General features: G+C 59.9%; 54 protein-coding genes and 1 tRNA gene. 42 read left to right on the top strand and 13 right to left on the bottom strand.

All coding sequences use genetic code 11. The annotated features are described in order from the left end of the window. On the bottom strand, positions 1-225 hold a 225-nt coding region (locus tag J5M66_RS23695; protein WP_207817506.1), incomplete at its 3' end, for a hypothetical protein. Between the two features lie 220 nt (positions 226-445). Here J5M66_RS23695 and J5M66_RS23700 point away from each other — a divergent pair. From J5M66_RS23700 to J5M66_RS23715, 4 genes are all read left to right on the top strand, one after another. Beyond that, the gene (locus tag J5M66_RS23700; RefSeq protein WP_223630792.1) at positions 446-664 is read left to right on the top strand and encodes a DUF6429 family protein; all 219 of its coding nucleotides are present in this window, start codon (positions 446-448) and stop codon (positions 662-664) included. A 200-nt stretch (positions 665-864) separates the two neighbouring features. After that, entirely contained in the window at positions 865-1,410 is a 546-nt protein-coding gene (locus J5M66_RS23705; protein WP_206421602.1) for a PAAR domain-containing protein, read from the top strand. Between the two features lie 10 nt (positions 1,411-1,420). Next, positions 1,421-2,203 carry a hypothetical protein gene (locus J5M66_RS23710; RefSeq protein WP_206421603.1) on the top strand — a complete coding sequence of 261 codons (783 nt, stop codon included), beginning with the start codon at positions 1,421-1,423 and terminating at the stop codon, positions 2,201-2,203. After that, positions 2,188-2,544 carry a hypothetical protein gene (locus tag J5M66_RS23715; RefSeq protein ID WP_122507813.1) on the top strand — a complete coding sequence of 119 codons (357 nt, stop codon included), beginning with the start codon at positions 2,188-2,190 and terminating at the stop codon, positions 2,542-2,544. The genes J5M66_RS23710 and J5M66_RS23715 overlap by 16 nt, the downstream gene beginning before the upstream one ends. A gap of 313 nt (positions 2,545-2,857) precedes the next feature. Here the strand turns inward: J5M66_RS23715 and J5M66_RS23720 are convergent. Then, positions 2,858-2,942 (bottom strand) — tRNA-Leu (locus J5M66_RS23720). 108 nt (positions 2,943-3,050) lie between these two features. Here J5M66_RS23720 and queA point away from each other — a divergent pair. From queA to J5M66_RS23750, 6 genes are all read left to right on the top strand, one after another. Beyond that, positions 3,051-4,115 (top strand): tRNA preQ1(34) S-adenosylmethionine ribosyltransferase-isomerase QueA, encoded by a 1,065-nt coding sequence (gene queA, locus J5M66_RS23725; RefSeq protein ID WP_123444221.1) that lies wholly within the window; start codon positions 3,051-3,053, stop codon positions 4,113-4,115. Between the two features lie 14 nt (positions 4,116-4,129). Beyond that, positions 4,130-5,245, top strand: coding sequence for a tRNA guanosine(34) transglycosylase Tgt (gene tgt / locus J5M66_RS23730; RefSeq protein ID WP_160768392.1), 1,116 nt, complete (start codon positions 4,130-4,132; stop codon positions 5,243-5,245). Positions 5,246-5,288: 43 nt separating this feature from the next. Continuing rightward, positions 5,289-5,627 (top strand): preprotein translocase subunit YajC, encoded by a 339-nt coding sequence (gene yajC, locus J5M66_RS23735; protein WP_016773317.1) that lies wholly within the window; start codon positions 5,289-5,291, stop codon positions 5,625-5,627. A 65-nt stretch (positions 5,628-5,692) separates the two neighbouring features. Then, positions 5,693-7,561: a protein translocase subunit SecD gene (gene secD / locus J5M66_RS23740; protein WP_016773318.1), complete on the top strand. Its 1,869-nt coding sequence runs from the start codon at positions 5,693-5,695 to the stop codon at positions 7,559-7,561. 9 nt (positions 7,562-7,570) lie between these two features. Next, on the top strand, positions 7,571-8,485 hold the full coding sequence (secF, locus tag J5M66_RS23745; RefSeq protein ID WP_016773319.1) for a protein translocase subunit SecF: 915 nt from the start codon (positions 7,571-7,573) through the stop codon (positions 8,483-8,485). A 121-nt stretch (positions 8,486-8,606) separates the two neighbouring features. Then, entirely contained in the window at positions 8,607-9,155 is a 549-nt protein-coding gene (locus J5M66_RS23750; protein ID WP_007916907.1) for a glycine zipper 2TM domain-containing protein, read from the top strand. 243 nt (positions 9,156-9,398) lie between these two features. On the opposite strand, the gene suhB is transcribed toward J5M66_RS23750, so the two are convergent. Next, positions 9,399-10,217, bottom strand: coding sequence for an inositol-phosphate phosphatase (gene suhB, locus J5M66_RS23755; protein WP_016773320.1), 819 nt, complete (start codon positions 10,215-10,217; stop codon positions 9,399-9,401). Between the two features lie 145 nt (positions 10,218-10,362). On the opposite strand from suhB, the gene trmJ reads away from it, so the two are divergent. From trmJ to J5M66_RS23860, 21 genes are all read left to right on the top strand, one after another. After that, entirely contained in the window at positions 10,363-11,133 is a 771-nt protein-coding gene (trmJ, locus tag J5M66_RS23760; protein WP_073473313.1) for a tRNA (cytosine(32)/uridine(32)-2'-O)-methyltransferase TrmJ, read from the top strand. A gap of 3 nt (positions 11,134-11,136) precedes the next feature. After that, positions 11,137-11,913: a serine O-acetyltransferase gene (gene cysE, locus J5M66_RS23765; RefSeq protein WP_207809305.1), complete on the top strand. Its 777-nt coding sequence runs from the start codon at positions 11,137-11,139 to the stop codon at positions 11,911-11,913. A 240-nt stretch (positions 11,914-12,153) separates the two neighbouring features. After that, positions 12,154-12,645, top strand: a complete 492-nt coding sequence (gene iscR, locus J5M66_RS23770) for a Fe-S cluster assembly transcriptional regulator IscR (protein WP_016773323.1) — start codon at positions 12,154-12,156, stop codon at positions 12,643-12,645. A gap of 50 nt (positions 12,646-12,695) precedes the next feature. After that, positions 12,696-13,910: an IscS subfamily cysteine desulfurase gene (locus J5M66_RS23775; RefSeq protein WP_207809303.1), complete on the top strand. Its 1,215-nt coding sequence runs from the start codon at positions 12,696-12,698 to the stop codon at positions 13,908-13,910. 100 nt (positions 13,911-14,010) lie between these two features. Then, positions 14,011-14,397 carry a Fe-S cluster assembly scaffold IscU gene (gene iscU / locus J5M66_RS23780; RefSeq protein WP_003227907.1) on the top strand — a complete coding sequence of 129 codons (387 nt, stop codon included), beginning with the start codon at positions 14,011-14,013 and terminating at the stop codon, positions 14,395-14,397. 34 nt (positions 14,398-14,431) lie between these two features. Then, a complete protein-coding gene (gene iscA, locus J5M66_RS23785; protein ID WP_003227904.1) occupies positions 14,432-14,755 on the top strand; it encodes an iron-sulfur cluster assembly protein IscA in 324 nt (107 codons plus the stop codon). Between the two features lie 8 nt (positions 14,756-14,763). Continuing rightward, a complete protein-coding gene (gene hscB, locus J5M66_RS23790; protein WP_024014219.1) occupies positions 14,764-15,285 on the top strand; it encodes a co-chaperone HscB in 522 nt (173 codons plus the stop codon). A 50-nt stretch (positions 15,286-15,335) separates the two neighbouring features. Continuing rightward, positions 15,336-17,201, top strand: a complete 1,866-nt coding sequence (gene hscA / locus J5M66_RS23795) for a Fe-S protein assembly chaperone HscA (protein WP_073473310.1) — start codon at positions 15,336-15,338, stop codon at positions 17,199-17,201. After that, positions 17,201-17,542: an ISC system 2Fe-2S type ferredoxin gene (fdx, locus tag J5M66_RS23800; RefSeq protein ID WP_016773327.1), complete on the top strand. Its 342-nt coding sequence runs from the start codon at positions 17,201-17,203 to the stop codon at positions 17,540-17,542. The genes hscA and fdx overlap by 1 nt, the downstream gene beginning before the upstream one ends. Positions 17,543-17,556: 14 nt before the next feature. Next, positions 17,557-17,757, top strand: coding sequence for a Fe-S cluster assembly protein IscX (iscX, locus tag J5M66_RS23805; protein WP_016773328.1), 201 nt, complete (start codon positions 17,557-17,559; stop codon positions 17,755-17,757). Between the two features lie 87 nt (positions 17,758-17,844). Continuing rightward, positions 17,845-18,270 (top strand): nucleoside-diphosphate kinase, encoded by a 426-nt coding sequence (ndk, locus tag J5M66_RS23810; protein WP_016773329.1) that lies wholly within the window; start codon positions 17,845-17,847, stop codon positions 18,268-18,270. Positions 18,271-18,298: 28 nt separating this feature from the next. Then, positions 18,299-19,447: a 23S rRNA (adenine(2503)-C(2))-methyltransferase RlmN gene (gene rlmN / locus J5M66_RS23815; protein ID WP_024014215.1), complete on the top strand. Its 1,149-nt coding sequence runs from the start codon at positions 18,299-18,301 to the stop codon at positions 19,445-19,447. Positions 19,448-19,459: 12 nt separating this feature from the next. Next, complete coding sequence (gene pilW, locus J5M66_RS23820; RefSeq protein WP_123444222.1) at positions 19,460-20,218, top strand: type IV pilus biogenesis/stability protein PilW; 759 nt, start codon at positions 19,460-19,462, stop codon at positions 20,216-20,218. Next, a complete protein-coding gene (locus J5M66_RS23825; RefSeq protein ID WP_130888233.1) occupies positions 20,218-21,237 on the top strand; it encodes a RodZ family helix-turn-helix domain-containing protein in 1,020 nt (339 codons plus the stop codon). Before pilW ends, J5M66_RS23825 begins: the two co-directional genes overlap by 1 nt. A gap of 3 nt (positions 21,238-21,240) precedes the next feature. Then, the gene (ispG, locus tag J5M66_RS23830) at positions 21,241-22,350 is read left to right on the top strand and encodes a flavodoxin-dependent (E)-4-hydroxy-3-methylbut-2-enyl-diphosphate synthase (RefSeq protein WP_016773332.1); all 1,110 of its coding nucleotides are present in this window, start codon (positions 21,241-21,243) and stop codon (positions 22,348-22,350) included. A 22-nt stretch (positions 22,351-22,372) separates the two neighbouring features. Then, the gene (gene hisS / locus J5M66_RS23835) at positions 22,373-23,662 is read left to right on the top strand and encodes a histidine--tRNA ligase (RefSeq protein WP_024014212.1); all 1,290 of its coding nucleotides are present in this window, start codon (positions 22,373-22,375) and stop codon (positions 23,660-23,662) included. A gap of 41 nt (positions 23,663-23,703) precedes the next feature. Continuing rightward, the gene (locus tag J5M66_RS23840) at positions 23,704-24,345 is read left to right on the top strand and encodes a tetratricopeptide repeat protein (protein WP_207809301.1); all 642 of its coding nucleotides are present in this window, start codon (positions 23,704-23,706) and stop codon (positions 24,343-24,345) included. Further along, a complete protein-coding gene (bamB, locus tag J5M66_RS23845) occupies positions 24,338-25,489 on the top strand; it encodes an outer membrane protein assembly factor BamB (RefSeq protein ID WP_016773335.1) in 1,152 nt (383 codons plus the stop codon). The genes J5M66_RS23840 and bamB overlap by 8 nt, the downstream gene beginning before the upstream one ends. Before the next feature lie 135 nt (positions 25,490-25,624). Then, positions 25,625-27,097 carry a ribosome biogenesis GTPase Der gene (gene der / locus J5M66_RS23850; RefSeq protein ID WP_024014210.1) on the top strand — a complete coding sequence of 491 codons (1,473 nt, stop codon included), beginning with the start codon at positions 25,625-25,627 and terminating at the stop codon, positions 27,095-27,097. 151 nt (positions 27,098-27,248) lie between these two features. Then, the gene (locus J5M66_RS23855) at positions 27,249-28,397 is read left to right on the top strand and encodes a pyridoxal phosphate-dependent aminotransferase (protein ID WP_024014209.1); all 1,149 of its coding nucleotides are present in this window, start codon (positions 27,249-27,251) and stop codon (positions 28,395-28,397) included. Next, the gene (locus J5M66_RS23860) at positions 28,385-29,176 is read left to right on the top strand and encodes an amidohydrolase (RefSeq protein WP_110603672.1); all 792 of its coding nucleotides are present in this window, start codon (positions 28,385-28,387) and stop codon (positions 29,174-29,176) included. Before J5M66_RS23855 ends, J5M66_RS23860 begins: the two co-directional genes overlap by 13 nt. A 178-nt stretch (positions 29,177-29,354) precedes the next feature. Here J5M66_RS23860 and leuA read toward each other — a convergent pair whose 3' ends face one another. The 3 genes from leuA to xseA form a co-directional block, all read right to left on the bottom strand. Next, entirely contained in the window at positions 29,355-31,034 is a 1,680-nt protein-coding gene (gene leuA / locus J5M66_RS23865) for a 2-isopropylmalate synthase (protein ID WP_016773339.1), read from the bottom strand. A 463-nt stretch (positions 31,035-31,497) separates the two neighbouring features. Next, the gene (locus J5M66_RS23870) at positions 31,498-32,319 is read right to left on the bottom strand and encodes a peptidoglycan DD-metalloendopeptidase family protein (RefSeq protein ID WP_130903257.1); all 822 of its coding nucleotides are present in this window, start codon (positions 32,317-32,319) and stop codon (positions 31,498-31,500) included. Between the two features lie 3 nt (positions 32,320-32,322). Continuing rightward, positions 32,323-33,702, bottom strand: coding sequence for an exodeoxyribonuclease VII large subunit (gene xseA / locus J5M66_RS23875; protein ID WP_130903256.1), 1,380 nt, complete (start codon positions 33,700-33,702; stop codon positions 32,323-32,325). Positions 33,703-33,922: 220 nt separating this feature from the next. Between xseA and J5M66_RS23880 the strand changes: the two genes are divergently transcribed. The 4 genes from J5M66_RS23880 to guaA all read left to right on the top strand — a co-directional run bounded on the left by J5M66_RS23880 (position 33,923) and on the right by guaA (position 38,653). Further along, positions 33,923-34,690: a sulfite exporter TauE/SafE family protein gene (locus J5M66_RS23880; protein WP_123444229.1), complete on the top strand. Its 768-nt coding sequence runs from the start codon at positions 33,923-33,925 to the stop codon at positions 34,688-34,690. A gap of 136 nt (positions 34,691-34,826) precedes the next feature. Next, on the top strand, positions 34,827-35,375 hold the full coding sequence (locus tag J5M66_RS23885) for a sugar ABC transporter ATPase (protein ID WP_073473288.1): 549 nt from the start codon (positions 34,827-34,829) through the stop codon (positions 35,373-35,375). Between the two features lie 105 nt (positions 35,376-35,480). Continuing rightward, positions 35,481-36,950 (top strand): IMP dehydrogenase, encoded by a 1,470-nt coding sequence (gene guaB / locus J5M66_RS23890; RefSeq protein WP_016773343.1) that lies wholly within the window; start codon positions 35,481-35,483, stop codon positions 36,948-36,950. 125 nt (positions 36,951-37,075) lie between these two features. Then, positions 37,076-38,653: a glutamine-hydrolyzing GMP synthase gene (gene guaA / locus J5M66_RS23895; RefSeq protein ID WP_123444230.1), complete on the top strand. Its 1,578-nt coding sequence runs from the start codon at positions 37,076-37,078 to the stop codon at positions 38,651-38,653. Between the two features lie 77 nt (positions 38,654-38,730). Here the strand turns inward: guaA and J5M66_RS23900 are convergent, their stop codons facing one another. From J5M66_RS23900 to treR, 3 genes are all read right to left on the bottom strand, one after another. Further along, on the bottom strand, positions 38,731-41,859 hold the full coding sequence (locus tag J5M66_RS23900) for a membrane-targeted effector domain-containing toxin (protein ID WP_207809299.1): 3,129 nt from the start codon (positions 41,857-41,859) through the stop codon (positions 38,731-38,733). 116 nt (positions 41,860-41,975) lie between these two features. Next, complete coding sequence (locus J5M66_RS23905; protein ID WP_243432986.1) at positions 41,976-44,186, bottom strand: TerD family protein; 2,211 nt, start codon at positions 44,184-44,186, stop codon at positions 41,976-41,978. An 83-nt stretch (positions 44,187-44,269) separates the two neighbouring features. Continuing rightward, positions 44,270-44,974, bottom strand: coding sequence for a trehalose operon repressor (treR, locus tag J5M66_RS23910; RefSeq protein ID WP_130888242.1), 705 nt, complete (start codon positions 44,972-44,974; stop codon positions 44,270-44,272). Positions 44,975-45,209: 235 nt separating this feature from the next. Here treR and treP point away from each other — a divergent pair, with 235 nt between their 5' ends. The 7 genes from treP (at position 45,210) to tadA (ending at position 54,518) form a co-directional block, all read left to right on the top strand. After that, positions 45,210-46,652 carry a PTS system trehalose-specific EIIBC component gene (treP, locus tag J5M66_RS23915; protein WP_207809297.1) on the top strand — a complete coding sequence of 481 codons (1,443 nt, stop codon included), beginning with the start codon at positions 45,210-45,212 and terminating at the stop codon, positions 46,650-46,652. A 21-nt stretch (positions 46,653-46,673) separates the two neighbouring features. After that, complete coding sequence (treC, locus tag J5M66_RS23920; protein ID WP_207809294.1) at positions 46,674-48,320, top strand: alpha,alpha-phosphotrehalase; 1,647 nt, start codon at positions 46,674-46,676, stop codon at positions 48,318-48,320. Between the two features lie 107 nt (positions 48,321-48,427). Further along, entirely contained in the window at positions 48,428-49,651 is a 1,224-nt protein-coding gene (locus tag J5M66_RS23925) for a carbohydrate porin (RefSeq protein ID WP_207809293.1), read from the top strand. A 50-nt stretch (positions 49,652-49,701) separates the two neighbouring features. Further along, a complete protein-coding gene (ptsP, locus tag J5M66_RS23930) occupies positions 49,702-52,230 on the top strand; it encodes a phosphoenolpyruvate--protein phosphotransferase (protein WP_207809291.1) in 2,529 nt (842 codons plus the stop codon). Between the two features lie 2 nt (positions 52,231-52,232). Next, the gene (locus J5M66_RS23935) at positions 52,233-52,523 is read left to right on the top strand and encodes a PTS transporter subunit EIIB (protein ID WP_125917653.1); all 291 of its coding nucleotides are present in this window, start codon (positions 52,233-52,235) and stop codon (positions 52,521-52,523) included. Positions 52,524-52,641: 118 nt separating this feature from the next. After that, a complete protein-coding gene (locus J5M66_RS23940; RefSeq protein ID WP_207809286.1) occupies positions 52,642-54,018 on the top strand; it encodes a multicopper oxidase family protein in 1,377 nt (458 codons plus the stop codon). Beyond that, positions 54,018-54,518, top strand: coding sequence for a tRNA adenosine(34) deaminase TadA (gene tadA, locus J5M66_RS23945; protein WP_125925672.1), 501 nt, complete (start codon positions 54,018-54,020; stop codon positions 54,516-54,518). Before J5M66_RS23940 ends, tadA begins: the two co-directional genes overlap by 1 nt. A 166-nt stretch (positions 54,519-54,684) precedes the next feature. Here the strand turns inward: tadA and cmoB are convergent, their stop codons facing one another. The 4 genes from cmoB to J5M66_RS23965 form a co-directional block, all read right to left on the bottom strand. Beyond that, the gene (gene cmoB, locus J5M66_RS23950; RefSeq protein WP_207809283.1) at positions 54,685-55,641 is read right to left on the bottom strand and encodes a tRNA 5-methoxyuridine(34)/uridine 5-oxyacetic acid(34) synthase CmoB; all 957 of its coding nucleotides are present in this window, start codon (positions 55,639-55,641) and stop codon (positions 54,685-54,687) included. Beyond that, positions 55,638-56,381 (bottom strand): carboxy-S-adenosyl-L-methionine synthase CmoA, encoded by a 744-nt coding sequence (gene cmoA, locus J5M66_RS23955; protein WP_016773355.1) that lies wholly within the window; start codon positions 56,379-56,381, stop codon positions 55,638-55,640. Before cmoA ends, cmoB begins: the two co-directional genes overlap by 4 nt. Positions 56,382-56,569: 188 nt before the next feature. Continuing rightward, the gene (locus tag J5M66_RS23960) at positions 56,570-56,989 is read right to left on the bottom strand and encodes a hypothetical protein (protein WP_207809281.1); all 420 of its coding nucleotides are present in this window, start codon (positions 56,987-56,989) and stop codon (positions 56,570-56,572) included. 164 nt (positions 56,990-57,153) lie between these two features. Beyond that, the gene (locus J5M66_RS23965) at positions 57,154-57,546 is read right to left on the bottom strand and encodes a protease inhibitor I42 family protein (RefSeq protein WP_110603681.1); all 393 of its coding nucleotides are present in this window, start codon (positions 57,544-57,546) and stop codon (positions 57,154-57,156) included. Positions 57,547-57,671 lie beyond the last annotated feature (125 nt).

Genomic DNA, 57,671 nt, shown 5'->3' on the forward strand with positions numbered 1-57,671 from the left:
CCCCAACGGCTTCTCGACCCCGCCCAAAGCATCCAGCGCCAGATTCAGGCATTCGTTCATCTTGAACTGGATGGCCTCGACATCGCCGCGTTTCACCAGTAACTCGAAAACGTCTTTCTGATAATCGCCCATGACCATGTCATCGCGCAGGATCGGGCTCAGGCCTTCTTCTTCGTAGGCAAGTTTGAGGGAGAAGAGGGCGACGGTTTCCAGTGAGGTTTCCATGGGGATGTCTGTCAGTGAAGTGGATGGCTTGAAACCAATGCGCGAAGTACCGGCGGAGTCTGTCGTGCGGGCGTGATTATACGGGCGGTCATCGCATTCGAGGCAACCAGCAATCGGGCATCTAAAACCTACAAGCTCGCGCAGCATTGACATCCACTTTGATACGACGCTTTGATTACAAACACTGAACATCAGCGGAGTGACCATCATGGAATACGACATGAAACTGATCGACGACGCCGTCCTTGCTCTCCTGGCAGCCTATAGCTCCGACGACGGCAATGCGTGGAAGGGCTATGACTTCGAGATCATGAACCGCTTGCACGAACAGGGTTTGATCAGTAATCCGGTTAACAGGAACAAGTCGATATGGTTGACGAAGGAAGGGGTGGAGCGGGGGTGGGAGATTGCTGATCGGATGTTTGCAGTCAAGGAGTAGGGAGGAGCCGCGTCCCATTCTGAAACTTGAGTTGATGGCAAGGTAGAAAACGCCAGCGAAGTACCAACCGCGTTAACCCAAGCAACAGGTAGCGCGGTCTGGTGATCGAGCACTTTTTTGAATGATCGGATGCGGCCGTCCAGGCTGAATTTCGTGATAGGTTTACCTCTCGAAAAGGATTTTTTTGACAGGAGTCATTCATGGCTAACCCAGCCGCTCGTAAAAGCGATCCCTCCAGCTGTCCTGTTCCAGGGCACGGAACCAACCCCATCGCGACAGGTTCGCCTGACGTTTTCTTCGATGGTTTGCCCGCAGCTCGCCAAGGTGATTCATGTACCTGCGGCAGTGCGCTCTCTTCGGGGCTTTCCTCGACAGTTTTCATAAATGGTAAAAATGCTGCCACGATCAATACCGGCGGTACGCACGGCAGCATCGTAATAGGTGGGTCGAGCACAATCATCATTGGCGATACGCACACCCCGTGCGACTTTGTTCCACCCGAACCTCTAATCGGACAAGCCGGATGGATTGGCTTCAGAATTCCTGCCGAGGAAAGTTATGAGGGACTTTCCTGTATCGCCCACTTTGATGATGGTTCATCACTCCTGGGCGTATTCAACAACGACAATGCGGTCAAATTCGCAAATCCATCGGGCAAGAAGTGCTTGATGCTCAAATTCGAGGAAGAACAGCCTGCAGAAGGCTCGTCTCTTACTGAAAGCCTTTTGAGCAAAATATTGGGATAAGGACCGTCCTATGACCGAACCGTACATTGTGACAGGCAGCTACGTAGTCCAGCGCGAGCACGCCCTTCAGGACTCGCCACTCGACAGGGCGCTAGAGCTGATGGAGGGCAGTGCGCTGAGATTTTCACTGGATGCCATCTCTGATGAAAAGATCAGGGCGAGCTATACCAAGAATATCAAGCGTATGTCTCAACAAGTTAGAGACGACGTGAAAGCGGGAAGAATTACGGCGCAAGAAGGTGTGAAGTTTAGTCATGAGATGCGTAACAAAATCATGATGGAGCATCGTAAATTCACGTCAGCGCAAGGATTGGCGATCGCTCAGAGGAAAAAGAAAGACGGGAAAGGACTGAAAACACTATTGGATATCTACTCTGAAAACTTTTTTCAGAAGGGGTATGACAGTCTTTCGGATGTAGAGAAGAACAAAGTTCACTACGCCATCTTGGAATCCTCCGGTCGTGATAATGCGAGATTCACGGCCGGCACCAAAAAAATGCTGGTCATGGGCAAGCTTGGTGTTCTCGTGACGGCGGCTCTGGCAACCTATCAAATTCTGAATGCTGACAACAAACCCAAAGAAGCTGCTCGCCAAGGCATCATTGTTGGTTCGGGGGCGGTCGGCGGTGTTCTCGCGGGGATGGGCGTTAGCGCACTCTGCGGCCCAGGCGCTCCTATTTGTGCGATAGCAGTTGTCTTGGCAGGAACAATCGCCGGCGGTGTTGCAGGCGAAGCAGTGGCAAGTTCATTGGACGAAGAGTTAGAGGAGCTCACACATTGGGACATCTTCTGACCGAGCCACAACTGACAAAAGTTAGAGCCGCTCTTTCCGAGCCATTCAATGATTTTCCCGTGGAATATGATTATTTGGCGAATAAGGTGAGAGGTGTAGACCCTGAAATCCTTTACTCAATTCTTTATTCCGAGGTCGCGCCGGTGTGCTTTACCAATCTCGTTGCACCTGTGCCTCCGATATGGACGGGTTTCGACCCCGACATACTCAGAGAATCGATTGAGGAAAGGCTGGAAGCTAGGGAGCGAAACTGGTTTCGTCGCCAGTTCGATAAAGTGCTGGTTCGTTGGTTGAAGTACAACTACGCGTACATCTGGGAGGAAATCGAAAGTAGGCTTTGAGCTCGAACTAGCCGGGATCAGGCGATTATGACAGGGCGTTTGGCAAAACCTGCGGCACGTAACCGATCCGGCCAGTTCCCCAGCGTCAGGACATGGAGTCAGAGCAATTACTGCAGGTTCGATTGAGGTTTTTTGATGGGCTTGTTGCCCTAGACGGTTGGGCATTAGGCTAGCCGGTGGCGCGTTGGCCCCGGCGCCGCAAGAGTGAAAAGCTGGTTGCCCTGATTGTTTTGGAAAAAAGACAAAAACAACCCTCCACTTTCCACCAGACGAAAAAAAAGGCCCTGCTTTCGCAAGACCTTTTTCTCTGTGTTGGTGCCCCGAGGGAGACTCGAACTCCCACTCCTTTCGAAAACGGATTTTGAATCCGCCGCGTCTACCAATTCCGCCATCAGGGCTCAATGGCGGCGAAGTATAGAGAGGTGATTACCGTTGGTCAATCACGTTTCATGGTCAATTTTTGATATTTCCGCTAGACTTTCCGGCCCTGCTAGACGAACCCCATCATGCGCGTTGCTGACTTTACTTTCGAGCTTCCTGATTCGCTGATCGCCCGCCATCCGTTGGCCGAGCGTCGCGGTAGTCGCCTGCTGACCCTTGATGGGCCGAGCGGCGCCCTGGCACACCGTCAATTCACTGATTTGCTTGAGCATTTGCGCCCGGGCGATTTGATGGTGTTCAACAATACCCGGGTGATTCCGGCGCGGCTGTTCGGGCAGAAAGCGTCCGGCGGCAAGCTGGAAATTCTCATCGAGCGCGTGCTCGATGCGCACCGCGTGCTGGCCCATGTGCGCTCCAGCAAGTCGCCGAAACCGGGTTCGAAGATCCTTATCGACGGCGGTGGCGAAGCCGAGATGCTCGCGCGTCATGATGCGTTGTTCGAGCTGGGTTTTGCCGAGGAAGTCTTGCCGCTGCTCGATCGCGTCGGGCACATGCCGTTGCCTCCTTATATAGACCGCCCGGATGAAGGCTCGGATCGCGAGCGTTATCAGACCGTGTACGCCCAGCGTCTGGGTGCGGTCGCAGCGCCGACGGCGGGGCTGCATTTCGATGAGCCGCTGATGCAGGCGATTGCTGCCAAGGGCGTCGAGACTGCATTCGTGACATTGCACGTGGGCGCGGGGACGTTCCAGCCGGTGCGTGTCGAGAAGATCGAAGATCACCACATGCACAGCGAGTGGCTGGAAGTCGGCCAGGACGTGGTCGATGCGGTCGCTGCGTGCCGTGCGCGGGGCGGTCGGGTGGTTGCGGTCGGCACCACCAGCGTGCGTTCGCTGGAAAGTGCGGCGCGCGATGGTGTGCTCAAGCCGTTCAGTGGCGACACCGACATCTTTATCTATCCGGGCCGGCCGTTTCATGTGGTCGATGCCCTGGTGACCAATTTCCATTTACCGGAATCCACGCTGTTGATGCTGGTTTCCGCGTTTGCCGGTTATCCCGAAACCATGGCCGCCTACAAGGCCGCCGTGGAAAACGGCTACCGCTTTTTCAGTTACGGGGATGCGATGTTCATCACCCGCAATCCCGCTCCAACTGCCCCTGAACAGACAGGCCCAGAGGAAACAGAATGAGTCGCGAATGTCGAATGTCCTTTGAGCTGCTGGCCACCGATGGCAAGGCTCGTCGTGGTCGCCTGACCTTCCCCCGTGGCACCGTCGAGACCCCGGCGTTCATGCCGGTCGGCACCTACGGCACGGTCAAGGGCATGCTGCCGCGCGACATCGTCGCCACTGGCGCGGAAATCATTCTGGGCAACACCTTTCACCTGTGGTTGCGTCCCGGCACTCAAGTGATCAAGGAACATGGCGACCTGCACGATTTCATGCAGTGGAAAGGCCCGATCCTCACCGACTCCGGCGGCTTCCAGGTGTTCAGCCTCGGCGCGATGCGCAAGATCAAGGAGGAGGGCGTGACCTTCGCTTCTCCGGTCGACGGCGCCAAAGTGTTCATGGGCCCGGAAGAGTCGATGCAGGTGCAGCGCGATCTGGGTTCCGACATCGTGATGATCTTCGACGAATGCACGCCGTATCCGGCTGACGAAGACGTCGCGCGGGTATCGATGGAGCTGTCGCTGCGCTGGGCGCAGCGTTCGAAGAATGCTCACGGCGACAACACCGCGGCGCTGTTCGGCATCGTCCAGGGTGGCATGCATGAAAACCTGCGCATGCGCTCGCTCGAAGGCCTCGACAAGATCGGCTTCGACGGCCTCGCCATCGGCGGTCTGTCGGTGGGCGAACCGAAGCACGAAATGATCAAGGTGCTGGATTATCTGCCGGGCCAGATGCCCGCTGACAAACCTCGTTACCTTATGGGCGTTGGCAAACCGGAAGATCTGGTTGAGGGTGTGCGCCGCGGGGTGGACATGTTCGATTGCGTGATGCCAACCCGTAATGCCCGCAATGGGCATCTGTTCATCGATACCGGTGTGCTGAAGATCCGTAACGCGTTCCATCGCCATGATGAATCGCCGCTGGATCCGACCTGCGATTGCTACACCTGCCAGAACTTCTCGCGCGCTTATCTGCATCACCTGGACAAGTGCGGCGAAATGCTCGGCAGCATGCTCAATACCATCCATAACTTGCGCCATTATCAGGTGCTGATGGCTGGTTTGCGCGAGGCTATTCAACAGGGTACATTGGCCGCCTTTGTCGATGCCTTCTACGCCAAACGCGGACTTCCCGTTCCGCCTTTGGACTGAGTTTTCTGACCCCAAGATTCAACATTTGCAACTGGAGTGCTAAATGAGCTTTTTTATCTCTAACGCCATGGCTGACGCAGCTGCACCGGCTGCTGCAAGCCCAATGGGCGGCGGCTTCGAGTGGATTTTCCTGGTCGGCTTCCTGGTCATCTTCTACCTGATGATCTGGCGTCCACAGGCCAAGCGCGCCAAAGAGCAGAAGAACCTGCTGAGCAGCCTGCAGAAGGGCGACGAAGTCGTGACCACTGGCGGCATCGCCGGCAAGATCACCAAGGTTGCCGATGACTTCGTGGTTCTGGAAGTGTCCGACACCGTGGAAATGAAGTTCCAGAAAGGCGCCATCGCCGCCACGCTGCCAAAAGGCACGCTGAAAGCGATCTAAGAGCAACAACTTCTACTCAATCGACGGGGCGCGCAAGGCGCCCCGCGTTCATAACGGGCGGCGTGATGCTGAACAAATACCCTCTGTGGAAATACATTCTGATCCTGGCGGTGCTGGCGATCGGTCTGATTTATTCCGCTCCCAATCTTTACCCCGATGACCCGGCGATTCAGATCAGCGGCGCCAGCACGGCTCTGCAGGTCAATGACGCCGATCTGGCTCGCGTCAGCACAGCGCTGAAAGAGTCCGGCATCAACGTCAAGGCGGCTACGCTGACGGCGGGCGGCAAGGGCGGTCTGATCCGTCTGAGCAAGGCTGAAGATCAGCTGCCGGCCAAGGACGTTGTACGCAAGGCATTGGGTGATGACTACGTCGTCGCGCTGAACCTGGCACAGACCACCCCGCAATGGCTGCGCAACCTCGGTGCGCACCCGATGAAGCTGGGTCTGGACTTGTCCGGTGGTGTGCACTTCCTGCTCGAAGTGGACATGGACAAAGCCCTCGATGCACGCCTGAAAGTCTACGAAGGCGACGTCAAGAGCCTGCTGCGCAAAGAGAAGCTGCGCTATCGCAGCCTGCCGCAACTGGGCGGTGCCATTCAGTTGGGCTTCAGCGATGAAGATTCCCGCGAACAGGCCCGTGCGCTGATCCGCAAGAACTTCAACGATTTCGACATTGTTCCGGCCGACCTCAACGGTCAACCGGTGCTGCGTCTGGCGATGACCCCGGCCAAGCTGGCGGAAATCCGTGAATACTCCATCAAGCAGAACCTGACCACGGTACGTAACCGCGTCAACGAGCTGGGTGTTGCCGAACCGATCGTGCAGCGTCAGGGCGCCAACCGCATCGTGGTTGAGCTGCCGGGCGTGCAGGACACTGCCGAAGCCAAGCGTATTCTCGGCAAGACGGCCAACCTTGAGTTCCGTCTGGCCGCCGAGCCGGGCGCTTCGAAAGCCACTTCCGAATCGTTCGAATTCCGCGAAGGCAACCGTCCTCCTGCGCAGATCGAGCGTGGCCTGATCATCACCGGTGACCAGGTCACCGACGCCAAGGCCGGTTTCGGCGAACACGGCACGCCTGAAGTGAACATCCGTCTGGATGGTCATGGTGGCGAGCTGATGAGCCGCGCGACCCGTTCCAACGTCGGTCGCAGCATGGCGGTGATCTTCATCGAACAGCGTCCGGTCACCACTTACACCAAGCAAGTGGTTGATGGCGTCGAGAAAGACGTCGCGGTGCAGACGTTCAAGGAAGAGAAGAAGATCATCAGCCTGGCGACCATTCAGTCGCCGCTGGGTGCGCAATTCCGCATCACTGGCCTGAACGGTCAGGGCGAGTCGTCCGAGCTGGCGCTGCTGCTGCGTGCCGGTGGTCTGGCTGCACCGATGTACTTCGCTGAAGAGCGCACAATCGGTCCGAGCCTGGGTGCTGACAACATCACCAAAGGTATCGACGCTTCCCTGTGGGGCATGCTGTTCGTGTCGCTGTTCATCATCGCCATCTACCGCTTCTTCGGCGTCATCGCCACCGTTGCGCTGGCGGTGAACATGGTGCTGCTGCTGGCATTGATGTCGTTGCTGGGTGCCACGCTGACCCTGCCGGGTATCGCCGGTATCGTCTTGACCATGGGTATGGCGGTCGACGCTAACGTACTGATCTTCTCGCGGATTCGTGAAGAGATCGCCGCCGGCATGACTGTGCAGCGGGCAATCAACGAAGGCTTCGGCCGGGCATTCACCGCGATTCTCGACGCCAACCTGACCACCTTGCTGGTCGGCGGCATTCTCTTCGCCATGGGCACCGGCCCGGTGAAGGGATTCGCAGTGACGATGTCCCTCGGGATCTTTACCTCGATGTTCACGGCCATCATGGTGACCCGCGCAATGGTCAACCTGATCTTTGGCGGACGTGACTTCAAGAAGTTGTGGATTTAAGGGGCTGCCATGTTACGTACAATCAACTTCATGGGCGTTCGCAACTTCGCGTTCGGCGTCACATTGCTGCTTACCGTCATTGCCTTGTTCAGTGTTGCCACCAAGGGCATGAACTGGGGCCTGGACTTCACCGGCGGTACGCTCATCGAGCTGACCTACGAGCGTCCGGCCGACGTCACCAAGGTGCGCGAGCAACTGGCGACTTCCGGTTATCACGAAGCCGTGGTGCAGAACTTCGGTGCGACCACCGACCTGCTGGTGCGCATGCCGGGTGAAGACCCGCAGTTGGGCCATCAAGTAGCGGAAGCGCTTCAAAAGGTCGGCGGTGACAACCCGGCGACGGTCAAGCGTGTCGAGTTCGTCGGCCCGCAGGTCGGTGAAGAACTGCGCGACCAGGGCGGCCTCGGCATGCTGCTGGCGCTCGGCGGCATCCTGATCTACCTGGCGTTCCGCTTTCAGTGGAAGTTTGCGGTCGGCGCCATTGTGTCGCTGATCCACGACGTGATCGTGACCGTGGGTATCCTCTCGTACTTCCAGATCACCTTCGATCTGACAGTGCTGGCGGCAGTGCTGGCGATCATCGGTTACTCGCTGAACGACACCATCGTGGTCTTCGACCGGGTGCGTGAGAACTTCCGCGTGCTGCGCAAGGCGACGCTGATCGAGAACATCAACATCTCGACCACTCAGACCCTGCTGCGCACCATGGCGACCTCGATCTCCACTCTGCTGGCGATCGCGGCGCTGCTGTTCTTCGGTGGCGACAACCTGTTCGGTTTCTCCATCGCACTGTTCATTGGTGTACTGGCGGGTACCTACTCGTCGATCTACATCGCCAACGTGGTGCTGATCTGGCTGAACCTGACCACCGAGGATCTGATTCCTCCGGCCAACACCGATAAGGAAGTCGACGATCGTCCATAACGGCCAGCGATTTCCCGGCTGTCAGCCAACAAAAGGCGCGAGTTGAACTCGCGCCTTTTTTTGTGCTCCAAGGCTGGGAGAAGCGCGGGCGCGTCCCGCATGTGATGGTCAGGAGGTTCATGTGAACAAGTCGTTGCTGGTTGGTGCGGTATTGGGTGCTGTCGGTGTCACAGCCGGGGGTGCTGTTGCCACCTACAGCCTGGTTAAAAGCGGCCCTGAGTATGCGCAAGTATTAGCCGTTGAGCCGGTCAAGACACAGATCAAGACTCCACGTGAAGTATGCAAGGATGTAACGGTGACCCGTCAGGCACCGGTAAAAGATCAACACCAGATCGCCGGTACCGTGGTCGGCGCGCTGGCCGGTGGTTTGCTGGGTAACCAGATTGGCGGCGGCACCGGCAAGAAGATTGCCACGGTGGCCGGTGCGGTCGGTGGCGGTTATGCGGGCAACAAGGTGCAGGAGGGCATGCAGGAGCGTGACACCTACACCACCACGCAAACCCGCTGCAACACGGTCAATGACATCAGCGACAAGGTCGTCGGCTACGACGTGCGTTACTCGCTTGATGGCAAGGAAGGCAAAGTGCGGATGGATCGCGATCCGGGCAACCAGATTCCGGTCGACAAGGAAGGCAAGCTGATCCTGTCGCAGAATGAGCCGGCTCAGTAAAGCGCTACTGTTGTGAAAAGAAGCACCCTGCGGGGTGCTTTTTTTATACCCGCGATTCAGGGCAGCGCGCGATTCTCATCTGTGGGAGCGAGCCTGCTCGCGAATACGGTCTACCAGTTGATATTTCCTTTGCTGGCACGCCCTATTCGCGAGCAGGCTCGCTCCCACAGGGAAATTGTGGTGTTTGGAATTGTAGGCATAAAAAAAGCACCCCGAAGGGTGCTTTCTGGTTTCGCGGAAAGCTTAGCGCTTCAGCGAGGCCGGCAGGTGCGGCTGGATCGCCGTCAGCACTGCCTTGAAGCATTTGGTGTTGCCGGCAACGATGTGGCCTTTCTCAAGGAAGTCGTGACCGCCGGTGAAGTCGCTCACCAGGCCGCCGGCTTCTTGAATCAGCAGGGCGCCTGCAGCCATGTCCCACTCGGACAGGCCCGATTCCCAGAACGCATCGAAACGACCGGCAGCTACGTAAGCCAGGTCCAGGCTCGCCGAACCGGCGCGGCGGATGCCGGCAGTCTGGCCAACCAGGGCGCGGAACATGCCGAGGTAGTTGTCGAGGTTGTCCATCTGGTCGTCACGGAACGGGAAGCCAGTGCCGAGCAGAGCGCCGTCGAGGCTGGTGCGACCACTGACGCGCAGGCGACGACCGTTCAGTTGAGCGCCGCGACCACGGCTGGCGGTGAATTCTTCCTGGCGGACCGGGTCCAGAACTACTGCGTGTTCCAGGCGACCACGATATTTGCAGGCAATGCTCACTGCAAAGTGCGGAATGCCACGGAGGAAGTTGGTGGTGCCGTCCAGCGGATCGATGATCCACAGGTACTCTTCGCCTTCGATGCCGGTGCCAGCGTGCAGGCCGGTTTCTTCACCCTGAATCGAGTGATTCGGGTAAGCCTTGCGCAGGGCATCGATGATTTTCTGTTCAGCGGCGCGATCGACCTCGGATACGTAATCCTTGGCGTCTTTTTCGTCGACCTTGATGGTATCCAGGCGCTCGATGGAGCGGAAGATCAGTTCACTGGCGCTGCGGGCGGCGCGCAGCGCGATATTCAGCATGGGCTGCATGGATGTGTCACCTAAGGTTGTTAAAGAAAGCCGCGCATTCTATCAGAACTTTTCTTCAGGTGAAGGACGCTGTTCGCTTTCATAGCTTAACGGTAGGCTGTTCTGTAAGATTTGCCCCCCTTTCCTGTGTCCGAGAGCGCCTCCCTTGCTGCAGAACATTCGTGTCGTCCTGGTCAACACCAGCCACCCCGGCAACATCGGCGGGGCCGCGCGCGCCATGAAAAACATGGGTCTGTCGCGACTGGTGCTGGTCGAACCGCGGGTCTTCCCGCACCACGAGGCCGACGCCCGCGCCTCCGGTGCCGGTGACATCCTTGAAAACGCGCAAGTCGTCGCCACCTTGGAAGATGCTCTGGTCGGCTGCAATCTGGTGCTCGGCACCAGCGCCCGCGACCGGCGCATTCCCTGGCCCCTGCTCGATCCGCGCGAATGCGGCAACAAAGTGGTTGAGGAAGCCGGGCAGGGCGCCGAGATTGCTTTGGTGTTCGGCCGTGAAGATTCCGGCCTGACCAACGAAGAGCTGCAGCGATGTCATTTTCACGTGCACATCCCTTCCGACCCGACCTTCAGTTCGCTGAATCTCGGGGCGGCGGTGCAGGTATTGAGTTATGAAGTGCGCATGGCCTGGCTGGCCGCACAGGGTCAGCCGAGCAAGGTCGAGAAAGAAGAAGTGGCCTCGGTGAAAAGCGCCGAGCTGGCGACCATGGATGAGCTGGAGCGATTCTATGAGCACCTGGAGCAGACACTGGTTGCCATCGAATTCCTCGACCCGGAAAAGCCACGCCACTTGATGGCGCGCCTGCGCCGGTTGTACGGACGCAGCTCGGTCAGCCGGGCGGAAATGAATATTTTGCGTGGCATCCTCACGGAAACCCAGAAAGCGGCCCGTGGCGAGCTTCTAAAGCGGAAGGATTGAATGATGTTTGAGCGTTTGCGTGAAGATATCCAAAGCGTATTCCATCGAGACCCGGCGGCGCGTAACGCTTTTGAAGTCCTGACCTGCTACCCCGGCATGCATGCGATCTGGATTCATCGTTTGGCCGGCATGCTCTGGCGCAACGAGTTGAAGTGGCTGGCGCGACTGGTGTCGAACTTCGGTCGCTGGCTGACCGGGATCGAGATTCATCCGGGCGCCAAGGTCGGTCGGCGGTTCTTCATTGACCACGGCATGGGCATCGTTATTGGTGAAACCGCCGAGATCGGCGACGACGTCACCATCTATCAAGGCGTGACCCTCGGCGGCACCAGCTTGAACAAAGGCAAGCGCCACCCGACTCTCGGAGACGGCGTTGTAGTCGGTGCCGGGGCCAAGGTTCTCGGTCCGTTCATGGTGGGTGCCGGCGCCAAAGTCGGCTCCAACGCTGTGGTCACCAAGGAAGTGCCGCCGGGCGCCACGGTGGTGGGGATTCCGGGGCGGATCATCATCAAGACCGACGAAGAGCAGGACGCCAAGCGCAAAGCCATGGCGGAAAAGATCGGTTTCGACGCCTACGGTGTCAGCGAAGACATGCCTGACCCGGTGGCCCGGGCCATCGGCCAATTGCTCGATCATCTGCAAGCAGTGGACGGGCGCCTGGAAGGCATGTGCGGCGCGCTGAAGGATCTGGGCAGCAATTACTGTGCGAAAGATCTGCCTGAGCTGCGCGAAGAAGACTTCGCTTGCGTCAAGGGCAAGGACGAATCGAAAGCCGGCTGAACTGCGGCGCTGCTTTTCGCGCGCAGGCTCGCTCCCACAAGAGCAATGCATTCCAATGTGGGAGCGAGCCTGCTCGCGAAGAACGATCACGCGGTTGCGCTGGCTGTCCGCGCCCCGTCTTTGCTATAGTGCGCGCGCTCTTTTGCGGGTAAACCCGACTAAAGCACTAGGTCTTATAGTTGACTTAAATGCTCGGGAATTGCATACTCCCGCCCATTCCGAACTCCGTGGTAACTGTCCATGCGACTGACTACAAAAGGCCGATACGCCGTGACCGCCATGCTTGACCTGGCGTTGCACGCGCAGCACGGGCCGGTGTCTCTGGCCGATATCTCCGAGCGCCAAGGCATCTCCCTGTCCTACCTCGAACAGCTGTTCGCCAAGCTGCGCCGCAGCAACCTGGTTTCCAGCGTTCGCGGTCCGGGTGGTGGCTACCAGTTGTCCCGCGACATGCAGGGCATCCAGGTCGCCCAGGTGATCGATGCGGTGAACGAATCGGTCGATGCCACCAAGTGCCAGGGGCAGGGCGATTGCCATTCCGGTGATACCTGCCTGACCCATCATCTGTGGTGCGACTTGAGCCTGCAGATTCACGAATTTCTGAGCGGTATCAGCTTGGCCGACCTTGTGACTCGCCGTGAGGTGCAAGAAGTAGCCCAGCGTCAGGACCAGCGCCGTTGCAGCAGCAAGGCGCCACGCCTGGACAAGATTGAAGCGTCCGCCGTCGAATGACAGCCGAAGAGCTACCCGCGGCACGCCAGCCCTGATTTAGGAGATAGTCCATGAAATTGCCGATTTACCTTGATTACTCTGCAACCACCCCGGTTGATCCGCGCGTTGCGCAGAAAATGAGTGAATGCCTGCTGGTCGACGGAAACTTCGGTAACCCGGCGTCCCGTTCCCACGTGTTCGGCTGGAAGGCTGAAGAGTCCGTCGAAAACGCCCGTCGTCAGGTGGCCGATCTGGTCAATGCCGACCCGCGCGAAATCGTCTGGACCTCCGGCGCGACCGAATCCGACAACCTGGCGATCAAGGGCGCGGCACATTTCTACGCCTCCAAGGGCAAGCACCTGATCACCAGCAAGATCGAGCACAAGGCTGTCCTCGATACCATGCGCCAGCTGGAGCGTGAAGGTTTCGAAGTGACTTACCTCGAGCCGACCGAAGACGGTCTGATCACCCCGGCAATGATCGATGCTGCACTGCGCGAAGACACCATTCTGGTGTCGGTGATGCACGTCAACAACGAAATCGGCACCGTCAACGACATCGCTGCGATCGGCGAACTGCTGCGCTCCAAGGGCGTGCTGTTCCACGTCGACGCCGCTCAGTCCACTGGCAAGGTCGAGATCGACCTGCAGAAGCTGAAAGTCGACATGATGTCGTTCTCCGCCCACAAGACTTATGGCCCTAAAGGCATCGGCGCGCTGTATGTCAGCCGCAAGCCGCGTGTGCGCATCGAAGCGACCATGCACGGCGGCGGTCACGAGCGCGGCATGCGTTCCGGCACCTTGGCGACCCACCAGATCGTCGGCATGGGCGAAGCGTTCCGCGTAGCCAAGGAAGACATGGCCGCTGAAAACGTGCGCATCAAAGCCTTGAGCGATCGCTTCTACAAGCAGGTCGAGCATCTGGAAGAGCTGTACGTCAACGGCAGCCTGACCGCCCGCGTTCCGCACAACCTGAACCTGAGCTTCAACTACGTTGAAGGCGAGTCGCTGATCATGGCGCTCAAGGATCTGGCGGTATCGTCCGGTTCGGCCTGCACCTCGGCTTCGCTGGAGCCTTCGTACGTACTGCGCGCCCTGGGCCGCAACGACGAACTGGCACACAGCTCGATCCGCTTTACCTTCGGCCGTTTCACCACCGAAGAAGAAATCGATTACGCTGCGCAGAAAGTCTGCGAGGCCGTTACCAAGCTGCGCGCCCTGTCGCCGCTGTGGGACATGTACAAAGACGGCGTCGATATCTCGAAAATCGAGTGGGCGGCACACTAACTATAGAAGCCGCCGGATACAGATCCTGTAGCGACGCGGCGTTAACGCAGCGCAGTTGCAGGGTCTCAAGAGCGGCCCTGATGAGTGAGGATTGAGAATCATGGCTTACAGCGAAAAGGTCATCGACCACTACGAAAACCCGCGCAACGTCGGCAAGATGAACGCGGAAGATCCTGATGTCGGCACCGGCATGGTCGGCGCTCCGGCGTGCGGCGACGTGATGCGTCTGCAGATCAAGGTCAACGATCAGGGCGTTATCGAAGACGCCAAGTTCAAGACCTACGGTTGCGGTTCGGCAATCGCCTCCAGCTCCCTCGCTACCGAGTGGATGAAGGGCAAGACCCTGGACGAAGCCGAAACCATCAAGAACACTCAGCTGGCCGAAGAACTGGCCCTGCCGCCAGTGAAAATCCACTGCTCCGTGCTCGCTGAAGACGCTATCAAAGCGGCTGTTCGCGACTACAAGCAGAAGAAAGGCTTGATCTGAATTTCAAGATTCGGCGACGAGTAAGGAGTCAACGATGGCTATCAGCATGACAGAAGCGGCTGCTCGACACGTGCGGCGCTCCCTCGACGGGCGCGGCAAAGGTGAAGGGATTCGTCTGGGTGTTCGCACCACAGGCTGTTCCGGCCTTGCCTATGTGCTGGAGTTTGTCGACGAGGTAGTGGCGGAGGATCAGGTGTTCGAGAGTCACGGCGAAAAAGTGATCATCGACCCGAAAAGCCTGGCCTACCTGGACGGCACCGAGCTCGACTTCGTCAAGGAAGGGTTGAACGAAGGCTTCAAGTTCAACAACCCCAACGTGCGCGGTGAATGTGGCTGCGGCGAAAGCTTCAACATCTGAGGCTGGTCGTGGGTATTCCTTGTCATTTCGCTTTATTCGAGCTGCAACCGAGCTTCCGCCTGGATCTCGAGCAGTTGGCCACGCGCTACCGTGAGTTGGCGCGCGGCGTCCATCCTGACCGCTTTGCCGATGCATCCGAACGCGAGCAGCGCTCGGCGCTCGAGCAATCGGCGCGGCTCAACGACGCCTACCAGACGCTCAAGAGCCCGGCCCAGCGCGCACGCTACCTGCTGAAAATCAGCGGGCATGAAGTGCCGATGGAAATCACCGTCCACGATCCCGAGTTTCTTTTGCAGCAGATGCAATGGCGCGAAGAGCTTGAAGATCTGCAGGACAGTGCCGACCTCGACGGTGTCGCGGTATTCAAGCGTCGCTTGAAGGCGGCTCAGGAACAGCTCAACGAAAGCTTCGCAGCCTGTTGGGATGATGCAGCGCAACGCGAGCAGGCCGAACGCCTGATGCGGCGCATGCAGTTCCTCGACAAGCTCACCTACGAAGTGCGCCAGCTGGAAGAGCGCCTCGACGATTAACCCAGTGCTGCCCTGATTGCACGCTGACAGACAGACAAGACCTGATCACCATGGCTCTACTGCAGATCGCCGAACCCGGCCAAAGTCCTCAACCGCACCAGCGTCGCCTGGCTGTGGGCATCGACTTGGGTACTACCAATTCGCTGGTCGCTGCGCTGCGCAGTGGTCTTTCCGAACCGCTGGCCGACGCCAACGGGCAGGTCATCCTGCCGTCCGCCGTGCGTTATCACGCCGACCGCGTCGAAGTCGGTGAGTCCGCCAAGCTGGCAGCAGCCTCCGATCCCCTGAACACCGTGCTCTCGGTCAAGCGCTTGATGGGTCGTGGTCTGTCCGACGTCAAGCAATTGGGCGAGCAGTTGCCGTATCGCTTTGTCGGCGGCGAATCGCACATGCCGTTCATCGATACCGTGCAAGGCCCGAAAAGCCCGGTTGAAGTCTCCGCCGATATCCTCAAGGTCCTGCGTCAGCGCGCTGAGGCGACCTTGGGTGGCGAGCTGGTTGGCGCGGTGATCACCGTTCCTGCCTACTTCGACGATGCGCAGCGTCAGGCCACCAAAGATGCGGCCAAGCTCGCTGGTCTTAACGTGTTGCGTCTGCTCAACGAGCCGACTGCGGCTGCGGTGGCTTACGGTCTGGATCAGCACGCTGAAGGTCTGGTGGCGATATATGACCTGGGCGGCGGTACTTTCGATATTTCCATTCTGCGTCTGACTGGCGGCGTCTTTGAAGTTCTGGCCACTGGCGGCGACAGCGCGCTGGGCGGCGATGACTTCGATCACGCGATTGCCGGCTGGATCATTGAGAGCGCTGGCCTGTCCGCCGATCTCGATCCGGGCGCACAGCGCAATCTGCTGCAAACTGCCTGTGCGGCCAAAGAAGCTTTGACCGACGCCGCCAGCGTTGAGGTGGCTTACGGCGACTGGAAAGCCCAGTTGACCCGTGAAGCCTTCGATGCGCTGATCGAACCGATGGTCGCGCGCAGCCTGAAAGCCTGCCGCCGCGCCGTTCGCGATTCCGGTATTGAACTGGAAGACGTCCACGCTGTGGTCATGGTCGGCGGTTCGACCCGTGTGCCGCGCGTTCGCGAAGCCGTTGCCGAAGCCTTCGGTCGTCAGCCTTTGACGGAAATCGACCCGGATCAAGTGGTGGCCATCGGGGCCGCGATCCAGGCCGACACCCTGGCTGGCAACAAGCGCGATGGCGGCGAACTGCTGCTGCTCGACGTGATTCCGCTTTCCCTTGGTTTGGAAACCATGGGCGGTCTGATGGAGAAGGTGATTCCGCGCAACACCACCATCCCCGTCGCCCGCGCTCAGGACTTCACCACCTATAAAGACGGCCAGTCGGCCATGGCGATCCACGTGTTGCAGGGTGAGCGCGAGCTGATCAGCGATTGCCGCTCTCTGGCTCGCTTCGAATTGCGCGGCATTCCGGCGATGGTGGCCGGTGCGGCGAAAATTCGCGTGACCTTCCAGGTCGATGCCGACGGTCTGCTCAGCGTGTCTGCCCGTGAGTTGGGTTCGGGCGTTGAGGCGAGCATACAGGTCAAGCCTTCCTATGGTCTGACCGATGGCGAAATCGCCAAGATGCTCAAGGATTCGTTCCAGCACGCCAATGACGACAAGGTCGCCCGTGTTCTGCGTGAGCAGCAAGTCGATGCCCAGCGCCTGCTCGAAGCGGTGCAGGGCGCGCTGGAGGCGGATGGCGAGCGTTTGCTCGACGCCGAAGAGCGCATGGTTATCGAACTGCAAATGCAGGAACTGGCCGAACTGATGAAAGGTACCGATGGTTACGCCATCGAGCAGCAGACCAAACGTCTGTCGCAAGTGACCGATGCTTTTGCTGCCCGCCGCATGGATCTGACGGTGAAAGCCGCTCTGTCGGGGCGCAACCTGAATGAAATCGAGGATATCTGATGCCGCAGGTCATTTTTCTGCCCCACGAGAAGTTCTGCCCTGAGGGCATGGTGGTCGAGGCTGCGCCCGGCACATCGATTCTCGAGCTGGCCCACGAACACCATATCGAGATGGAAAGCGCATGCGGCGGCGTCTGCGCCTGCACCACGTGCCATTGCATCATCCGCGAGGGTTTCGACTCGCTGGAAGAGGCCGACGAGCTGGAAGAAGACTTCCTCGACCGTGCCTGGGGCCTTGAGGCGCAATCGCGTCTGGCTTGCCAGGCCATCGTCGGTGAGGAAGACCTCACCGTCGAGATTCCGAAATATTCGCTTAACCATGCGGCCGAAGCGCCGCACTGACTGGTAAGACTGTCATGAGCTACGGTTGGAATGATGTTCAACGCATTGCAGAAGAGCTGGCCGAGGCCCACGAGGGACTCGACCCGTACTCTGTAGGTTTTGTCCGTTTGCAGCAGATGATTCTTGAACTGCCTGACTTCGATGCTACTTCCGGCCGGGTCGGCGAGAAGGTGCTCGAAGCGGTTCAGGAGCTCTGGGCCGCAGAATTGGACTGATCGTCTCGCAGGTTAGGCAATACCCAAGAACCCGCGTATAATTCGCGGGTTTAATTTTTCGCAAATTACCGTTTCTGGAGTTACACCATGGCTGTTCAACGTACTTTCTCCATCATCAAGCCTGACGCCGTTGCTAAAAACGTGATCGGCAAGATCACCACTCGCTTCGAAGACGCTGGCCTGCGCGTTGTAGCTTCGAAACTGAAGCAACTGTCCAAAGCCGAAGCCGAAGGCTTCTACGCTGAGCACAGCGAGCGCGGTTTCTTCGGTGACCTGGTTGCTTTCATGACTTCCGGTCCGGTTGTCGTTCAGGTTCTGGAAGGCGAAAACGCTATCGCTCGCAACCGTGAGCTGATGGGCGCTACCAACCCTAAAGAAGCTGCTCCAGGCACCATCCGTGCTGACTTCGCTGAATCGATCGACGCCAACGCCGTTCACGGTTCGGACTCCGAAGCTGCTGCCGCTCGCGAAATCGCTTACTTCTTCGCAGCTACTGAAGTAACCACTCGCTAAGCATTGCTTGCAGAGTGAAGGTGAATCCATGACTACATCGACTGTTAAAACAAACCTGCTGGGTCTGACCCAGCCGGAAATGGAAAAATTCTTCGACTCAATCGGGGAGAAGCGTTTCCGTGCCGGTCAGGTAATGAAATGGATTCACCACTTTGGCGTCGATGATTTCGACGCCATGACGAACGTCAGCAAAGCCTTGCGCGACAAGCTCAAGGCCATTGCTGAAGTGCGTGGTCCGGAAGTGGTCAGCGAGGACATCTCCAGCGACGGCACCCGTAAATGGGTGGTTCGCGTGGCGTCCGGCAGCTGCGTCGAGACCGTGTACATTCCCCAGGGCAAGCGCGGCACCTTGTGCGTTTCGTCCCAGGCAGGCTGTGCCCTGGATTGCAGTTTCTGCTCCACCGGCAAGCAAGGCTTCAACAGCAACCTCACCGCCGCCGAAGTCATCGGTCAGGTGTGGATTGCCAACAAATCTTTCGGCAGCGTCCCGGCCACCGTCGACCGCGCCATCACCAACGTGGTGATGATGGGCATGGGCGAGCCGTTGCTGAACTTCGACAACGTCGTCGCCGCCATGCATCTGATGATGGATGACCTCGGCTACGGGATCTCCAAGCGCCGCGTGACCCTGTCCACCTCGGGTGTGGTGCCGATGATTGATGAGCTGGCCAAGCACATCGACGTATCCCTGGCGTTGTCCCTGCACGCACCGAATGACGCATTGCGTAACCAATTGGTGCCGATCAACAAGAAATATCCGCTTAAGATGCTGCTCGAGTCGTGCCAGCGCTACATGTCCGCCCTTGGCGAGAAACGTGTGCTGACCATCGAGTACACCTTGCTCAAGGACGTCAACGACAAGCTTGAGCACGCGGTGGAAATGATCGAGTTGCTTAAAGATATCCCGTGCAAGATCAACCTGATCCCGTTCAACCCGTTCCCGCACTCCGGGTACGAGCGGCCGAGCAACAATGCCATCCGCCGCTTCCAGGATCAGTTGCATCAGGCCGGTTTCAACGTCACCGTGCGCACCACCCGTGGTGAAGACATCGATGCCGCATGTGGTCAATTGGTAGGGCAGGTGCTGGATCGCACCCGTCGCAGCGAACGTTACATCGCCGTGCGCGAGTTGAGCGCCGACAGCGATCTGGCACAGAACGCCGCGAACACTAACTAAGAGAGGATCTCTATGTCCCTGCGCTTTGCGCTGCTGTTGCTGTTGGCCAGCCTGTGTGCTGGTTGTGTCCTGTCGGGTGACTACAACCCGATGAAGACCAGCAAGGGCCGCGATGAAGCGCGGGCTGCCTACGTGCAGCTGGGGCTGGGCTATCTGCAGCAAGGCATGACCGAGCGCGCCAAGGTGCCATTGAAGAAAGCGCTTGAGCTGGACGGTTCCGACCCCGACGCCAATGCGGCCCTCGGTCTGGTGTTTCAGGCCGAGATGGAGCCGGCACTGGCCGACGAGCACTTTCGCAAGGCCCTGTCCTCACGTCCCGCCGATGCGCGCATCCTCAACAACTACGGCAGTTTTCTCTACGAAGAACAGCGCTACAAGGAAGCCTACGAGCGTTTTGAACAAGCGGCCGCCGATACCCTGTATCCTGAGCGCTCGCGGGTCTTCGAAAACCTCGGCATGACCGCCGCCAAGCTTGGCCAGCGTGATCTGGCCCAGCAACAGCTGGAAAAAGCCCTGCGCCTGAATCGCCAACAACCACGCGCATTGCTGGAAATGGCTGAGTTGTCCTTCGAAGACAGGCATTATGTGCCCGCGCGTGACTATTACGACCGTTTCAGCCAGCTCACCGAACAAAATGCACGTAGTCTATTGCTCGGCGTTCGGCTGGCAAAAGTGTTTGAAGATCGCGACAAGGCAGCCAGTTACGGTCTGCTATTAAAACGACTCTATCCCGGTACGCCGGAATATCAGCAATACCTGTCGGAGCAATGATGAAAGCGGCGCATCCCGAAGTTGTAGCAGCGAATCGCGTAAATCCCGGTGAGACCCTGCGCCAGGCCCGCGAAAGCAATGGCTGGTCGCTGGCCGAAGTGGCCCTCAAGCTCAACCTCACCGTGACATCCCTGAGCAATCTTGAAGCCGGCGCTTTCGACAAGCTGCCGGGGCATACCTTCGCTCGCGGTTACATTCGCGCCTATGCCAAATTGCTCGGCATGGACCAGACCGTTCTGGTTCAGCAGTTCGACCAGTCCACCGGCACCGACTCCCAGGGCAGCAACGTTCACGCCCTCGGTCGTATCGAAGAGCCGGTGCGGGTTTCCCACACCATTTTGCGTATCGTCAGCCTGTTGCTGCTGATCGCGGTCATCGGCGGCGGATTCGTCTGGTGGCAGGATCAGACCTCGCAGCGCACCCGCGATCTGACCAGCCTCGCACCGGAGCACGTCGAAGTCGAAGGCGCTGACGGCACCACGCAGATCCACCCGATCGACGAGCCGGAAGACCAGGCTGTCGCCGAAAATCAGGCTGACAATTCGACATCGCTGGCCTTGCCGCAGTCGGAAACCAGTGCTGAATCCACCGGCGCCGAATCTGCTGCGCCAGCAGCCGAGCCGGCTGCCCCGGCAGTTGCGCCAAGCGCACCGGCACAGACGCCTGCGCCAGTGGTGGCGGCTCCGGCCACTCCAGCGCCGAATGTCCCAGCGACACCTGCCCCGACCGCGCCGGTCGCCCAAGCGCCAAGCGCTGAAGCAGCTGCTCCGGTTGCCGGCGAAGGCCAGGTGCAATTGCAGTTCACCGGCGATTGCTGGGCACAGGTGACCGATGGCCGTGGCAAAGTGATTTTCAGTGGTCTGAAGCATAAAGGCGACAGCGTGACCGTTTCCGGCAAACCGCCGCTCAATGTGCGTCTGGGCGTTGCCCGCGCAGCACAGGTCAGCTACAACGGCCAACCGGTCGATATCGCTCCGTTCACCAGTGGCGAGACTGCTCGCCTGAAGTTGGGTCAATAAGTCATGCACGGCGAATCTCCAATCAAACGTCGCGAATCGCGCAAGATCTGGGTCGGCAACGTACCGGTGGGCGGCGACGCGCCGATCGCTGTGCAGAGCATGACCAACAGCGATACCAATGATGTCGCTGCGACCGTGGCGCAGATCAATCGTCTGGAAGCCGCCGGCGTCGACATCGTTCGCGTCTCGGTGCCGGACATGGACGCCGCCGAGGCGTTCGGCAAGATCAAGCAACTGGTCAAAGTGCCGTTGGTGGCTGACATCCACTTCGACTACAAAATCGCCTTGCGCGTGGCCGAACTGGGTGTGGATTGCCTGCGTATCAATCCGGGCAACATCGGTCGTGAAGATCGTGTGCGTGCCGTGGTCGATGCGGCCCGTGATCGCGGTATTCCGATCCGCATCGGCGTCAATGCCGGTTCCCTGGAAAAAGACCTTCAAAAGAAATACGGCGAGCCGACCCCGGCGGCGCTGGTTGAATCCGCGCTGCGCCACGTTGAACATCTCGAACGCTTGAATTTCCAGGACTTCAAGGTCAGCGTGAAAGCCTCTGACGTGTTCATGGCCGTCGAAGCCTACCGCTTGCTGGCGAAAGAAATCGTTCAGCCGCTGCACTTGGGCATCACCGAAGCTGGCGGTTTGCGTTCGGGCACGGTGAAATCCGCCGTGGGCCTAGGTATGCTGCTCGCCGAAGGGATTGGCGATACTATCCGCATCTCGCTGGCGGCCGACCCGGTCGAGGAAGTGAAGGTCGGTTACGACATTCTCAAGTCTTTGCATCTGCGTTCCCGTGGCATCAACTTCATCGCCTGCCCGAGCTGCTCGCGGCAGAACTTCGATGTGGTGAAAACCATGAACGAGCTGGAAGGGCGCCTTGAAGACCTGCTGGTGCCGCTGGATGTCGCGGTCATCGGTTGCGTGGTCAACGGCCCCGGCGAAGCCAAGGAAGCCCATATCGGCTTGACCGGCGGCACGCCCAACCTGATTTACATCGACGGCAAGCCGTCGCAGAAGCTGACGAATGACAATCTGGTGGACGAGCTGGAAAAGCTGATCCGCCAGAAGGCGGCCGAAAAGGTCGAAGCTGACGCTGCCGTTATCGCGCGCGGCTGATCGAACGAATTAAGGAAATTTTGTGAGCAAGTCTCTGCAAGCCATTCGTGGCATGAACGACATCCTGCCCGAACAGACCCCGCTGTGGCGTTATTTCGAAGGCACCGTGGCGCGTCTGCTGGATAACTACGGTTACAAGCAGATCCGCATGCCCATCGTCGAGTTCACCGAGCTGTTCAAGCGCTCGATCGGCGAAGTCACCGATATCGTCGAAAAAGAGATGTACACCTTCGAAGACCGCAACGGCGACTCGCTGACCCTGCGCCCGGAAGGCACCGCAGCCTGCGTACGTGCAGTGCTCGAGCACGGCATCACCGGCGGCGGTCAGGTGCAGAAACTCTGGTACATCGGCCCGATGTTCCGCCACGAGCGTCCGCAGAAAGGCCGTTATCGCCAGTTCCACCAGATCGGTCTGGAAGTGTTCAACCTCGACGGTCCGGACATCGACGCCGAGCTGATCATCATGACCTGGCGCCTGTGGGGCGAGCTGGGCATCCGTGATGCGGTCAAGCTCGAACTCAACAGCCTCGGCACCAGCGAATCCCGTGGTCGCTATCGTGAAGCGCTGGTCGAGTACCTCTCGGCGCACCACGACAAGCTCGACGAAGACAGCCAGCGTCGTCTGAAAACCAACCCGCTGCGCGTGCTCGACACGAAAAATGCCGACACCCAGGCCGTGCTGGTCGATGCGCCGAAAATGGCCGACTACCTCGACGACGAGTCCCGCGCTCACTTCGAAGGCCTGAAGGCGCGTCTGGATGCCGTCGGCATTCCTTACGTGCTCAACCCGAAACTGGTGCGTGGCCTCGATTACTACAGCAAAACCGTTTTCGAATGGGTCACCGACAAGCTCGGCGCCCAGGGCACCGTGTGCGCGGGCGGCCGTTACGACGGTCTGGTCGAGCAGATGGGCGGCAAGCCAACCCCGGGCGTCGGTTTCGCCATGGGCATCGAGCGTCTGGTGTTGATGCTCGAAACCCTCGAGCAGATCCCGCAGGAAATTTCCCGTCAGGTCGACGTCTACCTCTGCGCCTTCGGTGAAGAGGCCGAGCTGGCCGGTCTGGCCCTGGCTGAACGGGTTCGCGATGAACTTCCAAACCTGCGCCTGCAAGTCAATGCCGGCGCCGGCAGTTTCAAAAGCCAGTTCAAGAAGGCCGACAAGAGCGGTGCGCTGTACGCATTGATCCTCGGTGACGACGAAATGGCCCAGCAAGTGGTAGGTTTCAAACCCCTGCGTGGCCAGGGCGAACAACAAAGCATTGCCTGGGATGCGCTCGCCGCTCACCTGGCCACCTGCGTCGTGCAGGGTTGAAGCTGTCTTAACAGCCGATTTAGCGATTAAGGAGTATTGGGGTGTCGAGTACCGAAGACGAACAGTTGGCGGATTTGAAGGACTGGTGGACACGCAACGGCAAACCTCTGGTCACCGGCGGCCTGTTGGCGCTGGTCATCGTGTTCGGCTGGCAGGCATATCACAAATACCAGAGCAACCAGTCGCAAGGCGCCTCGGTGCTCTATCAGCAATTGCTGGAAACCACGCTGACGCCTGACGGCAAGCCTGATGCCGCCCGCGTTGCGGATCTGGCCGGCAAGCTCAACAGCGAATACGGCGGTTCGGCCTACGCGCAGTACGGCAGCCTGTTCGTCGCCAAAGTAGCGGTCGACAGCGGCAAGCTGGACGACGCGGCAACCGAACTCAAAGCCATCGTCGACAAGCCGGCCAACCCGGCGCTGGGCGAAATCGCCCGTCAGCGTCTGGCGCAGGTGCTGGGCGCGCAGGACAAGGCCGAAGACGCCCTGAAACTGCTCGACGGCGATGCCGACAAAGCGTTCCTGGCCACTCGCGAAGAACTCAAGGGCGACCTGCTGGTGCGCTTGGGCCGTACCGATGACGCGAACAAGGCGTATCAAAAAGCCAAGGCGGCACTGTCGGATGAAGCGGCGGTCGGTGGCCTTCAAATCAAGCTCGACGACCTGTCCAAAGGGGATGCGTGACGTGATCCGTTGGAAGCATGCAGCATTGCTGGCTCTGGCCCTTCTGGCCGCGGGTTGCAGCAGCAACAGCAAGAAAGAATTGCCACCGGCCGAATTGACCGACTTCAAAGAAGAAGTCGTTCTGCAGAAGCAGTGGAGCCGCTCGATCGGTGACGGTCAGGGCGAGACCTACAACATGCTGGTGCCGGCGATCGACGGTGACACCATCTACGCCGCTGATGTGACCGGTGTGGTAATGGCGCTGGATCGCAGCAACGGCGACGTGAAGTGGGACCAGGATCTGGAACTGCCTGTCTCCGGCGCCGTTGGCGTGGGTTACGGTCTGGTACTGATCGGTACCCTGCGTGGCGAAGTCGTCGCTCTGGACACCAGCAACGGTGAAGAGAAGTGGCGTGCCCGCGTCAACAGTGAAGTCCTCGCGCCGCCGGCCAACAATGGCGACGTGGTCGTTGTGCAGACCCAGGACGATCGTCTGATCGGTCTGGACGCTGCCACCGGCAACCAGCGCTGGGTGTATGACAGCACCCCGGCGGTCCTGACCCTGCGTGGCACCAGTGCTCCGCTGGTCACCAACCGTCTGGCGGTAGCTGGCCTGTCGACCGGTAAAGTGGTCGCGCTGGACATCTCCAACGGCGTGCCGGTGTGGGAACAACGCATCGCCATTCCACAGGGTCGTTCGGAACTGGAGCGCGTGGTCGACATCGACGGCGGTCTGCTGCTGTCCGGCGGCACGCTGTATGTGGCCAGTTATCAGGGTCGCGTTGCGGCACTGGACCTGGAAAGCGGTCGTCAACTGTGGCAGCGCGATGCGTCGAGCTACGCCGGTATCGCTCAAGGTTTCGGCAGCGTCTACGTGAGCCTGTCTTCGGGCACCGTTGAAGGCGTCGACGAGCGTTCCACCACCGCACTGTGGAGCAACGACTCGCTGGCTCGCCGTCAACTGTCGGCACCGGAAGTGTTCTCCAGCTACGTAGCTGTGGGTGACCTGGAAGGTTATCTGCATCTGCTGAGTCAGGTCGACGGTCGTTTCGTCGGCCGTGAGCGCATCGACAGCGACGGCCTGCGTGCCCGTCCGCTGGTGGTGGGCGACACGATTTATGTGTATGGCAACAGCGGCAAACTGGAAGCCCTGACCATCAAGTAACAACTATGCTTGGGGTTCATCCCCAAGCGGCCCTGCATCAGCAGGGTTTGCAGCGCCCCCGGGTGTTGCCCCGAGCACCAGCCGCTGCCTCGCAGCGGCTTTTGTATTTTCTGAAATAACGAAGTGGAGAGCCGCATGGTTCCCGTAATCGCCCTGGTGGGCCGACCGAACGTCGGCAAGTCCACCTTGTTCAACCGCCTGACCAGGACTCGTGACGCCATCGTCGGCGACCTGTCCGGTCTGACCCGTGATCGCCAGTACGGTGAGGCCAAGTGGCAAGGGCGTTCCTACATTCTGATCGACACCGGCGGTATCTCCGGTGACGAACATGGTATGGACGAAAAAATGGCCGAGCAGTCGCTGCTGGCCATCGAAGAAGCCGATGTGGTGCTGTTTCTGGTAGATGCCAAGGCCGGTTTTACCGCTGCCGACCAGATGATCGCCGAGCATTTGCGCAAACGTAACAAGCGTTCCCACGTGGTGGCCAACAAGGTCGACAACATCGACCCGGAAATGGCCCGCGCCGAATTCGCCCCGCTGGGCATGGGCCACGCGATCCCGATCGCCGGCGCCCATGGCCGTGGCATCACGCAATTGCTGGAGGCCGCTCTGAGCGAATTCCCGCGCGATGATGACGAGCCGGCTGAAGGCGAAGAGGAAGAAGTCGTTGCCGAAGGCGAGGAAGCCAAGCGCATTCCTGGTCCGAGCGAAAAAGACGGGATCAAGATCGCCATCATCGGTCGTCCGAACGTCGGCAAGTCGACCTTGGTCAACCGCATGCTCGGTGAAGACCGCGTCATCGTGTATGACCAGCCGGGCACCACCCGCGACAGCATCTACATTCCGTTCGAGCGCAATGAAGAGAAGTACACGCTGATCGACACCGCCGGTGTGCGCAAGCGCGGCAAGATCCACGAAGAAGTCGAAAAATTCTCCGTGGTCAAAACCCTGCAGGCGATCAAAGACGCCAACGTGGTGATCTTCGTCATGGACGCCCGCGAGGGTGTGGTCGATCACGACCTGAACCTGCTGGGCTTCGCGATCGAATCCGGTCGTGCGCTGGTCATCGCGATCAACAAGTGGGACGGCATGACGCCGAGCGAGCGCGACTTCGTCAAAGTCGAGCTGCAACGCCGGCTGTTCTTCGTCGACTACGCCGACATTCACTTCATCTCGGCCCTGCACGGCACGGGCGTGGGCAACCTCTACGCTTCGGTGCAGAACTCGTTCAAGTCCGCTGTGACCCGCTGGCCGACCAACCGACTCACCCAGATTCTGGAAGATGCGGTGGGCGAGCACGCGCCGCCAATGGTCAACAACCGCCGGATCAAGCTGCGTTACGCTCACCTCGGTGGTGCGAACCCGCCGATCATCGTGATCCACGGTAACCAGATCGAGAAAGTGCCGAAGTCGTACGTGCGTTATCTGGAAAACACTTACCGTCGTGTACTCAAGCTGGTCGGTACGCCGATCCGCATCGAGTTCAAGGGCGGCGAGAACCCGTACGAAGGCAACAAGAACACGCTGACCGACCGCCAGGTCAACAAGAAGCGTCGCTTGATGTCGCACAACAAGAAAGCCAGCAAGAAGCGCCGCGACAAGAAATAGAAGCAGCTGCGAGTTTCAAGCTGCAAGCTGCAAGTAAAAGCGGTAAAGCAGAGAGGGCTTCGTATGAAGCCCTTTTTTGTGGGCGCGGGTTTTTGCTTGCAGCTTGCAGCTTGACGCTTGAAACTTGCAGCTCACCTGCAAGGGGCCTCCGATGATCACCAGCAAGCTGCCGAATGTCGGCATCACTATTTTCACGCAGATGTCTCAGCTCGCGGCGCAGACCGGCGCGATCAACCTGTCCCAGGGTTTCCCGGATTTCGACGGCCCGCAGTCGTTGCGTGATGCGGTCGGGCGGCATATCGCCAGTGGCCATAACCAGTATTCGCCGATGACCGGTTTGCCGGCATTGCGTCAGCAGATCGCGGCCAAGATCGCCCGCAGCTACGGCGTGACTGTCGATGCCGATCATGAAGTGACGGTAACGCCCGGCGCGACCCAGGCGATCTTCTGCGCGATTCAGGCCGTTATCCACAGCGGCGATGAAGTCATCGTCTTCGATCCGTGCTACGACAGTTACGCGCCGGCAACGGAGCTGGCGGGTGGTCGTTGCGTGCATGTGCAGCTGAATCCGGTCGATTTCTCCATCGATTTCGATCAACTCGCTGCGGCCCTGAGCCCGCGGACGAAAATGATCGTCATCAACACCCCGCACAACCCGAGCGGCGCATTGATCAGCCGCGCCGAGCTCGATCAACTGGCGGCGTTGATCCGTGATCGCGACATCTATCTGATCAGCGACGAAGTCTACGAACACCTGGTCTTCGACGGCGTGCCGCATGTCAGCGTGCTGGCCCATGAAGAGCTGTATCAACGCGCGTTCGTGGTCAGTTCGTTCGGCAAGACGTACCACGTCACCGGCTGGAAAACCGGCTACGTCGTCGCCCCGCCAGCGCTGACGGCCGAGCTGCGCAAGGTCCATCAGTACGTCAGTTTCTGTGGCGTCACGCCCCTGCAATACGCGCTGGCCGATTACATGGCCGAGCACCCGGAGCACGTTGAAGAGCTGCCGGGTTTCTATCAGGCCAAGCGCGATCTGTTCTGCGATCTGCTCGCGCCGTCGCGCTTCAGTTTTACCCGAGTCACCGGCACTTATTTCCAATTGGTCGATTATTCGCAGATCCGTCCTGATCTGAATGATGTCGAAATGGCGATGTGGATGACTCGCGAGCACGGTGTCGCGAGCATTCCGGTGTCGGTGTTCTACCAGCATCCACCGCAAGGCCAGCGCCTGATACGCCTGTGCTTTGCCAAACGCGAGGAGACGCTGCGTGAAGCGGCGGCGAAACTATGCGTGATCTGAGTGCATTGCCAGACCTGACTCTGGCGTTGATCCAGACCAGCCTGGCCTGGCACGACCGCCAGGCCAACCTCGAGCATTTCGAGCTGCTGCTGGAGCAGGCCAGGGGCGCCGATCTGATCATCCTGCCGGAGATGTTCACCACCGGATTCTCGATGGAATCGGAAACCCTCGCCGAAGCCGAAAACGGCCCGACCAGCAAATGGCTGCGGGCGCAGGCAGCGAAGTTCGATGCGGTCATCACTGGCAGCGTGATCATTCAGGCGGCTGACGGCAGCCATCGCAACCGCTTGCTCTGGGCGCGGCCAGACGGCGAAGTGCTGCATTACGACAAGCGGCACCTGTTCCGCATGGCCGGCGAGCACAACCATTACACGCCCGGCGAGCGGCAGGTGCAGTTCGAGCTCAAGGGGTGGCGGATTCGTCCGCTGATCTGCTACGACCTGCGCTTCCCGGTGTGGAGCAGGGACGCGCAGGACACCGATCTGCTGCTGTACACCGCCAATTGGCCGGGCGCACGGCGTCTGCACTGGAACCGCCTGCTGCCGGCACGAGCGATTGAAAATCTCTGCTACGTGGCAGCGGTAAATCGGGTGGGCAGCGATGGCAAAGGCTTCGCCTATACCGGCGACAGTCAGGTGCTGGATTTCCAGGGCGAGACGTTGCTGGCGGCGGGGGAGGCGGATGGCGTGTTCAAGGTGATTGTGGAAGCGGCGCCGTTGTCGGCGTATCGCGAGCGCTTTCCGGCGAACCTGGATGCCGACACTTTCGAGTTCACCTAACGCAGCCGATCATTCCCACGCTCTGCGTGGGAATGCAGCCCGTGACGCTCCGCGTCACTGGACGCGGAGCGTCCCTTGAGGCATTCCCACGCGGAGCATGGGAACGATCGCATCCTTTGATCGACAAAAAAAGGCCCCGGAGTTTGCACCCCGGGGCCTTTCGCGTTTCAGCGGTCGATTACGCTGCTTTTGCCTCTGGCTGGCTCAGCGAGCGATTCAGCGCGCTGAACAATGCCTTGAAGCTGGCGGTGGTGATGTTTTCATCGATACCCACGCCGTGCACCGCACGTTCACCGTTCACCCGCAGTTCGATGTAGGCCGCTGCTTTGGCATTGGTGCCCGCGCCGATTGCGTGTTCGTTGTAGTCCATGATTTCCACCGGAATCGGCAGGCCGGCGACCAGTGCTTCCAGCGCGCCGTTGCCCTTGCCGCGCCAGTGCAGGTTGGTTTCGCCCTGACCTTTGCTGGCTACTTCGACTTCGACGGCGCTGTTGCCGTTCTCTTCCTGCAAACGATGGCTGACCAGCGCGTACGGCGTATTGGCTTGCAGGTATTCACTGATCAACAGCGAGTGAATCTGCTTGGCGGTCATCTCCAGGCCCAGGCGATCGGTCTCACGCTGCACCACCTGGCTGAACTCGATCTGCATGCGGCGTGGCAGGCTGATGCCGTATTCCTGCTCCAGCAAGTAAGCGATGCCGCCCTTGCCCGACTGGCTGTTGACGCGGATCACCGCCTCGTAGCTGCGACCGATGTCGGCCGGGTCGATCGGCAGGTACGGCACTTCCCACAGGGTGTCCGGTTTCTGCTGGGCGAAGCCCTTGCGGATCGCATCCTGGTGCGAGCCGGAGAACGCGGTGTGCACCAGGTCGCCAACGTACGGATGACGCGGGTGCACCTGGATCTGGTTGCACTCTTCGACGACTTTGCGCACGCCGTCGATGTCGGAGAAGTCCAGCTCAGGGTCGACGCCCTGGGTGTACATGTTCAGCGCGACGGTGACGAGGTCGACGTTACCGGTGCGTTCGCCGTTGCCGAACAGGCAGCCTTCGACGCGATCGGCGCCGGCCATCAGGCCCAGCTCGGTGGCCGCGACGCCGGTGCCACGGTCGTTGTGGGTGTGCAGGCTGATGATCACGCTGTCACGACGGTTGATGTTGCGGCCGAACCACTCGATCTGGTCGGCGTAAACGTTCGGCGTTGCGCATTCAACGGTGGCCGGCAGGTTGAGGATCATTTTGTGCTCAGGCGTCGGGTTCCACACCTCGATCACGGCGTCACAGACTTCCTTGGCGAATTCCAGCTCGGTAGCGCTGAAGGTTTCCGGCGAGTATTCGAAGGTCCACTCGGTTTCCGGCTGCATGGCTGCGTATTTGACGAACAGCTTGGCAGCGTTGACCGCGATGGCTTTGATGCCGTCCTTGTCCTGGTTGAAGACGATGCGACGGAAAGAAGGCGAGGTGGCGTTGTACAGGTGAACGATGGCTTTCTTCGCTCCGCGCAGGGATTCGAAGGTGCGCTCGATCAGGTCTTCACGGCCCTGGGTCAGTACCTGAATGGTGGTGTCGTCCGGGATGTGGCCTTCTTCGATCAGGGTACGCACGAAGTCGAAGTCGGTTTGCGACGCGGCGGGGAACGATGCTTCGATTTCCTTCACACCGACTTGCACCAGGGTTTTCCAGAAGCGCAGCTTCTTCGCCGCGTCCATTGGCTCGATCAGCGACTGGTTGCCGTCACGCAGGTCGGAGCTGCACCAGATCGGCGCGGCATCGATGGTCTTCGACGGCCAAGTGCGATCCGGCAGGTTGATGACGGGAAACGCGCGGTATTTCGAAGACGGGTCTTTGAGCATGCTCATCGGGAAATTCCTTGTTGTCTGGGCCGAAAAGAGGCGGCCTGCCGGTTGAACGAATGTTCTTGGAAAAGCGTGGGACGAGGCGCAGCGATTCAGCCTGGCAGTCGTGCACTGACGAGGCACAGGCTGCGGTGCTGGCGAAGCTGAATGAGGGTGTGAGAGGTTTTCATGGCTTCAACCCTAACCGCGAGGGGAAAGGATGGCAAGCAGTCGGAAAAAATTGAGAGGAATACCCGGAAAGCGGGATTTTGCAGGAATTTATTGCGCTTAAGGCGGTGGAAGTTGTTGATGTTTGCGTGGGGCTAGATTGGGGCGCAATTAAGTTTTTGGAGATTCATTGAGTATTGCGGTGTTTTATAGGCCGCCTTCGCGAGCAGGCTCGCTCCCACAGGGGATCTTTGTTGTGAATAAGATCCAGTGTGGGAGCGAGCCTGCTCGCGAAGAGGCCGGTCGCCTCAACACATATTCAAGGTTGGAAAGCACCAATGAAAATCGCCGGATCCACCCGCGCGTCATTCAGGCTGACGTTCCAGTGCATATGCGGCCCGGTCGCGCGGCCAGTCGCGCCGACCTTGCCCACCACCGCGCCACGGGCCAGTTGCTGGCCGTTCTTCACGTCGATCTTCGACATGTGGCAGAACATGCTGATAAAGCCCTGGCCATGGTCAACGAACACCGTGTTGCCGTTGAAGAAGTAATTGCCGATCAGAATCACCTTGCCCGCCGCCGGGGTCTTGATCGGCGTGCCCGCGGGCACTGCGAAATCGAGACCGGCATGAGGATTACGTTCTTCGCCATTGAAGAAACGACGCACACCGAACTTGCTCGACAGCGGCCCGTTGACCGGTTTGTCCAGCAGCAGATTGCTCGGCGTGTTCGGGCTGAAACTGCGGTAAGCCGCGATCTGTTCCGCCAGTTCGCCCTCAATGCGCTTGAGATTGTCGGCGTTCGGATTGACCTGCTGTTTGTTCTTCAGGGTGATGTGCTGTTCCGGATATTTCTTGCTGCCCACGGTGAAGGGCAGATTGCGCCCGCCACTGCTGATCTGCTGCGCGCCGGGCTTGACCGTCAGCGGCACGCCGACGATCGCCAGCCAGTTGTTCTGCTCCTTGACCACCAGCACCGGTTTGCCCAGATAAGTGGCTTTCGGCGCCTGCGCGGCAGTGCCCAGATCCACCACGGCGACGCCGCCCGGCACCGGTTTGTTCAGCATCCGGGTGATGTAACTGTCGGCGTGGGCGTTGAAGGTCAGGCAGAGCAACAGCAGCGGAGCGAGAAAGCGCGGCATGGATCAGTCCAGTAAAGAGAGGGTGACGGGCGTCAGGTGATTGTCCTCGACGCGCACTTGCAGTTCGCCTTCGCCGAGTTTGGCTTTCAGGCGCTGGCCGGTGTGGGTCTGCGCAGAATTGCGGATCGCGTGGCCACGCTCGTCGAGCAGAATGCTGTAGCCACGGCCGAGAGTCGCCAACGGGCTGACCACGTGCAGGGTCTGCATCTGACTGTGCAATTGCTGCCGACGCTGTTTCAGAGCATCGCGCATGGCCCGGGGCAAACGTTCGGCGAGGCTGTCGAGGCGCTGGCGGAGCATGGCCAGTTGGCGCCCCGGATGTTGCCCGGCGAGACGGGTTTCCAGGCGGATCAGGCGTTCGCGGCGGGTATTGAGGCTGCGCTCGAAAGCGCGGCGCATGCGCATGTCCAGATCATCCAGACGCTGCGCCTGCTGGCGCAGACGTTCGCCGGGATGGCGCAACCGTCGGGCCATACCTTCGAGACGCAGGCGATCACGCATCAAGCGATCACGCATGCGCATCACCAGACGGCGGTGCAGGCTCTCGACCTGACGGATCAGATGGCTGGAATCCGGGGCGAGCAGTTCGGCGGCGGCCGAGGGTGTTGGTGCGCGGACATCGGCGACAAAATCGCTGATCGAAACATCGGTTTCATGGCCGACGGCGCTGACGATCGGTGTGACACAGGCATCGACCGCGCGCGCCACGGCTTCTTCGTTGAAGCACCAGAGGTCTTCCAGCGAGCCGCCCCCACGGGCGAGGATCAGCGCGTCAAAGCCACGGGCATCGGCCATTTTCAGCGCGCGGACGATTTGCGCGGTGGCCTCGCGGCCCTGTACGGCGGTCGGAATCAGGGTCAGTTGCACCTGCGGCGCACGGCGGCGGAATACGCTGATGATGTCGCGAATCACCGCGCCGGTTGGCGAACTGATGATGCCGATGCGCTGCGGATGCGCGGGCAGCGGCACTTTGCGTTCGGCACTGAACAGGCCTTCGGCGCTGAGCTTTTCCTTCAGCGCATCGAAGGCCAGACGTAGCGCGCCGTCACCGGCCGGCTCCACGGTGTCGAGGATCAGCTGATAGTCGCCACGGCCTTCGAACAGCGAAACCTTGCCGCGCACCTTGACCGCCAGACCGTCCTTCAACGCTTGGCGCACGCGGGCCGCGTTCTGCCGGAACAACGCGCAACGCACCTGCGCGCCGCTGTCCTTGAGGGTGAAGTAGACGTGGCCGGACGCCGGACGTGCGAGGTTGGAAATTTCGCCTTCGACCCAGATGTTGCTGAACACGTCTTCAAGCAACACCCGCGCGCGGCCGTTGAGCTGGCTGACGGTCAGGACTTCACGGTCCAGGCCAAGTCTTGCAAAGGGATCTTTAATCATGGGGCGCAGTTTAAAGGCATTTGCCCGCCAATCACCATGACGCCGCACAAAACCCTGTGGGAGCGAGCCTGCTCGCGAAAGCATTGTGTCAGCGGACAACAACGGGGAATGACACTCCGCCTTCGCGAGCAGGCTCGCTCCCACATGGGATCAATTTGATATCTGGTCGTGCTGCCCGCTACTGGCTACAGTCAGCGCGGTCTTATAAAGGATGCGGACGATGAGCATGATGGAGCTGTTGGGGGCGTGGTCGTGGGGCGCGGGCGGTTGGGCGGTCATCGGTGTGGCCATTGCCTTGGCCTACATCGTATTCGGCATCGCCGGTTTCGGCACGGCGCTGGTCGCGGGGCCGATGCTGATCCTGTTCATGCCACTGTCGAAAATCGTGCCGCTGCTGGTGCTGCTCGATTTCGTCGCGGCATTCGGCAATCTGCTGCCCTCGCGGCGCGACGTCGCCAAGCCGGAATTGCTCAGGCTGCTGCCGTGCATGGCGATCGGCTGCACGTTGGGGGTGATCTTCCTGCTGAATGTGAAATCCGATCTGTTACTGCTGTTGATGGGGCTGTTTATCAGCGCCTATGCGGTTTACAGCCTGTGGGTGAAAGCGCGGCCTGCACAGTTGTCGGCGGCGTGGGCGGTGCCGATGGGCACAGTGGGCGGGTTGTTCGGAGCGTTGTTTGGCAGTGGCGGCTTTCTTTACGCGATCTATCTGAACAGCCGCCTGCCCAAGGACGCGGCGCGGGCCACGCAAAGTGCCTTGATCAGTTGCAGCACCGTGGTGCGCTTGAGTCTGTTTGTCATCGCCGGTGTGTATGCCGAGCTACCCTTGTTGATGCTGGCGCTGTGTCTGTTGCCGGCGATGGCGCTGGGCTTGTGGATCGGCCGGCGGCTGACCATGAGGTTGTCGCGCGAGGCGTTTGTGCGGCTGGTGACGTGGCTGGTGCTGGCTAGCGGCATCGCGTTGATCGTGCGCTATTTCAGCACTTGACCGGATTTCTTCAGGGATTAAGCTGCCGGCCTTTAGAGCGCCTTCGCGAGCAGGCTCGCTCCCACAGGGGATTGCATTCGAATGTGGGAGCGAGCCTGCTCGCGAAGGCGTCAGAAGTCACACCGCAGGATTTCCCATGAACTCGCAAAGCATCATCGTCCCGAAAATCTCTACCCTGCCGGTGCACGAGCCCCGGGCGCGGGCGATCGTGCGCTGGCTGGTGCGCAAGAACATCATCGAAGAACAGCTGACCACCTGCGGCCGCACCGGCAACCGCATGGCCCACGCCATCGCTGATGGTGCTCGCGCGGTGGTGCTGTACCCCGAAGCGCTGCCGTTCGGCGAGCCGATCAATGGCCTGGAGATCGTCACCAAACGCTGCATCTACACACCGGCCAAGGGCTTTCTCGAGGAGGCCGGTTGCGCGCAGTGCCGCCGCGAAGTGGGCGAGGCGCTGTTCGAAAGTCTTGAAGACTGGTTTCCAGGTCGCACCGACAATTTCACCTGCCCGGAGTGCGGGCACGAGGACGACATCAACGGCTTCCTGTTTTTGCAGGAATGCGCGTTTTCCAACCTCGGCTTCATTTTCAACAATTGGCTGGAGGCGGGGTTCAAGCAGAGCTTTATCGACGAGTTCGCCGATTGGCTCGATCAACCTGTCTCTTGGGTCAAGGTGGAGCTGTAGGGCCGGGCTTTTCCATCTATCAATTAGGCTGAGTTTTACATTGAACAGCAGGGGGTGTCTGACTATAATGGCGCGCTTCCATTTTCCCGCTCGGGAGCCCCCGCGATGCTGCGTATCAGCCAAGAAGCTCTGACATTCGACGACATTCTCCTAGTGCCCGGTTATTCCGAGGTGCTTCCCAACGAAGTCAGTCTCAAGACCCGTCTTACCCGTGGCATCGAACTGAATATTCCTCTGGTTTCTGCCGCCATGGACACCGTTACTGAAGCCCGTCTGGCAATCGCCATGGCTCAGGAAGGTGGCATCGGCATTATCCACAAGAACATGACCATCGAGCAGCAAGCTGCCGAAGTGCGCAAGGTCAAGAAGTTCGAAGCCGGTGTGGTCAAGGATCCCATCACCATCGAGGCCGATGCCACGGTGCGTGATCTGTTCGAACTGACCCGTCTGCACAACATTTCCGGCGTTCCGGTCCTGCACGATGGCGACCTGGTCGGCATCGTCACCTCCCGCGACGTACGTTTCGAAAACCGTCTGGAAGCCACTGTCCGCGAAGTGATGACGCCTAAAGAGCGTCTGGTCACGGTCAAGGAAGGCGCCGACAAGAACGACGTCCGTGAACTGCTGCACAAGCACCGCATCGAGCGCGTGCTGATCGTCGACGACAAATTCGCCCTCAAAGGCATGATGACCGTCAACGACATCGAAAAAGCCAAGGCCTACCCGCTGGCCAGCAAGGACGATCAAGGTCGTCTGCGCGTTGGCGCTGCGGTCGGCACCGGTAAAGACACCGGCGATCGCGTGACCGCACTGGTCAATGCCGGCGTGGACGTGGTGGTGGTCGACACCGCACACGGTCACTCCAAAGGCGTGATCGACCGCGTACGCTGGGTCAAAGAGAACTTCCCTGAAGTGCAGGTGATCGGCGGCAACATCGCCACCGGCGCTGCCGCCAAGGCCTTGGCCGAAGCGGGCGCCGACGCAGTCAAGGTCGGTATCGGCCCTGGCTCGATCTGCACCACCCGTATCGTCGCCGGTGTCGGCGTGCCGCAAATCAGCGCCATCGCCAACGTCGCCGCTGCCCTTGAAGGCACCGGCGTGCCGTTGATCGCCGACGGCGGTATCCGTTTCTCCGGTGACCTGTCCAAGGCCATCGTGGCCGGTGCGTCCTGCGTGATGATGGGCTCGATGTTCGCCGGTACCGAAGAGGCCCCGGGCGAGATCGAACTGTTCCAGGGTCGTTCGTACAAGGCTTATCGCGGCATGGGTTCGCTGGGCGCCATGTCCCAGGCTCAAGGCTCGTCCGACCGTTACTTCCAGGATTCCTCGGCCGGTGCCGAGAAGTTGGTACCGGAAGGCATCGAAGGCCGCGTGCCGTACAAAGGCACCCTGAGCGCGATCATTCACCAGTTGATGGGCGGCCTGCGTTCCTCGATGGGTTACACCGGCAGCGCCAACATCGAAGAAATGCGCACCAAGCCCGAGTTCGTGCGGATCACCGGTGCCGGCATGGCCGAGTCCCACGTTCACGACGTGCAGATCACCAAGGAAGCGCCGAACTACCGGGTCGGCTGACGCCGACAGCTCTAAGCCACAAGTTACAAGCTGCAAGCGGTGCTGCGTCAGAGCAGTGCCGCTCGGCTTCCGATTACTTGCAGCTTGCAGCTTGAAGCTTGCAACTGCTTTTCAGAGTTTCTTTCATGGCCCTCGACATTCACGCTCACCGCATCCTGATCCTCGACTTCGGTTCGCAATACACCCAGCTGATTGCCCGCCGCGTGCGCGAGATCGGCGTGTACTGCGAACTGCACCCGTTCGACATGGACGAAGATGCGATCCGCGAATTCGCCCCTAAAGGCGTCATCCTCGCCGGCGGCCCCGAGTCCGTGCACGAAGCCAACAGCCCGCGCTGCCCGCAGGCAGTGTTCGACCTGGGCGTTCCGGTATTCGGCATCTGCTACGGCATGCAGACCATGGCCGAGCAACTGGGCGGCAAGGTGGAAGGTTCCGAACTGCGTGAGTTCGGTTACGCCCGCGTTGACGTGGTCGGCAAGAGCCGCCTGCTCGACGGCATCGAAGATCACATCGACGCCGACGGCCTGTTCGGCCTCGACGTGTGGATGAGCCACGGTGACAAAGTCACCAGGATGCCGGAAGACTTCCACATCCTCGCCAGCACCCCAAGCTGCCCGATCGCCGGTATGTTCAACGACGACCGCGCTTACTACGGCGTGCAGTTCCACCCGGAAGTGACCCACACCAAACAGGGCGGTCGCATCCTGTCGCGCTTCGTCCTCGACATCTGCGGTTGTGAAGCCCTGTGGACGCCGTCGAAGATCGCTGAAGACGCCATCGCCAACATCCGCGCCCAGGTCGGCACCGACAACGTGCTGCTGGGTCTGTCCGGTGGCGTTGACTCCTCGGTGGTTGCCGCGCTGCTGCACAAGGCCATCGGCGATCAGCTGACCTGCGTTTTCGTCGACAACGGCCTGCTGCGTCTGCACGAAGGCGAGCAAGTGATGGCCATGTTCGCCGAGAACATGGGCGTCAAGGTAATCCGCGCCAACGCTGAGGAGCAGTTCCTCAACAACCTGGCCGGCGAAGCCGACCCGGAGAAGAAGCGCAAGATCATCGGCCGCACTTTCATTGACGTGTTCGATGCCGAGTCCTGCAAGCTGGACAACATCAAGTACCTCGCTCAGGGCACCATCTACCCGGACGTGATCGAGTCGGCTGGCGCGAAAAGCGGCAAGGCCCACGTGATCAAGTCGCACCACAACGTGGGCGGCCTGCCGGAAGAGATGAACCTGAAACTGGTCGAGCCCCTGCGCGAACTGTTCAAGGATGAAGTCCGTCGTCTGGGCCTGGAACTCGGCCTGCCGTACGACATGGTCTACCGTCACCCGTTCCCGGGCCCGGGCCTGGGCGTGCGCATCCTCGGTGAAGTGAAAAAGGAATACGCCGACCTGCTGCGTCGCGCCGACCACATCTTCATCGAAGAATTGCGCAAGGCCGACTGGTACCACAAGGTCAGCCAGGCGTTCGTAGTATTCCAGCCAGTCAAATCGGTCGGCGTGGTCGGTGACGGCCGCCGTTACGCCTGGGTCGTGGCCCTGCGTGCCGTGGAAACTATCGACTTCATGACCGCGCGTTGGGCACACCTGCCTTACGAACTGCTGGAAACCGTTTCCGGCCGCATCATCAACGAAATCGAAGGCATCTCGCGCGTTACTTACGACGTGTCGAGCAAGCCGCCGGCGACGATTGAGTGGGAGTGATCCCGCTGCGGTTCGAATAACGAAAAACCCTTGGCGTGAAGCCAAGGGTTTTTTCGTTTCAGGCCCCTGCAAACAGGTCAGGTGGGTAAACGACTTTGCAGGGTCATGCCGAGCTCGATCAGGCGCTCGGCTACTGCGGCGATGTCGCGGAATATCATGCCGGTTATGCGGCGCATCGACTGGTCCCAGATATAAAACCGGCCATCTGCGGTGCAATGCACCCTTGTTTGCACGATGTTGCTGGCGCTGTTGCGCCGCACGAGTGTGTATGTGCCGGGTTCTGTTTTCCGTATCACGAACATGCCATTGCGATGCAGAAGCTTTTCTAGCGTAGCGTCATTCCATGGCGGCACGGGGGCCTTGACCTGCAATCGCAGGTCAGCGAACAGAGGGTCGAAGGCGTTGCTTGTCGTCGCCCCGTTGTGAAATGGACCGCGAGCGACTTCCACGCCCGGGTCAATCCTGACGTCGGCTGCCTCGTCGGGCCAGATTTCTTCGATGCGCAAACCGATACCGCCCCTGAGTTCGCTTATGCCTGGCAGGTCCCTGAAGGTATTGGTGTTCGTGGCATCGACCAGAGCCACCCACTTGCCGGGTCTGTTGAGGAGCTTGTCACGCTCCATGATCTGCGTTGCCAGGCGAGTCTTGATCATCTGCTCTTCGATCGAAGTGAGTGGAATTTTCAGCGTGCAGGTTTGTGCTGCGTCCAGTCCATGGACGCGGACGCCATTGGCTTGGGCAGACCTGATCAATTCGAGCATGTTGAACCGGTTCTCAGGGTCGGTACCCAGGCTGGACAAATAGGTAGTGAGGTCCTCTGACATGTCTCCCGAAAGGTAGAAATGGTTGAGGTCCTCCTGGGCGAAATCACTCAGCAATCCACGCACGTAGAGCGTTCTGATATGCCGCGCGAATGTTGGCATGTTCTCGATCATGAAGCGCATGCTGGCGATGCGATCGAGGGTTTCACCGACCGCCAGTCCATCGGTATTGGCAAACATCAGCTCTATCAGCTCTTCGGTTTGCATCAAGGGATCGATTTGCGGAATGAGCGGCCGTCCCGGCAGATTTGTCCATTTCAGCTCTCGAAAGAATTCTCCTGCGTTGTTCAGCAGTGCTGTTCGTTGTTCGCTGAAATGCGCTTGGTAACGGTCGGTAGCCAGTAAATAACGGCGTCCAGCGCTTGTTGACTCGGCAGAAGCGTTGGGCAAGTTCATTGCCCATCTCCTCATTCCGGGTTTTTCCGTCTCTGAAATATCTTTGAGCGCCGTAACCAGGCGCAGCGGGCACGGAACGCCAGGAAGCGGTTCGACGCGTGGCAGATCCACCGATGGTGTTGCCTCAGAAGGGCTCAAATCTGTCTCCGGCGCACACGCCTTGCCCACGCATTGGCCGCCTCCGCGCAGCCGCAGCGCAGGCATGCGCTCCCACTTGCCAGCGCTTCCCAGGCGGACCGGCAACGAATAAGCGAACTGATTGGGGCGCTCGGGATTGATGATTGCCCAGTTGCCGCTGTCCTGCGAGTCGGCGAAGTAGCGCACGTAATAGGCGGCGCCATCCATTTCGATGGCATGACCGGGCTCGTTGTCGAGGCGGTAAATGCCTTCGTATTTCCCCGGCGTCGCCTCTACGGAATGTTGCGCAAGTAACTCGTTGCATCGATAGCTGGCAGGTACTTGTGGAAATGTCGAACCTTGCCGTGTAGCAGGCGTATTCAAGGGCTCAGTGACGTCGACGAATGTCGCCCCGCTGGGTATCTCGTTTGCCAACTCGCTGCTCGCTTCTTCAGCCGCTGTGACGGGTGGCGGATCCACAGGTGGCAATAATCGCGTGTCAGCCGAGGCAAGCTCGACCAGACCACGCATCTCTTCAGCCTCGGCATACTCGACCTGTGGCCCGACTTCCAGTTGCGCGCCGGTGCCGATCAGGAACGGCACATTGAATACGGTTTCGATAGCGCTGAGCACCGCACCGATCACCCCGGCTCTACGTTCGGTCGCCGTAATGCCGTTGATCGCCTGATCGATGTTCAGCCCCATGTTCGCGACGCCGGCGCCGATCAAGGGCAAAGCCACCGGCCAGCCCACGGCCGCCATCGGGCCGAACACTTTCAGCCCGGCGCTCAGATACCCGGTCCAGAGTTTCTTGCGCAGATCACTGTTGGACGTGAGCACCAGATGCGCCTCGGCAGCCATGCCCGCGCGAGTCGAATCGCTTAACCACGTGAAGGCATCACCGCTGATCGCAACGTTGCTGCGGTTGATCATCCGGTGATCGCTGTGACCCCAGGTGCTCACCAAACGGTTCATCAAATCAGTGAGGTTCTCGGTGATGTGATTGCTGTCAGCCAGCGAGAAGTGCTTGAGAAACAAAGGGCGTTTCTGCTCTGAATTCATCTGTTCGAGCAACCACCAGTGCAGATCCGCCGCAGTGTCCATCAGCCGAAAGGCCTGGGCTTGTCCCGGCAGGTAAAGGGTCTGCCGGCCACTGTCTTCGACCAGACGCAGCACGTTAGTGGCGACGTGACCGTCCAGATCCAGCGTGCGCACCTGCGCGCCGACCGGGTACGTCGATCGGAGCATTTGCAGGGTTACCGGCCAGGTAACGGGGCCGATCAGCGAGCTGACGATGCGTTGAAAATCATTGCCGTCAACGTCCCCCTGTTGCAGCGCCTGCACCGCCTGACTGAGGAAACTGCACTTGGCCATGGCGCGGAAATCTTCCGACGAGGTTTGCCAGAATTTGGCCAATTGATCGCTGTAACGCGTGCTGAAATCAACGGCCCAGAATGCCTTCAGCACATCGCTGCCAAGCAGTCGCACTTCGTTGTCCTGATTGAAATTCTCCGCGTCCGGGCCATCCGAGTAGAAGCCACAGTAAAGGCCCAGCAAATCTGCGTTGTCTTGATCGGTCGCACGAAAGCGATGGATCACCAACTGCGTGAGGGTGAGCGTTTCATAAGGCTTTTCCAGCAAGTGTTCCCAACCGGTAAAGGTCAGCGCGCTGCTTTGCGCCGTTTTGAATCGATGGAAATAAACCTGGTCGGGATCGAGGCCGGATAGCCCTTTGTCGGTCAGCAGTTCGATCGCAACTTGCCGGGCCGCATCGAGCAGACTTGGGCAGTTCTGCACAATGGTCGTGGCGATGGCTTTGAGGGCGGTTTTGTCCGCTGCGTTTGGCAGCAGACGACGTTCGGGAGCGGTCATGCGGGTGTTCATCCTTGAGACACAAAGGCGGAAGATGACCGATGTGCTCAAGGGGAGGGTGTTACTCGGCTACCGCGTGTTGTCCTTTTGAAAGTGAGCCAATGCCTTCGCAGATATCAAAGATATTCAGACCGAATCAGATCCGTATCGAACGGAGTCAGCCCTTGTTCAGGTGCGAACACCCTCTGCGCCTGCTCAGCAGAGGCCACTCGTTCGCCTCGTGCCCGCACATGTAAATCGAAAAGCGTGTGCAGGTCCGGCCTTGGTGTATGCACCAGGGCGCGCAGCATCAACGAAACTCCGCTGAGGTTGTTGTCAACGTTGTTCCAGCGGGGCGATGAAGTCAGCCCCAGATCGGCCCAGATCATGCGACCTTCCTGTAAGTCCATCACGAAAGGTAGACAGATACCGGTGTCGGAGGCGATATCGATGCGGTCGACTACGGTGCGCGGCTCGAACACTTCGCCAGATGCCGTGTCGGCGCGGGCCATCCAGCCTGCGAAGCATTCCGGAAGATCACAATATGGCTGCCAGGTAAACGAATTGAGGGACGTGACGACATAGCGGACGCCCTTTTTGACGAGAACATCAAGGTCGAGGTCGATGAATTCGGAGGCGCCGTTGGGCGCGTCGACGATGTCGCCGCTGTGGTAACCGCCATAACCTTTGAGGTTGTAATAGGCGATCGCTTCCTTGAAGACGAAGTCGGTGTCGAAGAAGGCGGCCGACAAGTCGATGTCCGTACGGTCACGACCATTCTTCCACCACAGGAACAGGCGAATGAATCGCGTGTCGGGCATCGGCAGTCGACTGCCGCGCACCAGCGTGCGCAGCGACTTCGCTGCGGCGCGCTGTGCCAGTGGCACCCGGTATTCGCGCAACGCCGGATCGATGAAACAACGCCCTAGTGGTGGCAGCAACGTGAAACGCGCGATCAGGGCGTTCTCGCAAATCTGTGCGGCACGTGCCAATACCTGCGGTGCGATCGACTCTCGACGATCAGCAGTGCCGAAGACTTTCGCCAGCGCTCCTTTTGGTGTGAACGCCCTCAAGGGCAGGGGACGCGGGGCATTTACCTGGGCCAGCAATTGCAGCAGCACAGGTGAGGACACTTGCGCCGCGACAGCCGCAAAGGCGTCGAGCACCGCGTCTGGTTCTGTGGCACGCCGTAACATCACGTCCAGACGGCGCGCGAATTCTCCGGGACGATCCTGCAGCACCGGCGTAAGCGCGGCGATCTGGCGTTGGGCAAGCATGGTTTCGACACGCGACCCGAACGAGGGCGGCGGATCGTTGCGTCGCGCTGCGGTGATGGCCGCGAATGCTCGCGGATACTTCTCAGCGTAATCGCCTGGATGCAGGACTTCGGCCAGTCGTTTCCAGCGTTCGGCCTGGCGCATCACATCTTCCGTAGCGTTGGGCGTGCGGTCGAGCAGGCGCAACAGCTTGCGCCGCATCGAGCGTTTCATTTTGCCAAAGCGCGTCTGCGCTGTTGCCAGCGACACGTCTCCACCATGCAGTGCGATCGCCACGCGCAGCACGTCCGTTGCCGTTTCGACATTTTGCTCAAGGAAGGCCTCAACCTGCGCATCGTCGTCGATATGCAGGATCAGTGCGCCGCCAACCAGCGCGCGAATCTCGCGAAACGGGATGGTCTCGGGCAGTAGACGGAACACATCGTTTTTGTACGTTCGGATAAACCAGCCGACATCCGCAGCTTCCTCTTCGGACAGCGAGGTGCGTGATGAGACCAGCGGCTCCAGCAATGCCTCGAACTCGCTGACACTTCCCGGTTCGATGACCCAATGGATGAAGTTGCCTTCAAGCATGGCTGGCCGAACCTGTTCGCTGGGTGGCAGGCGCCGAAGTGTGTGGTAGTGAATGACGGCGTTGAGATACAACTCCGCCTCTGTCGCTTCGAGGACTTGATTGGGGAAGTCAGGATAAAACGGTCGGTGATGTACATGAGCACCGCTGCGCCGCCGCAGGACTCGAATGACTTCACGCAGCCAGTTCTTGAGTTCGACCGCAGAGAGCATGCTGATTCGCTCGATCAGCGGCTCGGAGAGAACGCATCGAAACGCTGTAACTTCTTTGACAGCTGATGCGACCTGCGCGCGTGTGGCTCCGCCAGAGCCCGCAGGAACGTGCAGTTTTGTACGGCGCCGCAGGAACAGCTCCTGATTCATCATGATTTCTTCCTTGGTCGCCGTTTCCAGTGAGCTGAAGCTCACCTGTGCAATCGATACGAAAACGCCTGCAATAAGCAGGCGCGGTGTGGAGAGCGGAACCCCTAGTTCATGGAGGATAGAAGGAAGGTGTTCCATAGCCACGGCGGCATACTACCGGAGGTCATCGCGGCTTGTCAGCGAATCACATATTTTGAAATGGGCTCGCCTGTTGGCGAACGTCAGCGCCGCGCCACATCCGAAAAATAGAACTTGTCCAGCGTATGCCGCGATTCGGTGTACTCGAACTGGCGGCCGTCCTGCAGGAAGGTCTGGTTGCTGACCACGATGACATGGCTCTGGCCGTCGAGGTCCAGGTGTTGTTGGTCGTCCTTGCTGGACGGTACGGCTTCGATGGTGCGCTGGGCGTAGGCGATCTGCAGTTGCAGGGTCTGTTCGATGTGGGCGTAGATCGAATGTTCGGCGATGTCTGCTGACAGGTCGGGGATCACCTCGCTGACGAAGTGGTTGATGTCGAGGATGACGCGTTTGCCGTCGATGCGCCGCACCCGTTTGATCCGGGTGATCGGGCTGCCGGGCTCGGCATTGATATGTTCAAGCAATGCACCTTCAAGCGGCACCTGACACATCTCGACCACTTCGGTGCTGACGTCGTTGCCCAGTCGCGGGTGGGTCTCCTGGAAGCTGACGATGCCGCCGAGCTGGAATTCGATCGGGTTGGTCGACAGCACGAACGCGCCTTTGCCGTGAATCTTCTGAGCGAAACCGCGCTCCTGCAACTGGTCGATGGCCTTGCGCACCGTGCCACGGCTGGCCTGATAGGTGTCCATCAGTTCGGTTTCGGAAGGCAGCCGGGCGCCGCGCTCCAGGCGCTGGGTGGTGATACTGGCAAGCAAATCGCTGTAGATCTGGTTGTACTTGCTCATGGCTGGGCTCTGTGCCGACGGTGCTCAAAACCCCGAACCTTAAGGGCAGGGTAGGGGTTTGTCCATGCGGACGAAGGAAAACATCTTAGGTCAGAGTAGGAAGAATCCGCGTTTTTCTGACGTTCATCCACGGATGCAAACTCGTACAGACGAGTTGTTGCATTAACTCGTACAGACGAGTATTTTTCGTTTCGGCGTGCTGCCAATAACAACAATCCACGACGGAAGAACAAGCATGAGCCATGACTATCCGAACATCGCCAAGGAGCTGCTGGAAAGCCTTGGTGGCCGTGACAACATCGAGCAGGCGGCGCATTGCGTCACGCGTTTGCGCCTGGCGCTGAAGAACCCCGCGCTGGTGAATGTGGCCGCGCTCAATGGCATCGATCTGGTCAAGGGTTCGTTCTTCACCGGCGGGTTGTATCAAGTGGTGATCGGCCCGGGTGATGTTGAAAAGGTTTATGCCGAACTGCGCCAGCAGACTGGCCTTGCGGCATCGACCATCGCCGACGTTAAACAGAAAAGCGCCGAGAAGATAAACGCCATGCAGCGGCTGGTGCGGGTGTTTTCCGATGTGTTCATGCCGATCCTGCCGGCGCTGATCATTGCCGGCCTGTTGATGGGCATCAACAACCTGCTCGGCGCCAAGGGCATGTTCATCGAGGGGCAGATCCTGCTCGATGCCTATCCCAATCTCGGCGGGTTGTGGAGCCTGATCAATCTGATGGCCAACACCTCGTTCGTGTTCCTTCCGGCGCTGGTGGGCTGGTCGGCAGCCAAGCGTTTCGGCGGCAGCGAAATCCTCGGCATCGTCCTCGGTCTGATGCTGGTGCACCCGGACCTGCTCAACGCCTGGAATTACGGCAAGGCCGTGGCCGGGCTGGACGGGCAGCAACTGCCGTACTTCGACATCCTCGGCCTGTTCCAGGTGGAAAAGGTCGGTTACCAAGGGCAGATCCTGCCGATCCTGCTGGCGGCGTACGTAATGAGCGTGATCGAAAAATGGCTGCGCGCACGCGTGCCCAACGCGGTGCAGTTGCTGGTGGTGCCGATCACCACCATCGTTGTCACTGGCGTGCTGGCGTTGGCGATCATCGGCCCGGTGACCCGGCATATCGGCATCTACATCACCGAAGGGCTGGTGATGCTGTTCGATCTGGCGCCGCTGGTGGGCGGTCTGATTTTCGGCCTGTTGTATGCGCCGCTGGTGATCACCGGCATGCACCACATGTTCCTCGCCGTGGACCTGCAATTGATTTCGAGCCAGGGCGGCACGTTCATCTGGCCGATGATTGTCATGTCCAATCTGGCGCAGGGCAGTGCGGCCCTGGCGGTGTTCTGGATGACGCGCAATGCGCGGGACAAGAGCATGGCCTCGACCTCGGCGATTTCCGCGTATTTCGGCATCACCGAGCCGGCGATGTTCGGCGTCAACCTGCGCTACAAGTTTCCGTTCTACGCCGCGCTGGCCGGTTCGGCGCTGGGTTGCATGTTCCTCTCACTGAACAAGATCCAGGCCTCGGCCATCGGCGTCGGTGGCTTGCCCGGTTTCATCTCGATCGTTCCGCAGTTCATCCCGATGTTCGTCATCGGGATGCTGATCGCCATGCTCGTGCCGTTTGCCCTGACCTGCGTGCTGAGCATGAAGATCGTCCGTCCGGGTTACCGGGTTGCCTGAAATCAATAAAGGAGTTGCGCCATGCAAGACTGGCAACGTTCGGTGATCTACCAGATCTACCCGAAGAGCTTCCACAGCCATGCCGGCAACGCCACTGGCGATCTGCTCGGCATCGTCGCCAAGCTCGATTATCTGCAATGGCTGGGAGTCGATTACCTGTGGATCACGCCGTTCCTGCGCTCGCCGCAGCGCGACAACGGCTACGACATCAGCGACTACTACGCGGTCGATCCGAGCTACGGCAGCATGGCCGACTGTGAGCTGCTGATCGCCGAAGCGGGCAAACGCGGCATCAAGCTGATGCTCGACATCGTGGTCAACCACACCTCGATCGAGCACGTCTGGTTCCAGCAGGCCCGCAGCAGCCTCGACAACCCTTACCGTGACTTCTACATCTGGCGCGACCAGCCGAACAATTGGGAATCCAAATTCGGCGGCTCGGCCTGGGAGTACGAAGCGCAGACCGGCCAGTATTACCTGCACCTGTTCGACCACACCCAGGCCGACCTCAATTGGGACAACCCCAAGGTCCGCGACGAAGTGTTCAAGATGATGCGTTTCTGGCGCGACAAGGGTGTCGGTGGCTTTCGTCTGGACGTGATCAATCTGATCTCGAAACCGGCGGACTTCCCCGAGGACGACAGCGACGGTCGGCGCTTCTACACCGATGGGCCTAACGTGCATGCGTACTTGCAGCAAATGCACCGCGAAGTCTTCGAAGGGCATGAGCTGATCAACGTCGGCGAGATGTCCTCGACCCGCCTCGAACACTGCATCCGCTACTCCAATCCGCAGTCGAAAGAATTGTCGATGACCTTCAACTTTCATCACTTGAAGGTCGATTACCCGAACCTGCAGAAGTGGGTCCGCGCCGATTTCGACTTCCTCCAGCTCAAGCAGATCCTGTCCGACTGGCAGACCGGCATGCAGGCGGGTGGCGGCTGGAATGCGCTGTTCTGGTGTAACCACGATCAGCCACGGGTGGTCTCGCGATTCGGCAACGACGGCGAATACCGCGAGCTGTCGGCGAAGATGCTCGGCACTGCGCTGCACTTTCTGCAGGGCACGCCCTTCGTCTATCAGGGCGAAGAGTTGGGAATGACCAATCCCGGATTCGAGAGCATCGAGCAATACCGTGACGTCGAAACCCTGAATATCTTTCGCCTCAAGCGTGAAGCCGGCACCAGCGACCTCGACAACATGGCGGCGATCATGCAGAAGTCCCGCGACAACGGGCGCACGCCGATGCACTGGCACGCCGGGCACAACGCCGGCTTCACGCGCAGCGAACCATGGATTGGTGTGCCGGCCAATGCCGCACAGATCAATGTCGCGCATCAACTGCACGACCCGGAATCGGTGCTGCATCACTATCGGCGCCTGATCGCCTTGCGCCGCACTGAGGCGTTGATCTCCGACGGCGTCTATCGGCAGTTGTTGCCGGAGCATCCACAGGTCTGGGCGTACCTGCGCGAGGGAAAGGGAGAGCGCTTGTTAGTGGTGAACAATTTTTATGGCACCGCCTGTGAGGTCGAGCTACCGGCACTGATCGACGAAGCCCAGGAGCAGCGCTTGTTGATCAGCAATTACCCGGACTGCCCGCAGCGCACGAGTTTGCTGCAGTTGCGACCTTACGAATCCTTCGTGCTGCACCTGACCGACCCCTGATTTTTTAACTGAATAACAACCTTTGAAAAAACACGCAGAACGCTGCGCGGGGGATTTGTGCGCGCTGAATTCCTGCAACCACACAATAAAAACAACGGGTGGCATATATGAGAGCAACCATAAATTACAGTCTGGCAGTCGCGGGGATTTGTCTGGCAATGCCCACGTCATCACATGCGCTGGAGTTCGGCGGCTATCTGCGCAGCGGTGTCGGTACATCGGTCAACAGCGGCAGCCAGTCGTGTTTCCAGTTGCCCGGCGCGCAGACCAAATATCGCCTCGGTAACGAGTGCGAGCAGTACGGTGAGCTCGAGCTGCGCCAGGATCTGTACACCCTCGACGACGGCTCGGTGCTGAGCGTCGACGGCATGGCCTCGCTGTATAACCGCTACGACCGCAGCCTGACGTTCAAGGAAGACAACGGCTCGATTCGTTTGCCGCAGGCGTATGCGCAGTGGTCGGCGATGCCCGCGCTCAATGGCGGCTCGCTGTGGGCAGGGCGGCGTTACTACAAACGTAACGACATCCATATTTCCGATTTCTATTACTGGAACCAGAGCGCCACCGGGGCAGGCATTGAAGACGTGTTGCTCGGCGGCCTGAAATACAGCTACGCCTTTTCGCGCAAGGACAACCTTTACCAAAAGGATTACATCAACCGCCATGACTTCAACGTCGGCGGTTTCAACAGTAACCCGGGCGGTGAACTGGAGTTCGGCCTGAGTTACATCGACAAGCCCGACAGCCGCGATGCCCACCGTGGCTGGGCGATCACCACCCAGCATGTGCAGCAAGACTTTTTCGGTGGCAAGAACAAACTGGCGCTGCAATACGGCGAAGGGCCGGGCACCGGATTGGGCTATACCGGTAACGTCAGGCTCGATGACCGCAACAAGAGCTATCGCATCGTCGAGTTCTTCGACTGGCAACTGACGCCGCGTTTTGGCGGACAATTCCAGGCGGTGTATCAGAAAGATATTCGTCAGGGCGGCGCCGACCAGAACTGGCTGTCACTCGGCGTGCGCCCGGCCTATGCGCTGAGCGAGCAGTTCAAACTGGTGACCGAACTGGGGCACGATCAGGTCGAGGCGGCGGACGGCACGCGCAAGCTGAGCAAGTTCACCTTTGCACCGACCTGGTCACCGAAAGGCCCGGAATTCTGGGCGCGGCCCGAGGTGCGTCTGTATTACACCTATGCCAGCTGGAACAAGGCAGCCAAGCGTGCCGCCAACCTGTTGGCCAAAGGTTCGGCGCTGTCCGACACCGGCGCCTTCGGCAACGCACGGCACGGCGCCAATGTCGGCTTGCAGGTTGAATACTGGTGGAAATAAGCAAAGCGGCTGCGACCGCTCATTCAATCAATACAAGCTCAGGTGATGTCATGGCCACACCCCAACAATTGCAGCTGCTGGCTCCTTTATCCGGCGTGCTGATGGCGCTGGACCAGGTGCCCGACCCGGTATTTGCCGGGCGGATCATCGGCGACGGGTTGTGCATCGACCCGACTTCGTCAACGCTCTGCGCACCGCTGGCTGGTGTGGTCAGCGACGTGCAGGCCAGCGGGCACGCGCTCACCATCACCAGTGACGCGGGTGTGCAGGTGTTGATGCATATCGGCCTGGACACGGTGAATCTCGCCGGCGAAGGATTCACCCGTCGCGTTGAAGCGGGGCAGCGGGTCGAAGCGGGGCAGGCGCTGATCGACTTCGATGCTGACTATATTGCCCTGCACGCGCGCAGTTTGTTGACCTTGATGCTGGTGGTCAGCGGCGAGCCGTTCGATTCACTCGTTGGCTCAACCGGGTTGGTCGAGGTGGGCCAGCCAGTGCTGGACGTCGTGGTCGGCGCAGCCGTCGGCGAACATCCAGCGCCGATGCCGGGAGACGCGGTGTTCTCGCAGCCGATCAACCTGCCCAATCCCAATGGCCTGCACGCGCGGCCGGCGGCAGTATTTGCCCAAGCGGCCAAAGCATTTTCAGCGACCATTCATCTGCACAAGTTGCAAGCGCAAGCCAACGGCAAATCCCTGGTGGCAATCATGGCGTTGCAGACGGCCCATGGCGACAGCGTGCAGGTCAGCGCCGAAGGTGAAGATGCCGTAGCCGCCGTCGATGCGCTGACACGCTTGCTGAGCGAAGGCTGCGGCGAAGCGGTCACAGCGCCCGCGCCGGTCGAAGTCGATGCAGCAGAAATGCCGAACATCCTGCGCGGTGTCTGCGCCTCGCCCGGTTCGGCGTTGGGACAAGTCATGCAGATCGTCGAAGCGTCGCTCACGGTCAGCGAGTTCGGCGCCGAGCCGCCAAGCGAACGGGAGGCGTTGAGCCAGGCCCTGATCGAAGCCGACATGGCCCTGCAACATCTGCGCGACACCGCCAGCGGCCAGGCGCAGGCGGAGATTTTCAAGGCGCATCAGGAACTGCTGGCCGACCCGAGCCTGCTGGATCAGGCCAGGGCGCTGATTGACGCGGGCAACAGCGCGGCGTTTGCCTGGAAGACCAGCACCGATGCAACGGCGGCGATGTTTCGCTCGCTGGGCAATGCCTTGCTGGCTGAGCGCGCGGCGGATCTGGATGATGTCGGCCAGCGCGTGCTGAAGCTGATCCTCGGTGTTCACGAGCAGACGCTGGAGTTGCCGGACGACACCATTCTGATCGCCGATCAGCTGACCCCTTCGCAGACCGCCGGGCTCGATACGCGCAAGGTGCTCGGGTTTGCCACCGTTGGCGGCGGCGCCACCAGCCATGTCGCGATCCTCGCGCGGGCCTGCGGTTTGCCGGCGATCTGCGGTATGCCATTGCAAATGCTCGGGCTCGGCAACGGCACGCGGGTGCTGCTCGATGCCGACAAAGGCGAATTGCAGTTGCACCCGGACGCCGAGTCCATCGATCAATTGCGCACGCGGCATGAGCGCCAGCGCCAGCGTCATCAGCAGGAACTGGCGCAGGCCAGCGAGGCGGCTTGTACCCGTGACGGTCAGCACATCGAAGTCACCGCCAACGTTGCCTCGCAGGGCGAAACCGCCCAGGCCATGGAGCTGGGCGCGAGCGGCGTTGGCCTGCTGCGTTCGGAATTTCTCTACCTGGGTCGCCAGCAAGCGCCGAGCCACGATGAACAAGTGGCCACCTACAGCGCCATCGCGCGCACGATCGGGCCGGCACACAATCTGGTGGTGCGCACCCTCGATGTCGGTGGCGACAAACCGCTGGCTTATGTGCCGATGGACAGCGAAACCAATCCTTTCCTCGGCTTGCGCGGCATTCGACTGTGCCTTGAGCGACCGCAACTGTTGCGCGAGCAGTTCCGTGCAATCCTCGCCTGCTGTGAACTGACGCGCCTGCACATCATGTTGCCGATGGTCACGAATTTGGCCGAACTGCGTCTGGCGCGGCAGATTCTTGAGCAAGAAGCGCGGGCGCTGGGCCTGGCGCATCTGCCGAAACTGGGAATCATGATCGAAGTGCCAGCCGCCGCGCTGATGGCCGATGTGCTGGCGCCGCACGTGGATTTCTTTTCCATCGGCACCAACGATCTCACCCAATACACCTTGGCCATGGATCGCGATCATCCGCGTCTGGCCAGCCAGGCGGACAGCTTTCACCCTTCGGTGCTGCGCCTGATCGCGATGACGGTTAAGGCGGCCCATGCCCACAGAAAATGGGTCGGCGTCTGCGGCGCCATGGCGTCTGAACGCCTTGCGGTGCCGTTGCTGCTGGGGCTGGGTGTGGATGAGCTTTCGGTAAGCGTGCCGTTGATTCCGGCGATCAAGTCGGCGGTGCGCGAAGTGAATCTGGCCGACTGTCGAATCATCGCCGAACAGGTCTCGAACCTGGAAAGCGCCGCCGACGTGCGCGCAGCCTTGCAGCAGTTTCATGGGGCGAAAGTCGATGCCTCACCGGTTATGGAGAATTGAAAATGTTCGACAAATTGCAGCAGGCATTCTGGAAAGCACTGACGCCGGATCTGGTACCGGATGAGGTGAAAGCCGTCGCCGAACCGATTGCCGGCTTGAGCGCCGAGATCGTAGCGGCGCTGGGCGGTGTGGATAACCTCAAGTCGCAGCAACCGCTGGCGCTGACCCGGGTGCGCGTGACGTTGCATGACGAGGCCCGTGTCGACCGTCAGGCCCTGAGTGTAGCCGGTGTGGCGGGCGTCATGCCGCTTGAGGGCGGCGTGCTGCACCTGATTACCGGGCTGCGCGCATAAGGCCGACAAGACGTGCGGCCGCAGGTCGCCCTTACTGTTTCTCAACTGCGGGTGTATCGTATTCGCCTTTTTGCGGATCCCTCGGGGTCTGTCGCTGATACGTGAGGTAGTTGAGTTCATGTCCTTTACCCGTCGCCAAATCCTCGGTGGCCTGGCCGGTCTTGTTGTCGTTGGCGTGGGCGCGGGAGGCGCGTCGCGTTACTGGCTGGGCAAGATGGCCGACGCCGAGGCCGGCCACGACTATGAACTGATCGCCGCGCCGCTCGAGGTCGAGCTGGTGCCGGGGCACAAGACCGAAGCCTGGGCGTTCGGCCCGTCGGCACCGGGCACCGAGTTGCGCGTGCGCCAGGGCGAATGGCTGCGGGTGCGTTTCATCAATCACCTGCCGGTGGCGACCACCATCCACTGGCACGGCATCCGCCTGCCGCTGGAAATGGACGGCGTGCCTTATGTGTCGCAACTGCCGGTATTGCCGGGCGAATACTTCGACTACAAATTCCGCGTGCCCGACGCCGGCAGCTACTGGTATCACCCGCATGTCAGCAGCAGCGAGGAACTGGGGCGCGGGCTGGTCGGGCCGCTGATCATCGAAGAACGCGAGCCGACCGGGTTCAAGTACGAGAAAACCCTGAGCCTGAAGAACTGGCACATCGACGAGCAAGGCCAGTTCGTCGAGTTCAGCATCCCCCGCGAAGCGGCCCGTGGCGGTACCGCCGGGCGTCTGTCGACGATCAATGGCGTGCCGTTGCCGGTGATTGATCTGCCGGCCGGGCAGATCACCCGGGTGCGTTTGCTCAATCTCGATAACACCCTGACCTATCGCATCAACATCCCCGGTGTCGAAGCGAAGATCTACGCGCTGGATGGCAACCCGGTCGAGCCCCGCCCGTTGGGCAAGGAATACTGGCTCGGCCCTGGCATGCGCATTTGCCTGGCGATCAAGGCCCCGGCGGCGGGTGAAGAGTTGTCGCTGCGTAACGGCCCGGTGCGTCTGGGCACGCTACGTTCAGTCGCCAACACCGACGCGCCGACGGACTGGCCGAAAGCCCTGCCGGCCAACCCGGTGGCCGAGCCGGATCTGGCCAATGCGGAGAAACTCAACTTCAATTTCGAATGGGTCGGCTCGGTCTCGGTGAACACCGAAAACGGCAAACCGCCGAGCCTGTGGCAGATCAACGGCAAGGCTTGGGACATCACAGACAAGACCTGTGCTGACCGACCGATTGCCAGCCTGAAACTGGGTCAGAGCTATATTTTCGAATTGAAGAACATGACCCAGTACCAGCACCCGATCCACCTGCACGGCATGAGCTTCAAGGTGATCGCGTCGAACCGGCACAAAGTCATTCCGTATTTCACCGACACCTATCTGCTGGGCAAGAACGAGCGTGCGCAAGTGGCGCTGGTGGCGGATAACCCGGGGGTGTGGATGTTCCACTGCCATGTCATCGACCACATGGAAACCGGCCTGATGGCCGCGATCGAGGTGAAGTGATGCGCCAGATCCGCCCGGCGGCGATCATCGACCGCAGCCGTGACCGCGACTTCATGCGCGAAGCCCTGACCCTCGCCGCACAGGGCGCCGCCCTCGGTGAGGTGCCGGTGGGCGCGGTGCTGGTGCAGGATGGCGTGATCATCGGTCGCGGCTTCAATTGCCCGATCAGCACCAGCGACCCGAGTGCCCACGCCGAAATGGTCGCGATCCGCGCCGCCGCGCAGGCGGTGGATAACTATCGCCTGCCGGGCAGCACGCTGTATGTGACGCTGGAACCGTGCAGCATGTGCGCCGGGCTGATCGTGCATTCGCGAGTGGCGCGGGTGGTGTATGGCGCGCTGGAACCCAAGGCCGGGATTGTTCAGAGTCAGGGACAGTTTTTTACCCAGGGCTTTTTGAATCACCGGGTGTTGTATGAGGGCGGGGTGCTGGCTGAAGAATGTGGTGCGGTGCTGACCGAGTTTTTCCGCGCCAGACGCACCAAAAGCCCCTCACCCTAACCCTCTCCCAGAGGGAGAGGGGACCGACCGAGTTGGATGGACCAAATCCGCCGAACTGAAATACCGAGTCGGACGCAAGTTTTGAAAAGCTCAACAATCAGTTCCCTCTCCCCGGGGAGAGGGCTGGGGTGAGGGGCAGGCCCACCGCGGTCATGGGAAAATACGCTTACTTCCTGGCGACGATAACCGCCCGCATCGGCGCCGGCAGCCCTTCAATGGTTTTGCTGTGATCCTCAGGATCCAGAAAATCGCTCAGCGACTGATACTTCATCCACTCCGTCCCGCGTTGTTCTTCCACCGTCGTGGTACTGACATCCACACAACGAATATCGCTGAACCCGGCGCGCCGCAGCCACAATTCCAGCGCCGGCACCGACGGCAAAAACCACACGTTGCGCATCTGCGCGTAGCGATCTTCCGGCACCAGCACTTGGTGCTTGTCGCCTTCGACCACCAGGGTTTCCAGCACCAGTTCCCCACCCTTGACCAGGCAATCCTTCAGCGCCAGCAAATGCTCGATCGGCGAGCGACGGTGATAGAACACGCCCATGGAAAACACCGTGTCGAAGCCTTCCAGATTCGGCGGCAGGTCTTCAAACGGAAACGGCAGGTGCCAGGCATTCGGCTCGGACAAGTAACGCTGCACCGCCTGGAACTGGCAGAAGAACAGCCAGTTCGGGTCGACCCCGATCACGCTGTCGGCACCGGCGCCTAGCATGCGCCACATGTAGTAGCCGTTGCCGCAGCCGACATCGAGGATGCGTTTGCCCTTCAGGTCGAGGTGCGGGGAGACGCGCGACCACTTCCAGTCCGAGCGCCATTCGGTGTCGACATGCACACCGAACAGATCGAACGGCCCTTTGCGCCACGGCGACAGCCCCATCAGCGCGGTGCGCATCTGCGCGCGAGTTTCGTCGTCGCAATCGGTGTCGAGTTTCAGGCCGTTGAGCAGGTCGACTTCGCTTGGCTGGATTTTCGGCAAGGCGTCCAGCGCACTTTGCCAGCGCTCCAGATCGCCGTGGCCCTTCTCCATTTTCTTGTCGAGTTGCGCTTGCAGCGTGCTGGCCCATTCGGCCAGCGGGGTACCGGCCAGACGGCGGGCGAGGGGGGACAGATCAATCATGGCAAGGCAATCAACGAGGCAAAGTTAAGACACTGGAACCACGGCACGACTTTCGAGAACCCGGCGGCCAGCAGGCGTTCGCGGTGTTCTTCGAGGCTGTCGGGCTTCATGACATTTTCGATGGCGCTGCGCTTCTGGGCGATTTCCAGTTCGCTATAGCCGTTGGCGCGTTTGAACGCCACGTGCAGATCGGTGAGCAGCGCATGCTCTTCGGCATCGTTGAAGCGCAGCTTCTCCGAGAGAATCAGCGCGCCACCGGGCAACAACGATTGGCGAATGCGCGAGAGCAACGCGGTGCGCTGGTCCGGGGCGATGAATTGCAGGGTGAAGTTCAGCGCCACCACCGAGGCCGGTTGAAACTCCAGCGCGAGGATATCGCCCTCAATTACCTCGACCGGCAGCAGTTCCTGAAACATCGAATCCTGACCGTTGAGGTATTCGCGACAGCGCTCGACCATCGCCGCCGAGTTATCCACAGCAATAACCCGGCAGCCGTCGGTGCGCACATGACGGCGCAGGGCTTGCGTGACTGCGCCGAGCGACGAACCGAGGTCGTAGAGCACGCTGTTCGGCTGGGCGAACTGCGCCGCGAGCACGCCGAGGTTTTCGACGATGGTCGGGTAACCCGGCACCGAGCGCTTGATCATGTCCGGGAACACCCGCACCACGTCTTCATTGAAGGCGAAGTCAGGCACCTGGGCCAAAGGCTGGGCGAATAGGCGATCGGGTTCTTTGCTCACGGCGGCGTCCGGCGGTGTCGGTGGAAAAGGCCGGCATTTTAGCCAAAGTGGGGCATGGATGCTTGAATTGCTGATAAGCCGCTTCGGTGCGGTTAAAGACGGGTGATTCGGCGACCTTGAGTCGCCGCGCACGAGGCGATCTGTAGTTGTGAGTCACGCTCTGCGCAGCTCGGCGGGCCAAGGCTGTCTCAGGTGTCGATATAATTGACTGCGAAATTCCCGTTCAGCTTGATTCCAGGGGTTATCACACCGCCGTAGTCCTGGACCGTATCGATGGCATATACGCCGGAGACGGACTTGGAGAAATGGTCAACGGTCAGCTTCAGGGTCATGCTGATCGGCGTATATCGTATGTTGGCCTTCCCCGTCTCGGTGTCGACCTTTACCTTGGCATGGCCGAGGTTGTATTCGGCAGTCACGATGTCGTTATCGAAAGTGAACTCAATCTTGTAAATATCCTGATCAAATGGGAGATAGTCGGCGCCCGTGATGGTAATTCGCTCGGTGCGGAATGCATTGACTAACGGAAAGCTGAACGCCTCAGCGTCTTCAATCTGGCACGTGAAGGCGTTGGCTTGGGGTTTGAAATCCTTGTCTTGAGTGCTCATGGCCGTTCCTTGAGTACGCGACAGCTCATGGGGAGCTGCTCTGCGTCCACTCTAAACGTGAGTGGGAAGGACTGGTAACTGACAGAAATGACAGTTTTTTATACGAATAGATCATGGGGTCGTGCGCGGTTATCGCGAATGAGAAGAAGGATTCGCGAACCCGATCATTCCACGGAAATGGCGCAGTCAAAGGTTTCCACTGGCAGCACTTCCGGAGCCCACGGTTGTTGCGAGGTCAGGCGCAAGCGCCCGGTGCCGGCCGCGAAGGCCTGGAAGCGCCAGGTCGAAACCCCCGCTGCGCCCACCACGCCGGCATCTTCCGGATTGCTGTAAACCTCCGGGCTGAGCGCGCGCAACACGCCGCCAGCCGAATCCTGAATCGCCCAGCGGTAGCCGGTGGTCGGGTTGCTTGGCAGGCTGATGATCAGGTTTTGCCCGACGTTGAGCCGCACGGGGCATTCGCTTTGTTTTTCCACGGTCACGTTGTGTTTCGGTTGCGTGGCGCAGGCCGCCAGCAAGGAAAGGGCGAGGGGGAGAAACAGGCGAGTGGGGGACATAAGGTCAGCAGCTCCGGCGGTTACGACGAACGGCGAGCATAACTGAAGATGAGACGAAGTGTGACGTTCGGGGGATTGGCGTCGCCAGAGTTGCCGCCTTCGCGAGCAGGCTCGCTCCCACAGGG

The sequence above is a fragment of the Pseudomonas sp. 67(2021) genome (assembly GCF_017491835.1).
In the GTDB taxonomy this organism is placed as follows: Bacteria; Pseudomonadota; Gammaproteobacteria; order Pseudomonadales; family Pseudomonadaceae; genus Aquipseudomonas; species Aquipseudomonas atacamensis.

Bases quoted from the DNA above. Each gene is read 5' to 3' on its own strand.
- J5M66_RS23905 (WP_243432986.1), bottom strand. From the start codon at position 44,186: ATGGAACACCTTCCTTCTATCCTCCATGAACTAGGGGTTCCGCTCTCC.
- fdx (WP_016773327.1), top strand. From the start codon at position 17,201: ATGCCGCAGGTCATTTTTCTGCCCCACGAGAAGTTCTGCCCTGAGGGC.
- bamB (WP_016773335.1), top strand. From the start codon at position 24,338: ATGCGTGACGTGATCCGTTGGAAGCATGCAGCATTGCTGGCTCTGGCC.
- der (WP_024014210.1), top strand. From the start codon at position 25,625: ATGGTTCCCGTAATCGCCCTGGTGGGCCGACCGAACGTCGGCAAGTCC.
- tadA (WP_125925672.1), top strand. From the start codon at position 54,018: ATGCGCCAGATCCGCCCGGCGGCGATCATCGACCGCAGCCGTGACCGC.
- yajC (WP_016773317.1), top strand. From the start codon at position 5,289: ATGAGCTTTTTTATCTCTAACGCCATGGCTGACGCAGCTGCACCGGCT.
- J5M66_RS23825 (WP_130888233.1), top strand. From the start codon at position 20,218: ATGAAAGCGGCGCATCCCGAAGTTGTAGCAGCGAATCGCGTAAATCCC.
- queA (WP_123444221.1), top strand. From the start codon at position 3,051: ATGCGCGTTGCTGACTTTACTTTCGAGCTTCCTGATTCGCTGATCGCC.
- J5M66_RS23965 (WP_110603681.1), bottom strand. From the start codon at position 57,546: ATGTCCCCCACTCGCCTGTTTCTCCCCCTCGCCCTTTCCTTGCTGGCG.
- pilW (WP_123444222.1), top strand. From the start codon at position 19,460: ATGTCCCTGCGCTTTGCGCTGCTGTTGCTGTTGGCCAGCCTGTGTGCT.
- treC (WP_207809294.1), top strand. From the start codon at position 46,674: ATGCAAGACTGGCAACGTTCGGTGATCTACCAGATCTACCCGAAGAGC.
- treR (WP_130888242.1), bottom strand. From the start codon at position 44,974: ATGAGCAAGTACAACCAGATCTACAGCGATTTGCTTGCCAGTATCACC.
- treP (WP_207809297.1), top strand. From the start codon at position 45,210: ATGAGCCATGACTATCCGAACATCGCCAAGGAGCTGCTGGAAAGCCTT.
- secF (WP_016773319.1), top strand. From the start codon at position 7,571: ATGTTACGTACAATCAACTTCATGGGCGTTCGCAACTTCGCGTTCGGC.
- rlmN (WP_024014215.1), top strand. From the start codon at position 18,299: ATGACTACATCGACTGTTAAAACAAACCTGCTGGGTCTGACCCAGCCG.
- suhB (WP_016773320.1), bottom strand. From the start codon at position 10,217: ATGCAGCCCATGCTGAATATCGCGCTGCGCGCCGCCCGCAGCGCCAGT.
- leuA (WP_016773339.1), bottom strand. From the start codon at position 31,034: ATGAGCATGCTCAAAGACCCGTCTTCGAAATACCGCGCGTTTCCCGTC.
- J5M66_RS23885 (WP_073473288.1), top strand. From the start codon at position 34,827: ATGAACTCGCAAAGCATCATCGTCCCGAAAATCTCTACCCTGCCGGTG.
- J5M66_RS23775 (WP_207809303.1), top strand. From the start codon at position 12,696: ATGAAATTGCCGATTTACCTTGATTACTCTGCAACCACCCCGGTTGAT.
- cmoB (WP_207809283.1), bottom strand. From the start codon at position 55,641: ATGATTGATCTGTCCCCCCTCGCCCGCCGTCTGGCCGGTACCCCGCTG.
- J5M66_RS23935 (WP_125917653.1), top strand. From the start codon at position 52,233: ATGTTCGACAAATTGCAGCAGGCATTCTGGAAAGCACTGACGCCGGAT.
- J5M66_RS23925 (WP_207809293.1), top strand. From the start codon at position 48,428: ATGAGAGCAACCATAAATTACAGTCTGGCAGTCGCGGGGATTTGTCTG.
- J5M66_RS23705 (WP_206421602.1), top strand. From the start codon at position 865: ATGGCTAACCCAGCCGCTCGTAAAAGCGATCCCTCCAGCTGTCCTGTT.
- cysE (WP_207809305.1), top strand. From the start codon at position 11,137: ATGTTTGAGCGTTTGCGTGAAGATATCCAAAGCGTATTCCATCGAGAC.
- ispG (WP_016773332.1), top strand. From the start codon at position 21,241: ATGCACGGCGAATCTCCAATCAAACGTCGCGAATCGCGCAAGATCTGG.
- J5M66_RS23700 (WP_223630792.1), top strand. From the start codon at position 446: ATGAAACTGATCGACGACGCCGTCCTTGCTCTCCTGGCAGCCTATAGC.
- J5M66_RS23870 (WP_130903257.1), bottom strand. From the start codon at position 32,319: ATGCCGCGCTTTCTCGCTCCGCTGCTGTTGCTCTGCCTGACCTTCAAC.
- J5M66_RS23710 (WP_206421603.1), top strand. From the start codon at position 1,421: ATGACCGAACCGTACATTGTGACAGGCAGCTACGTAGTCCAGCGCGAG.
- J5M66_RS23880 (WP_123444229.1), top strand. From the start codon at position 33,923: ATGAGCATGATGGAGCTGTTGGGGGCGTGGTCGTGGGGCGCGGGCGGT.
- iscA (WP_003227904.1), top strand. From the start codon at position 14,432: ATGGCTATCAGCATGACAGAAGCGGCTGCTCGACACGTGCGGCGCTCC.
- hscA (WP_073473310.1), top strand. From the start codon at position 15,336: ATGGCTCTACTGCAGATCGCCGAACCCGGCCAAAGTCCTCAACCGCAC.
- guaB (WP_016773343.1), top strand. From the start codon at position 35,481: ATGCTGCGTATCAGCCAAGAAGCTCTGACATTCGACGACATTCTCCTA.
- guaA (WP_123444230.1), top strand. From the start codon at position 37,076: ATGGCCCTCGACATTCACGCTCACCGCATCCTGATCCTCGACTTCGGT.
- ptsP (WP_207809291.1), top strand. From the start codon at position 49,702: ATGGCCACACCCCAACAATTGCAGCTGCTGGCTCCTTTATCCGGCGTG.
- J5M66_RS23855 (WP_024014209.1), top strand. From the start codon at position 27,249: ATGATCACCAGCAAGCTGCCGAATGTCGGCATCACTATTTTCACGCAG.
- iscX (WP_016773328.1), top strand. From the start codon at position 17,557: ATGAGCTACGGTTGGAATGATGTTCAACGCATTGCAGAAGAGCTGGCC.
- iscR (WP_016773323.1), top strand. From the start codon at position 12,154: ATGCGACTGACTACAAAAGGCCGATACGCCGTGACCGCCATGCTTGAC.
- xseA (WP_130903256.1), bottom strand. From the start codon at position 33,702: ATGATTAAAGATCCCTTTGCAAGACTTGGCCTGGACCGTGAAGTCCTG.
- J5M66_RS23860 (WP_110603672.1), top strand. From the start codon at position 28,385: ATGCGTGATCTGAGTGCATTGCCAGACCTGACTCTGGCGTTGATCCAG.
- secD (WP_016773318.1), top strand. From the start codon at position 5,693: ATGCTGAACAAATACCCTCTGTGGAAATACATTCTGATCCTGGCGGTG.
- iscU (WP_003227907.1), top strand. From the start codon at position 14,011: ATGGCTTACAGCGAAAAGGTCATCGACCACTACGAAAACCCGCGCAAC.
- J5M66_RS23960 (WP_207809281.1), bottom strand. From the start codon at position 56,989: ATGAGCACTCAAGACAAGGATTTCAAACCCCAAGCCAACGCCTTCACG.
- J5M66_RS23900 (WP_207809299.1), bottom strand. From the start codon at position 41,859: ATGACCGCTCCCGAACGTCGTCTGCTGCCAAACGCAGCGGACAAAACC.
- ndk (WP_016773329.1), top strand. From the start codon at position 17,845: ATGGCTGTTCAACGTACTTTCTCCATCATCAAGCCTGACGCCGTTGCT.
- J5M66_RS23940 (WP_207809286.1), top strand. From the start codon at position 52,642: ATGTCCTTTACCCGTCGCCAAATCCTCGGTGGCCTGGCCGGTCTTGTT.
- tgt (WP_160768392.1), top strand. From the start codon at position 4,130: ATGTCCTTTGAGCTGCTGGCCACCGATGGCAAGGCTCGTCGTGGTCGC.